Annotated in this window: 53 protein-coding genes (2 of these 53 only partly in view); 26 read left to right on the forward strand and 27 right to left on the reverse strand. The window is 72.3% G+C overall.

The window, feature by feature from the left end; translation table 11 throughout:
• On the forward strand, window positions 1-121 hold the 3' end of the coding sequence (locus tag C4T42_RS06415; RefSeq protein WP_103984889.1) for a LysR substrate-binding domain-containing protein. The gene continues 773 nt to the left of window position 1, outside the view; 121 of the gene's 894 nt are visible here — the last part of the coding sequence; the start codon falls outside the window, past its left edge; it ends in the stop codon at window positions 119-121.
• A gap of 10 nt (window positions 122-131) precedes the next feature.
• On the opposite strand, the gene C4T42_RS06420 is transcribed toward C4T42_RS06415, so the two are convergent.
• Window positions 132-1,073 (reverse strand): glyoxylate/hydroxypyruvate reductase A, encoded by a 942-nt coding sequence (locus C4T42_RS06420; RefSeq protein WP_103984890.1) that lies wholly within the window; start codon window positions 1,071-1,073, stop codon window positions 132-134.
• Window positions 1,074-1,177: 104 nt separating this feature from the next.
• Window positions 1,178-1,465, reverse strand: coding sequence for a hypothetical protein (locus C4T42_RS06425; protein ID WP_234082123.1), 288 nt, complete (start codon window positions 1,463-1,465; stop codon window positions 1,178-1,180).
• Between the two features lie 160 nt (window positions 1,466-1,625).
• Here C4T42_RS06425 and C4T42_RS06430 point away from each other — a divergent pair, with 160 nt between their 5' ends.
• Window positions 1,626-3,098 carry an MFS transporter gene (locus C4T42_RS06430; RefSeq protein ID WP_024828057.1) on the forward strand — a complete coding sequence of 491 codons (1,473 nt, stop codon included), beginning with the start codon at window positions 1,626-1,628 and terminating at the stop codon, window positions 3,096-3,098.
• Between the two features lie 85 nt (window positions 3,099-3,183).
• Here the strand turns inward: C4T42_RS06430 and C4T42_RS06435 are convergent, their stop codons facing one another.
• From C4T42_RS06435 to otsB, 3 genes are all read right to left on the reverse strand, one after another.
• The gene (locus tag C4T42_RS06435) at window positions 3,184-4,185 is read right to left on the reverse strand and encodes a glucokinase (RefSeq protein WP_103984891.1); all 1,002 of its coding nucleotides are present in this window, start codon (window positions 4,183-4,185) and stop codon (window positions 3,184-3,186) included.
• Between the two features lie 117 nt (window positions 4,186-4,302).
• Window positions 4,303-4,707 carry a DUF4260 domain-containing protein gene (locus C4T42_RS06440; RefSeq protein ID WP_103984892.1) on the reverse strand — a complete coding sequence of 135 codons (405 nt, stop codon included), beginning with the start codon at window positions 4,705-4,707 and terminating at the stop codon, window positions 4,303-4,305.
• A gap of 29 nt (window positions 4,708-4,736) precedes the next feature.
• On the reverse strand, window positions 4,737-5,480 hold the full coding sequence (gene otsB / locus C4T42_RS06445) for a trehalose-phosphatase (protein ID WP_103984893.1): 744 nt from the start codon (window positions 5,478-5,480) through the stop codon (window positions 4,737-4,739).
• A 114-nt stretch (window positions 5,481-5,594) separates the two neighbouring features.
• Between otsB and C4T42_RS06450 the strand changes: the two genes are divergently transcribed.
• Window positions 5,595-6,104, forward strand: a complete 510-nt coding sequence (locus C4T42_RS06450; protein WP_020090563.1) for a DUF427 domain-containing protein — start codon at window positions 5,595-5,597, stop codon at window positions 6,102-6,104.
• Between the two features lie 52 nt (window positions 6,105-6,156).
• Window positions 6,157-7,380 carry a serine hydrolase domain-containing protein gene (locus C4T42_RS06455; RefSeq protein ID WP_020090564.1) on the forward strand — a complete coding sequence of 408 codons (1,224 nt, stop codon included), beginning with the start codon at window positions 6,157-6,159 and terminating at the stop codon, window positions 7,378-7,380.
• Between the two features lie 28 nt (window positions 7,381-7,408).
• Here the strand turns inward: C4T42_RS06455 and C4T42_RS06460 are convergent, their stop codons facing one another.
• The 5 genes from C4T42_RS06460 to C4T42_RS06480 form a co-directional block, all read right to left on the reverse strand.
• Window positions 7,409-8,020 (reverse strand): DUF2147 domain-containing protein, encoded by a 612-nt coding sequence (locus C4T42_RS06460; protein WP_020090565.1) that lies wholly within the window; start codon window positions 8,018-8,020, stop codon window positions 7,409-7,411.
• A 237-nt stretch (window positions 8,021-8,257) separates the two neighbouring features.
• A complete protein-coding gene (locus C4T42_RS06465) occupies window positions 8,258-8,788 on the reverse strand; it encodes a GNAT family N-acetyltransferase (RefSeq protein WP_020090566.1) in 531 nt (176 codons plus the stop codon).
• A gap of 142 nt (window positions 8,789-8,930) precedes the next feature.
• Window positions 8,931-9,140 (reverse strand): hypothetical protein, encoded by a 210-nt coding sequence (locus C4T42_RS06470; RefSeq protein ID WP_020090567.1) that lies wholly within the window; start codon window positions 9,138-9,140, stop codon window positions 8,931-8,933.
• Window positions 9,141-9,533: 393 nt separating this feature from the next.
• On the reverse strand, window positions 9,534-9,734 hold the full coding sequence (locus tag C4T42_RS06475) for a hypothetical protein (protein WP_012322375.1): 201 nt from the start codon (window positions 9,732-9,734) through the stop codon (window positions 9,534-9,536).
• A gap of 98 nt (window positions 9,735-9,832) precedes the next feature.
• Complete coding sequence (locus C4T42_RS06480; RefSeq protein WP_103984894.1) at window positions 9,833-10,936, reverse strand: LuxR family transcriptional regulator; 1,104 nt, start codon at window positions 10,934-10,936, stop codon at window positions 9,833-9,835.
• 458 nt (window positions 10,937-11,394) lie between these two features.
• On the opposite strand from C4T42_RS06480, the gene C4T42_RS06485 reads away from it, so the two are divergent.
• The 5 genes from C4T42_RS06485 to C4T42_RS06505 are packed head-to-tail and all read left to right on the forward strand — an operon-like array spanning window position 11,395 to window position 17,255.
• Window positions 11,395-12,549 (forward strand): polysaccharide biosynthesis/export family protein, encoded by a 1,155-nt coding sequence (locus C4T42_RS06485; protein WP_020090569.1) that lies wholly within the window; start codon window positions 11,395-11,397, stop codon window positions 12,547-12,549.
• Entirely contained in the window at window positions 12,546-14,078 is a 1,533-nt protein-coding gene (locus C4T42_RS06490) for a Wzz/FepE/Etk N-terminal domain-containing protein (RefSeq protein WP_103984895.1), read from the forward strand. The genes C4T42_RS06485 and C4T42_RS06490 overlap by 4 nt, the downstream gene beginning before the upstream one ends.
• Window positions 14,075-14,716 carry a CpsD/CapB family tyrosine-protein kinase gene (locus C4T42_RS06495; RefSeq protein WP_020090571.1) on the forward strand — a complete coding sequence of 214 codons (642 nt, stop codon included), beginning with the start codon at window positions 14,075-14,077 and terminating at the stop codon, window positions 14,714-14,716. Before C4T42_RS06490 ends, C4T42_RS06495 begins: the two co-directional genes overlap by 4 nt.
• A complete protein-coding gene (locus C4T42_RS06500; RefSeq protein WP_020090572.1) occupies window positions 14,713-16,317 on the forward strand; it encodes an O-antigen ligase family protein in 1,605 nt (534 codons plus the stop codon). Before C4T42_RS06495 ends, C4T42_RS06500 begins: the two co-directional genes overlap by 4 nt.
• The gene (locus C4T42_RS06505) at window positions 16,314-17,255 is read left to right on the forward strand and encodes a glycosyltransferase family 2 protein (RefSeq protein WP_020090573.1); all 942 of its coding nucleotides are present in this window, start codon (window positions 16,314-16,316) and stop codon (window positions 17,253-17,255) included. The genes C4T42_RS06500 and C4T42_RS06505 overlap by 4 nt, the downstream gene beginning before the upstream one ends.
• A 4-nt stretch (window positions 17,256-17,259) precedes the next feature.
• Here C4T42_RS06505 and C4T42_RS06510 read toward each other — a convergent pair whose 3' ends face one another.
• On the reverse strand, window positions 17,260-17,997 hold the full coding sequence (locus tag C4T42_RS06510; RefSeq protein WP_020090574.1) for a class I SAM-dependent methyltransferase: 738 nt from the start codon (window positions 17,995-17,997) through the stop codon (window positions 17,260-17,262).
• Window positions 17,998-18,036: 39 nt separating this feature from the next.
• Between C4T42_RS06510 and C4T42_RS06515 the strand changes: the two genes are divergently transcribed.
• On the forward strand, window positions 18,037-19,212 hold the full coding sequence (locus C4T42_RS06515) for a DUF1972 domain-containing protein (protein WP_244603178.1): 1,176 nt from the start codon (window positions 18,037-18,039) through the stop codon (window positions 19,210-19,212).
• 28 nt (window positions 19,213-19,240) lie between these two features.
• Here C4T42_RS06515 and C4T42_RS06520 read toward each other — a convergent pair whose 3' ends face one another.
• Both C4T42_RS06520 and C4T42_RS06525 read right to left on the reverse strand, forming a co-directional pair.
• Window positions 19,241-19,831, reverse strand: a complete 591-nt coding sequence (locus C4T42_RS06520) for a serine acetyltransferase (RefSeq protein ID WP_103984897.1) — start codon at window positions 19,829-19,831, stop codon at window positions 19,241-19,243.
• Between the two features lie 8 nt (window positions 19,832-19,839).
• The gene (locus C4T42_RS06525) at window positions 19,840-20,361 is read right to left on the reverse strand and encodes a serine acetyltransferase (protein WP_244603179.1); all 522 of its coding nucleotides are present in this window, start codon (window positions 20,359-20,361) and stop codon (window positions 19,840-19,842) included.
• A gap of 209 nt (window positions 20,362-20,570) precedes the next feature.
• Here C4T42_RS06525 and C4T42_RS06530 point away from each other — a divergent pair, with 209 nt between their 5' ends.
• The 4 genes from C4T42_RS06530 to C4T42_RS06545 are packed head-to-tail and all read left to right on the forward strand — an operon-like array spanning window position 20,571 to window position 25,495.
• Window positions 20,571-22,049, forward strand: a complete 1,479-nt coding sequence (locus C4T42_RS06530; RefSeq protein WP_103984899.1) for an oligosaccharide flippase family protein — start codon at window positions 20,571-20,573, stop codon at window positions 22,047-22,049.
• Window positions 22,046-22,987, forward strand: a complete 942-nt coding sequence (locus C4T42_RS06535; RefSeq protein WP_103984900.1) for a glycosyltransferase — start codon at window positions 22,046-22,048, stop codon at window positions 22,985-22,987. Before C4T42_RS06530 ends, C4T42_RS06535 begins: the two co-directional genes overlap by 4 nt.
• Window positions 22,984-24,366: a right-handed parallel beta-helix repeat-containing protein gene (locus C4T42_RS06540; RefSeq protein ID WP_103984901.1), complete on the forward strand. Its 1,383-nt coding sequence runs from the start codon at window positions 22,984-22,986 to the stop codon at window positions 24,364-24,366. The genes C4T42_RS06535 and C4T42_RS06540 overlap by 4 nt, the downstream gene beginning before the upstream one ends.
• A gap of 1 nt (window position 24,367) precedes the next feature.
• Complete coding sequence (locus tag C4T42_RS06545) at window positions 24,368-25,495, forward strand: glycosyltransferase family 1 protein (RefSeq protein WP_103984902.1); 1,128 nt, start codon at window positions 24,368-24,370, stop codon at window positions 25,493-25,495.
• A 36-nt stretch (window positions 25,496-25,531) separates the two neighbouring features.
• On the opposite strand, the gene C4T42_RS06550 is transcribed toward C4T42_RS06545, so the two are convergent.
• Entirely contained in the window at window positions 25,532-26,845 is a 1,314-nt protein-coding gene (locus C4T42_RS06550) for an MFS transporter (protein ID WP_103984903.1), read from the reverse strand.
• Window positions 26,846-27,024: 179 nt separating this feature from the next.
• Here C4T42_RS06550 and C4T42_RS06555 point away from each other — a divergent pair, with 179 nt between their 5' ends.
• Entirely contained in the window at window positions 27,025-28,176 is a 1,152-nt protein-coding gene (locus tag C4T42_RS06555; protein ID WP_091977711.1) for a dimethylmenaquinone methyltransferase, read from the forward strand.
• 36 nt (window positions 28,177-28,212) lie between these two features.
• Here the strand turns inward: C4T42_RS06555 and lptB are convergent, their stop codons facing one another.
• From lptB to C4T42_RS06600, 9 genes are all read right to left on the reverse strand, one after another.
• Complete coding sequence (lptB, locus tag C4T42_RS06560) at window positions 28,213-29,010, reverse strand: LPS export ABC transporter ATP-binding protein (RefSeq protein WP_234082960.1); 798 nt, start codon at window positions 29,008-29,010, stop codon at window positions 28,213-28,215.
• Window positions 29,011-29,072: 62 nt separating this feature from the next.
• Window positions 29,073-29,759, reverse strand: coding sequence for an LptA/OstA family protein (locus C4T42_RS06565; protein ID WP_100250704.1), 687 nt, complete (start codon window positions 29,757-29,759; stop codon window positions 29,073-29,075).
• The gene (gene lptC, locus C4T42_RS06570; protein WP_042671243.1) at window positions 29,756-30,475 is read right to left on the reverse strand and encodes an LPS export ABC transporter periplasmic protein LptC; all 720 of its coding nucleotides are present in this window, start codon (window positions 30,473-30,475) and stop codon (window positions 29,756-29,758) included. The genes C4T42_RS06565 and lptC overlap by 4 nt, the downstream gene beginning before the upstream one ends.
• A 229-nt stretch (window positions 30,476-30,704) precedes the next feature.
• Window positions 30,705-32,537 (reverse strand): molecular chaperone HtpG, encoded by a 1,833-nt coding sequence (gene htpG, locus C4T42_RS06575; RefSeq protein WP_103984904.1) that lies wholly within the window; start codon window positions 32,535-32,537, stop codon window positions 30,705-30,707.
• 131 nt (window positions 32,538-32,668) lie between these two features.
• Complete coding sequence (locus C4T42_RS06580) at window positions 32,669-34,552, reverse strand: KUP/HAK/KT family potassium transporter (protein ID WP_244540712.1); 1,884 nt, start codon at window positions 34,550-34,552, stop codon at window positions 32,669-32,671.
• A 279-nt stretch (window positions 34,553-34,831) separates the two neighbouring features.
• Window positions 34,832-35,704: a carboxylating nicotinate-nucleotide diphosphorylase gene (gene nadC / locus C4T42_RS06585; protein ID WP_042671249.1), complete on the reverse strand. Its 873-nt coding sequence runs from the start codon at window positions 35,702-35,704 to the stop codon at window positions 34,832-34,834.
• On the reverse strand, window positions 35,701-37,215 hold the full coding sequence (locus C4T42_RS06590) for an L-aspartate oxidase (RefSeq protein WP_042671251.1): 1,515 nt from the start codon (window positions 37,213-37,215) through the stop codon (window positions 35,701-35,703). The genes nadC and C4T42_RS06590 overlap by 4 nt, the downstream gene beginning before the upstream one ends.
• Window positions 37,212-38,228 carry a quinolinate synthase NadA gene (gene nadA / locus C4T42_RS06595; protein WP_103984947.1) on the reverse strand — a complete coding sequence of 339 codons (1,017 nt, stop codon included), beginning with the start codon at window positions 38,226-38,228 and terminating at the stop codon, window positions 37,212-37,214. Before nadA ends, C4T42_RS06590 begins: the two co-directional genes overlap by 4 nt.
• Window positions 38,229-38,366: 138 nt before the next feature.
• The gene (locus C4T42_RS06600; protein WP_042671255.1) at window positions 38,367-39,191 is read right to left on the reverse strand and encodes an aldo/keto reductase; all 825 of its coding nucleotides are present in this window, start codon (window positions 39,189-39,191) and stop codon (window positions 38,367-38,369) included.
• 260 nt (window positions 39,192-39,451) lie between these two features.
• Between C4T42_RS06600 and paoA the strand changes: the two genes are divergently transcribed.
• From paoA to C4T42_RS06620, 4 genes are all read left to right on the forward strand, one after another.
• Window positions 39,452-40,108 (forward strand): aldehyde dehydrogenase iron-sulfur subunit PaoA, encoded by a 657-nt coding sequence (gene paoA / locus C4T42_RS06605; RefSeq protein WP_103984905.1) that lies wholly within the window; start codon window positions 39,452-39,454, stop codon window positions 40,106-40,108.
• Between the two features lie 10 nt (window positions 40,109-40,118).
• Window positions 40,119-41,093 (forward strand): xanthine dehydrogenase family protein subunit M, encoded by a 975-nt coding sequence (locus C4T42_RS06610; protein ID WP_042671260.1) that lies wholly within the window; start codon window positions 40,119-40,121, stop codon window positions 41,091-41,093.
• A 21-nt stretch (window positions 41,094-41,114) separates the two neighbouring features.
• Window positions 41,115-43,337, forward strand: a complete 2,223-nt coding sequence (locus tag C4T42_RS06615; RefSeq protein WP_103984906.1) for a xanthine dehydrogenase family protein molybdopterin-binding subunit — start codon at window positions 41,115-41,117, stop codon at window positions 43,335-43,337.
• Window positions 43,338-43,445: 108 nt separating this feature from the next.
• A complete protein-coding gene (locus C4T42_RS06620; protein WP_103984907.1) occupies window positions 43,446-44,987 on the forward strand; it encodes an AMP-binding protein in 1,542 nt (513 codons plus the stop codon).
• 15 nt (window positions 44,988-45,002) lie between these two features.
• On the opposite strand, the gene mgtE is transcribed toward C4T42_RS06620, so the two are convergent.
• The gene (gene mgtE, locus C4T42_RS06625; protein ID WP_020090596.1) at window positions 45,003-46,373 is read right to left on the reverse strand and encodes a magnesium transporter; all 1,371 of its coding nucleotides are present in this window, start codon (window positions 46,371-46,373) and stop codon (window positions 45,003-45,005) included.
• Between the two features lie 435 nt (window positions 46,374-46,808).
• On the opposite strand from mgtE, the gene pqqA (C4T42_RS06630) reads away from it, so the two are divergent.
• From pqqA (C4T42_RS06630) to C4T42_RS06640, 3 genes are all read left to right on the forward strand, one after another.
• The gene (gene pqqA, locus C4T42_RS06630; RefSeq protein WP_007559223.1) at window positions 46,809-46,898 is read left to right on the forward strand and encodes a pyrroloquinoline quinone precursor peptide PqqA; all 90 of its coding nucleotides are present in this window, start codon (window positions 46,809-46,811) and stop codon (window positions 46,896-46,898) included.
• 80 nt (window positions 46,899-46,978) lie between these two features.
• The gene (pqqA, locus tag C4T42_RS06635; protein ID WP_020090597.1) at window positions 46,979-47,068 is read left to right on the forward strand and encodes a pyrroloquinoline quinone precursor peptide PqqA; all 90 of its coding nucleotides are present in this window, start codon (window positions 46,979-46,981) and stop codon (window positions 47,066-47,068) included.
• A gap of 159 nt (window positions 47,069-47,227) precedes the next feature.
• Complete coding sequence (locus C4T42_RS06640) at window positions 47,228-48,181, forward strand: class I SAM-dependent methyltransferase (protein ID WP_103984908.1); 954 nt, start codon at window positions 47,228-47,230, stop codon at window positions 48,179-48,181.
• Window positions 48,182-48,185: 4 nt separating this feature from the next.
• Here C4T42_RS06640 and C4T42_RS06645 read toward each other — a convergent pair whose 3' ends face one another.
• Entirely contained in the window at window positions 48,186-49,433 is a 1,248-nt protein-coding gene (locus C4T42_RS06645; RefSeq protein ID WP_020090599.1) for a nucleoside transporter C-terminal domain-containing protein, read from the reverse strand.
• A 57-nt stretch (window positions 49,434-49,490) separates the two neighbouring features.
• Entirely contained in the window at window positions 49,491-50,180 is a 690-nt protein-coding gene (locus tag C4T42_RS06650; RefSeq protein WP_244603180.1) for a TetR/AcrR family transcriptional regulator, read from the reverse strand.
• Between the two features lie 75 nt (window positions 50,181-50,255).
• Between C4T42_RS06650 and C4T42_RS06655 the strand changes: the two genes are divergently transcribed.
• Genes C4T42_RS06655 through C4T42_RS06665 form a run of 3 tightly spaced genes read left to right on the forward strand, consistent with a single transcriptional unit; the run spans window position 50,256 to window position 53,468 of the window.
• Window positions 50,256-51,101, forward strand: a complete 846-nt coding sequence (locus tag C4T42_RS06655) for an SDR family NAD(P)-dependent oxidoreductase (protein WP_103984910.1) — start codon at window positions 50,256-50,258, stop codon at window positions 51,099-51,101.
• A gap of 1 nt (window position 51,102) precedes the next feature.
• Complete coding sequence (locus tag C4T42_RS06660) at window positions 51,103-52,005, forward strand: alpha/beta hydrolase (protein WP_103984911.1); 903 nt, start codon at window positions 51,103-51,105, stop codon at window positions 52,003-52,005.
• Entirely contained in the window at window positions 52,002-53,468 is a 1,467-nt protein-coding gene (locus tag C4T42_RS06665) for an NAD(P)/FAD-dependent oxidoreductase (protein WP_103984912.1), read from the forward strand. Before C4T42_RS06660 ends, C4T42_RS06665 begins: the two co-directional genes overlap by 4 nt.
• A gap of 68 nt (window positions 53,469-53,536) precedes the next feature.
• On the opposite strand, the gene C4T42_RS06670 is transcribed toward C4T42_RS06665, so the two are convergent.
• Window positions 53,537-54,190, reverse strand: coding sequence for a protein-L-isoaspartate O-methyltransferase (locus C4T42_RS06670; protein ID WP_103984913.1), 654 nt, complete (start codon window positions 54,188-54,190; stop codon window positions 53,537-53,539).
• A 317-nt stretch (window positions 54,191-54,507) separates the two neighbouring features.
• Here C4T42_RS06670 and C4T42_RS06675 point away from each other — a divergent pair, with 317 nt between their 5' ends.
• Window positions 54,508-55,470: the 5' portion of a PQQ-dependent sugar dehydrogenase gene (locus C4T42_RS06675; protein WP_181049149.1), read on the forward strand. 312 nt of this gene lie beyond the right edge of the window; the window shows 963 of its 1,275 coding nt (coding positions 1-963); its start codon is at window positions 54,508-54,510; its stop codon lies off the right edge, out of view.

The raw sequence follows: 55,470 nt of genomic DNA on the forward strand, positions 1-55,470 counted from the left end.
CTACCCGGACTGGCAGGGTCAGCCCGGGATCGTGCACATCGTCTTCACGACCCGGCGCGGGCTGCCGCCGGCCGTGCGGGTGCTGATCGACCACCTCGCGGCGACATTCCCGAAGCTGTGAGGCGCGCGCCCTAGTATCCGCGCGCCGCGTCGACGCCGTCCGGCACCTGGCCGGTCCGCCGATAGGCCCGCAGGTTGGCCGCCACCGTGGCGGCCGCCGAATCCATGTCGGTCGGCCCCGAGACGTGCGGCAGCACCGTCACCCCGGGATGCGACCACAGCGGCGACTCCGCCGGCAGGGGCTCGACCGCGAAGACGTCGAGCACGGCGTGGGCGAGGTGGCCCTTGTCCAGGGCGGCGATCAGGTCCTCGGTGACGACGATCGGTCCGCGGGCGAAGTTGATCAGCGCGGCGCCGGGTTTCAGGGCCGCGAGGCGCTCGGCGTTCACGAGCCCCCGCGTCTCCGGCGTGAGCGGCACGAGGCAGACGAGGATGTCGCACCGGCCGAGCATCGCCGGGAGACCGTCGGCGCCGTGGACCGTGTCGAGGCCCGGCACCGCCTTGGGGCTGCGGCTCCACCCGACGACGCGGAAGCCGGCTCCGGTCAGCCGCTCCGCCGCCGCGGTCCCGAGCGCCCCGAGGCCGAGCAGGCCAACCGTGGTGTCGGTCGGCTTGCGGTAGGCGTGCGGGCGCCAGACCCGGTCCCGCTGCTGCCGGGCGTAGGCCGGCATGTCACGCTGGAGATAGTAGGTCCAGGCCAGGACGGCCTCGGCCATGGTGCGGGCCATCTCGCGGTCGACGAGGCGGACGATCGGCAGCGGCCGGTCGAAGGCGCCGACGAGCTTCTCCACCCCGGCCCACAGGCTCTGCACCCAGACGAGACCCGGCAGCGCCGCGACCTCGGCCGGATCGGGGTTGGCCACGACGGCGACCCGCGCGGCCGCCCGGGCCGCGTCGTCCATCGACCGGAACGGGATCAGGCGCTCCTCGGGCATGGCCGCCGCGAGGATCCGCAGGTACTCCGCCTCCTGATCCGGCCCCTTGCACCCGACCAGGGCGATCGCCTCCGCCATCCGCATCCTCCGCACCGTACCGCTCCGCCCGTCCACGCGCGGGCGAAGCAGGCGCTGTGCCTGACGGGATCCAGATCGTCGAGATGGGTCGGGCGCCGGCGCGGTCAGCGCGCCTCGATCAGCGCCGGGTAGACGAGGCGGACGTTGCGCCGGTCCTCGGGGATCGCGGTCTCCGCCCGCTTGCGGATGCTGCCGGTGGTCGCCGCCACGACGGGCTCGGTCGGACGCAGGCGCCAGCGCTCGGCCGCTTGGATCGCGACGCGGGGCTTGGGCCGTTCGAGGTGCCGGTCCGCCCCCTCGGTGGGTGCGGTGGCAAGCCCGCCGAGCGTCATCGCGGCCAGCAGGGCGTAGCGGGGCCAGGATCGGCGAGACCGGGTGGAGCAGGAGGGCATGGGAGGGGCACCGCGTGGACCTCCCCGTTCTGCGCCGCGCACGTGAAGACGAAATCGAACCGAATCGATTTCCAACCCGTTCCCAACACCTGCCTACAGTCGCGGTAAATGCCCGCTGTCCAGGCACGGTTAAACAGGCGATTCGGGAGGACACGCGGACATGGCGAGCAAGGTCGAGGGGGGATCCGGGACGCCGGAGCGCGCGGAGATCGGCCGCGTGATCGACACCGACATCTCCGCGCGCCTGGACCGGCTGCCCTGGGGCCGCTTCCACGTCCTCGTGATCGTGGCGCTCGGCATCACCTGGGTGCTGGACGGCCTCGAGGTGACCCTCGCCGGCTCCCTGGTGGGCGCGCTGCGCCAGCCGCCGATGTCGTTCTCGGAGTTCGACGTCGGCCTCGCCGCCTCCTGCTACCTCGTGGGCGCCGTGACCGGCGCGATCGGCTTCGGCTGGCTCACCGACCGGATCGGCCGGAAGAAGCTGTTCTTCATCACGCTGGCCCTCTACCTCGTCGCCACGGCGGCTACCGGCCTGTCGTGGAACATCTGGAGCTTCTGCTTCTTCCGCTTCCTCACGGGCGCGGGGATCGGCGGCGAGTACACGGCGATCAACTCGACCATCCAGGAGCTGGTCCCGGCCCGCGTCCGCGGCTGGACCAACCTCGTCATCAACGGCTCGTTCTGGATCGGCGCGGCGCTCGGCTCGTTCATGTCGATCGTGCTCCTGAAGCCCGAGGTGATCGACCCGGCCTGGGGCTGGCGCGTCGCCTTCTTCACCGGCGGCGCCATCGGCCTCGTGATCCTGCTCCTGCGCACCTGGATCCCCGAGAGCCCGCGCTGGCTCGCCACCCACGGCTACGCCGCGGAGGCCGACCGCGTCGTCACCGGAATCGAGAAGCGCTTCACCGACGAGGGCGTCACCCTGCCGCCGGTGGACGAGAGCAAGCGCATGAAGGTCCGCACCCGCGACCACACCCCGCTGTCGGAGGTGTTCAAGGCGCTGTTCGTGACGAGCCGCAAGGAGACCATGGTCGGCCTCGCGCTGATGATCGCGCAGGCCTTCTTCTACAACGCGCTGTTCTTCACCTACGCGCTGGTGCTGGAGCGCTTCTATCAGGTGCCCGGCAACCATGTCGGCTGGTACCTGCTGCCCTTCGCGCTCGGCTCGTTCCTCGGCCCGCTGCTGCTCGGGCGGCTGTTCGACACGATCGGTCGGCGCAAGATGATCGCCTTCACGTACGGCATCTCCGCTCTGCTCCTTGCCGGCGTCGGCCTGCTGTTCCGCCTCGACGTGCTCGGGCCGGTCGGCCAGACCGCGGCCTGGATGGTGGTGTTCTTCTTCGCCTCGGCGGCGGCGAGCTCGGCCTATCTCACGGTCTCCGAGACCTTCCCGCTGGAGATCCGGGCCCTGGCCATCGCGGCCTTCTACGCGGTCGGCACCGGCATCGGCGGCGTCTCGGGCCCGCTCCTGTTCGGCACGCTGGTCGAGACCGGCTCGCGCGACTGGGTGCTGTTCGGCTACGGCCTCGGCGCGGTGCTGATGCTCATCGCGGCGGTCGTCGGAGGCATCTGGGGCACCGCCGCGGAGGGCAAGTCCCTGGAGGAGGTCTCCAAGCCGCTCGCGGCGGCCTGAGGGCCGGCCCGGCGCGACAGCGGTTCGCGCGCGGAGCGAAGCCGTCCGGCCTCGCTCCGCGCCCGGCCGACGCCGCCGCGGGCGCTCACGCCCCCTTCCGCCACACCTGCCCGTGGTAGACGAACTTGGCGCCCTCGTTCGCCAGGGCCGCTAGGCCCCGGAAAGCGGGATCGTGGACGGTGATCACGCTGGTCGGGATCCGGCGCATCATCTCGGCGAAGGGCGCCTTCTTCTCGAAGGCGGTGCGGAAACCGCTCTCCTCGAGCACCTTGAGGATCCGGGGCGCGATGCCCCCGCCGATATAGACGCCGCTCGTCGCCAGGAAGGTCAGCGCGAGGTCGCCGCAGACGCGTCCGAGCACCCGGCCGAACAGCTCGAGCGTCTCCGCGGCGTGCGGATCGGTGGCGCTGAGACCGGCCTCGGTGACCGCGGCCGGCTCGATCTTCTCGTGCGGCTGCCCGGTCCGAACATGGGCGACGGCCGCGTGGAGCCGCGACAGGCCCGGCCCCGACAGCACCGTCTCCACGGTGATCCGATCCTCGACCCGCTCCAGCGCGTGCCAGACCTTCTCCTCGAAGGCGTCGGCCGGACCGATATCGGTGTGGCCGACCTCGGTGGAGACGATGGCGAGATGCGCCGCATAGGGGACCAGCGCGGCCGCGCCGAAGCCGGTCCCGGGGCCCAGCACCACGCGGGCGCCGCCGGGCACGGGGGGACAGGGGCCGACCGGCGTGAGGTCGTGCGGCTCGATATCGGCGGCGCCGGCCGCCACCGGCACGTAGTCGTTGACCACCGTCGCGGAGGAGAGCCCGAAATCCTCGGCGATGCGCTGGCCGGCGATCTTCCAGTGCGCGTTCGTCAGCTGGATCTCCGGCCCGTCGACCCGGCCGGCGATCGCCAGGATGGCCGAGCGCGGTGCCGGGCCGCCGCCCTTGGCCAGCGATGCCTTGATGGCGCTCGACGGATCGGGATGGTCGGCGGTCGCCTCGTGCGCGAGGAGGCGGGGCTGGTCGCCGGACTTCTCGATCAGACCGAATCGCGCGTTCGTCCCGCCGATGTCGCCGACCAGAACCGGAAACTCGAACATCGCAACTAGCCTCTGCTCTCTGGCCCGCCGCGACGGGACTCGCGTCCAACACGGCTCCGGCGATTCATCGGCCGCGCGACCCCGCGCGGGCAAGTCCCAATCGGCGGTGTCCGCCGCTCAGGATTGCGCGATCGTCTTGTCACGCGGCCGGCCGATCACGCCGAGATGGGTATCACCGAAGCCGCTGCCGTATTTGAGACCGGAACCGAGGGCGCGGTCGAGGCCGATATGGGCCAGCCAGATGAGGACCGGCCCGACGGCCTCGGGATGGCCCGAAGCGATCGCCAGGGACAGGCCGACGAGTGGCAGCGCGAGCGTGTGGGCCGCGTTGTAGAGCACGGCGCCGACCACGGGACCGGCCGCGTAGCCCAGCATGCTCAGGTCGGGGACGAAAAGCAGCGCCGCGAAGAGCCACCACGACGGCCCGAGCCAACCATAGGCGAGCAGGGCGGCGACCAAGATGCAGCCCCCCTCCAGCCGCAGCAGCAGGCGCGGCCAGCCCGTGACGGAACGCCCCGACATCGCGACCTCCCCTTGGACAGCGCGGCGAGTCAGGCCGGCGGCAGCGCGTCCGGGTCGATCGCGCCACCGGCAGCCCAGTTGCTGAGCAGGGCACGGACGGCGGCGGGGTCGGGCAGGCGCCGCCGGGCGACGGTCTCCCCGTCACCGACGCGCACCGCGACGCCGCCGTCTTCGTTGATCGACGCGAAGGCGATCTCGTCGGTGCGGTCGTCGCCGAAGAAGACGGGGACTCGTCCGGCGTAGGGTGCCTGCGCCATGAAGGTGCGGATCGCGTGGGCCTTGGTGGCCTGCGCGGGGACGATCTCGCCGACCGCCTTGCCGAGTTGCAGGCGGTATTCGGCGCCGAGCGCCTCCGCCGTGCCCTTCACCAGCGTCTCGGCCCGCAGGGCATCGTCCGGGTTCGCGAGCCGCCAGTGGACCGCCACCGAGGCGCCCTTGTCCTCGATCAGGACCTGCGCGAGCGCGGCGGTCTCGGCCTGCAGGCGCGCGACCTGCCGGCGCAGATCCGGATGGTCCTCCGCGCGGCCGCCCGTGAGCGCGCCGGCGACCCGGCGCTCGACGCCGTGGAGACCGGCCGCATCCAACCGGGACGGCGCCAGGAAGCCGTCGATCACCGTGACCGGCCGGCCGGTGACGATGGCGAGGGCGCCGCCGAGTCGCGCCCGGAGCCGCTCCAGATCCTCCACGAGGCCGGGCTCGACCCGCACGGCGTCCGGACGCGGCGCGATCTCGGCGAGCGTGCCGTCGAAGTCGAGGAAGAGGGCGATGTCCATCGCGGGCGATCCCGGGCTCGAGTGTCGGCGACGGGCTAGCACGGGCGCGCCGGACGACAAACGCCGGCGGCACTGCCCTATCTGAATCCGCACCGGCACAGCACGAGGTTCTCCATGCGCGGATCGCCCTTTCGGCCCGTCCCCGATCCGGTCGGACCCGGCGAGGAGAGCGTCTGGGACTATCCGCGGCCGCCCCGGCTCGAATCCGTCCCGGACCGGCTGCGGGTCGTGCTCGGCGGCCGCGTCATCGCCGAGACGGGCTCCGGGTTCCGGGTGCTCGAGACCTCGCACCCGCCGACCTACTACCTGCCGCCCGCCGACATCGCGGACGGGACGCTCGTGAACCGGCGGAGCGGCGGGATCTGCGAGTGGAAGGGACAGGCGGTCCTGTTCGACGCGCGCGGCGGCGACCGTCTCGTGCCCGGGGCGGCCTGGGCCTACCCGGATCCGACCCCGGATTTCCGCGCGATCGCCGGCTACGTCGCGTTCTACGCCGGCCCGATGGACGCCTGCTTCGTCGGGGCGGACCCGGTGACGCCGCAACCGGGAAACTTCTACGGCGGCTGGATCACGCCCGGCATCGTCGGCCCGTTCAAGGGCGGTCCCGGAACGATGGGCTGGTGATTTCGTCCCCCGCCCCTTCTACGTTCGCGAAAGGCCACCACGAGGAGACCGCATGACCGCGCTGACCGAGACCGATCCGACCGGCGCCGGGTTCAGCCCGGAGGGGCTCGCCCGGATCGTGCCGTGGATGGACCGCCTCGTCGGCGACGGCCGGCTGGCCGGACTGTCGGTCACCGTGGCGCGGCGCGGGCGCATCGCCTTCGCGCGCGCCTGCGGGCAGGCCGACCTCGCCCGGGCAACGCCGTTCACCCTCGACACGGTCACCCGGATCTACTCGATGACCAAGCCGCTGACCTCGGTGGCGGTGATGCAGCTCTACGAGCAGGGCCTGTTCCAGCTCGACGATCCGATCGCCCGGGTCCTGCCCGAGTTCGCCGAGATGCGCGTCGCCGTGGGCGGCAACCGGGCGAAGCTCGAGACCGAACCGGCCCGCCGGGCGATCACCGTGCGGGACCTGCTGACCCACACGGCCGGGCTGACCTACGGCTTCATGGAGGCGACCCTGGTCGACGCGCAGTACCGCGAGCAGGGCGTCGACTTCCTGGCGCGCGAGGGCACCCTCGCCGAGATGACCGCGCGGGTCGCGAAGCTGCCGCTCCTCGCCCAGCCGGGCAGCGCCTGGAACTACAGCGTCGCCACCGACGTGCTCGGCCAGTACGTGGCCGCGCTGACCGGCCGCCCGTTCGCCGACCATCTCCGCGACGCGGTGATCGGGCCCCTCGGCATGGTCGATACCGACTTCCATGTGCGGCCCGAGCTGATGCCGCGCTTCTGCGCCACCTACGCGTACGACCGCGCGCGGCAGCTGCGCCTGTTCGACGATTCCGTGGACACGGCCTTCGCGCGCCCGCCCGCCATCGCGTCGGGCGGCGGCGGCCTCGTCTCGACGGCGGCGGACTATCAGCGCTTCTGCCGGATGATCCTCAACCGGGGCACCCTCGACGGCGCGCGCCTGCTGGGCCGCAAGACGGTCGACCTGATGCTGGCGAATCACCTGCCGGGCGACCTCGCGGCGATGGGCACGCCGCGCTTCGCCGAGACCTCCTACACCGGCATCGGCTTCGGCCTGGGCTTCTCGGTGATGCTCGACCCCGCCCGGGCCCAGATCCTCGGCACGCCCGGTGAGGTCGCCTGGGGCGGCCTCGCTTCGACGGCGTTCTGGATCGACCCGGCCGAGGACCTGTCGGTGGTGCTCATGACGCAGCTCGTCCCGTCCTCGGCCCTGCCGATCCGGCGCGAGCTGCGCGTCCTGACCTACGCGGCCCTGGCCGAGTGAGGGCCGGCCACGCGCGGGTCCGCGCCGGTCACTCCTCCTTGGGCGCCTCGGCGGCCGGCTTCTGAGCCGGCTTCGCGCCGGCCTTGGCGGTCGGCTTCGGGGCGGCGGTGGCGTATTCGGGATCGCTGCGCGGACCGTTCGCACCGTTGGTCGGGCCGGGGAGCTGGCCCGGCGCGAGATCGGTCACCTTGGTCCAGGTCTGCGACTTGCACAGGAACGCGATCAGGCAGCCGCGCACCGTCAGCTCGCCGGCCGTCTCGGTCCAGATGGTGACGTCGTAGGACTTGCCGTCCTCGGAATTGTAGATCTTGCCCTCGTAATGGGCGTCGGCATTCGGCTTCAGGCCCAGGATCAGCTGGTGTCCGAGGGACGGCCGGGCCTGCTTCTTGGGATCGGGGTTCTTGAAGTCGATCCGCGGCTCGCCCTTGTCGTTCAGCGGGACCTTCAGCCAGACCACGTATCCGCACAGCCGGTCACCCGCGGTCCCGCACTTCTCGAGGCGCACGCGCGCGCGGCCGTCCTCGGTGAGATAGGTGCCGCTGGGATCGGTCGGCGTCTTGGCCTGGGCCGTGCCCGCCAGCGCCGAGAGCGCCAGGATCGCGAGCGGCGCTACCCGGCGACCGATCGATGTAAACCGCATACCCGAACTCCCATCCCTCGCGAGTCGTGATGGAGCCTTGACCGCCCGTCCTCGCGTGTGCCGCTTCCGCGCAGGAAGGATCGCTCCCTCCGCGTCATCGCGCCCGCGCCGAGAACCGGACGGCGTGCGCGTCATGCCCGCCCTCTCCCGCGCGAAGTTGTCCGCATCATGACAACTCAGCCGGGACTCTGGACGGGAATCGACCCGGCGATACTGGGATCGGTGCGCGTTGGACGGTCAGATCCGGGTCGGCGGAAGGCTGCGGCCGGGTCCGAGGCTGCGCTGCATGAGCGTCACGTCGAGCCAGCGCCCGTGCTTGTGGCCGACTCCCGCGAGCGTTCCGACGGGCGTGAAGCCGAGGCTCGCGTGCAGCGCGATCGAGGCGGGTGAGCCGCTCTCGGCGATGATGGCGACCAGGGTCCGGCAGTCGATCTGCTCGCTCGCCGCGATCAGGGCGGCGAGCAGGCGCCGGCCGACTCCGCCGCCGCGGGCCGTCCGGGCGACGTAGATCGAATCCTCGAGGGTCGAGCGATAGGCGGCGCGCTGGTGATAGGGGCCGGCATAGGCGTAGCCCGCGACCGCGCCGTCCCGTTCGGCCACGAGGTAGGGAAAGCCGCCCGCGCGCAGCACCTCGAAGCGGCGCGTCATCTCGGCCAGCGTCGGCGGCTCCGTCTCGAAGCTGGCCGTGCTGGAGGCGACGGCGTCGCCGTAGATCGCCGCGATGGCGGGAAGGTCGGCCTCCGTGGCCGGGCGTATCACGTCTGTCACGGCCGCAGGTTACGCGAGGCGGCGCGGCTCCGGCAATCTGCCCCGCACGAGCCGGGCGCGGCTCGATCCCGCGGACGGTGGCGGAGCCTCGGCGGGACCGGCGCCTCGGCGCAGATCCCGCACGACTCGAGGATGCGATGACTTACTCGGCGGCGGACATCTCGGCCGTGAAGTGGCCGCACCAGTCCTTCGAGGCCACGACCGGCCAGAGGCCCTTCGACTCGGGGGCCGGCTGGCTGACCGGCGGATTGAAGCGGCAGAGGCCCTCGTCACCCTGCGCCTGGGCACCGTTGAGCTTGTGATCGTCGAAGAAGCGGCAGCTTTCGCAAGCGGCGTTCGCGGAACCGGCCATCGGGTCTCTCCATCGGGTATCTCGGAGGGAGGGGACCGCCTCGGCGGCGCGCCCTCCACAGTTCTTAATTAGAATAGCTCGAAAGTAAGGTCAACGGCCGGCTTGCGCGGGGCTTGCGGGCGGGGGCCGAGCGCGACGCGGTGCGAAAGGGTGGAGCGAGGGCGACTGGAGACGTGGACGCGCGGGCGGTCCGGGTCGGCGGGCGCCGCGCCGACGGTCCCGTCATCTGGGTGAGAAGGTCAGGTGCCGCGCGAACCGATCTCGCTGGCGCCATGGCCCAGAACGCAGCGAAGCCGGATTCCGCTGGGAATCCGGCTTCGGAGAAGCGGCGATGACTTGGTCATCACCCTCTGGCCGATCCGATCGCCGTCTAAGCAGACGGCGTCGGGACGGTCAGCCCTGCTTGGCCTTCTTGTTGGCGTTGTGGTGACCGATCGCGCAGCCCGCGGCCGCGCCCATCTTGCCGTGTCCGGCCATGTGCCCGGCGACGCCGCCGACCACGGCGCCCTTGAGGCAGCCCTTCGCCTGGGCGGGCGCGCCGGCCAGCAGGCCCGCGACGGCCAGGGCGGAAACGAGTGCGATCCGATTCGTCATCGAGACATCTCCTGTCGTTCCTGCGGCAACCGGCGGCCGGCCCCACCCGTTCCGGCGCCGACGCGACAGGGCCGCGCGCCTCTCGGAACCGTGACCCGTCAGCGCGCGAGCCCGGCCACGAGCCGCACGAGATCCGACTGGCGCGTCGCTCCGGTCTTGGCGAAGATCGCCTTCAGCTGCGAGCGCGCGGTCGCCGCGGTGATCGCGAATCGCGAAGCGGCTTCGGCCAGCGAGATCCCGCTCGACAGCGCCTGGGCGAGGCGCGCCTCCGCCGGGGTCAGCCGATAGGCCGCCTGGAGGATCGCGGTCGCGGGCGCGGCCGGGGCCCCGGGCACGCTCCCGAGGAGCAGCGTGCTCGCCCCGGCGAACAGGCCGCGGCTCGGCCCGACCAGCGGCACGACGTGGATCACGAGCGGCGGCCCGTCCCGTCGCGCCGCGACGACCGCCGAGATCGGCGGGCGGCCGGAGGGCCGCGCCAGGGCTTCGAGCTGCCGCGCCGCCTCCGGATCCTCCGCGGTGAGGCGACCGCCCGCGAGCTTCAGGTCGCGCCCGAGGAGGACGCCGAACGCGTCGTTCCAGCGGAGCGCCCGTCCGTCGGCGTCGAGAATCAGGGCGGCGCGGTCGATCAGCTCGAAGGCCTGCGTCAGCCCCGCGAGCCGGGCCCGCTCGACCATCGACGTCAGCAGGCCCGCGCGCTGCAGGAGCGGCGACAGGGTCGCGAGGCGCCGCTGCTCGTGCAGCTCGTACGGTCCCTGCTCCACGGTCCGCTGCAGGGAGAGGCACCACAGGCGTCCCTTCACGGAGAAGCCGATCCCGGCGAACCAGCGCAGGCCGCGGGAGGCCAGCAGGTCCTGGTAGAAGGGCAGGCGCGCGATCTCCTCCGGCGTGGTGAAGTCCTGATCGACCGCGATCCCGCGCGTCCGCATGAGCGGGATGCCGCGGAGGCGATGGTCGTCGCGGTGCCAGCCCTCGTCGAAGTAGCGGCGCGAGGCGTCGGCGAGGGAGGCGGTGCAGAGCGATTCGAGGCCGGTCCGGTCGGAGCGCAGAAGGAGGGCGCCCTCGCTGCCGGACGCCCGCACGACGCGCTCGGCCAAGTCAGGCCAGCGCGCGGGATCGATCACGGCCTCCTCGAGGTCCTCCCGGAAGCCGGACTCCAGGTCGTCGTGCAGGCGGGCGAAGAGATCCGGCCTCACGCCCGACATGTGACGCGCCTCCGCCGCGCCGGATACTGGCGCCCCGCGCCGGCTTGTCGAACTCTCGTCCTCGCTCGGTACGGCTCCATACCGTCGAACTATAGATCAGGTTCTTAAATCCGGGCAAGCATCCCTCTAATTACAGGTTTAGATCGGCGGGAGCGTGCGCGGGACTTGTCGGGAGACGGCACCGCCGCGGCGGGATCCGCGCATCGACCCGCCGGCGGCGGGAACGACTGCGCCCCGGCCGCGCACACGCGTTCGGCCTGCGCCGGAACCCGCCCCCCTCTACGGGGCGGGCGAGGCTCAGCACTTTGCCACGGCTTGCCACACACAACTTCTGATAGAGTTGCCGAGAGCCGGGTTCAAGCCTCGTTAACCAAGCTTGGCGATTGTATCGCGGTGCGCGGTTCGATCACGAGTTGTGATGGGACGAGCGCACTCGAGCAGGATGCGGCTGAAGGTCGATGGCGTTTACCCTGTCTGCGTTCCTCGGTGTCGCGCGACGGCGTCCCGGCCGGCCATCCGGTGCCTCGGCGGTCGCGCTCGCGCTCGTCGCCTGCGCGCCGCTGCTCGCCGGCTGCAGTTCCGGGCGCCCGCAGAGCGCGGCGCGCTCCGGCCTCGACGTGGCTCAGACCGGCTCGGTCACCGAGGGCCTCCCGGCCGCGCTGGTCGCGGCCGCCCAAGAGGAGGTCGGGCGGACCATGCGCCTCGGGCTGGCGAACTACCGGCTCAACGTCGGCGACAACCTGGAAGTCTCGTTCCTGATCGATTCCAGCGTCGTCCAGCCGACCTACCGCCTGAACCCGAACGACGAGTTCGACGTCGATTTCCGCACGCACCCGGAATACAACCGTACGGTGATCGTCCGGCCGGACGGCCGGATCTCGCTGCCGGGCAAGAACGGCATCAAGGTCGCCGGCCTGTCGCCGGAGGCGGCCGCCGCGCTGATCAAGAGCACCTACGACGACGTGCTGATCGATCCGGTCGTCACCCTGATGCTGCGCCGGTTCCGCACCGTCACCGACGATTTCCGCGACCTCACCCAGCGGGCCGACATGGGCCGCGTGAAGGTCCTGGCGATCGAGCCGGACGGCAAGATCAACCTGCCGATGGTGCCTCCGGTCCAGGCGGCGGGCCGGACCGTCCACGAGGTCATGGGCAGCCTGAACGCCGCCTACAAGCACCAGCTGGCCTCGGTGACGACCAGCGTCCGGCTCGCGAGCCTCGTCCCGGCCAACACCATGGTGTTCGGCGAGGTCCGCGCGCCGGGTCCCGTCACCCTGCAGGGGCCGCGGACGCTGGCGCAGGTCCTGGGCTCGGCCGGCGGCGTCCTGCCGACCGCGGCCGGCGAGGCCGTGCGGATCATCCGCTTCGACGCCGAGGCGGCCGGCAGCGTGCGCATCGTCGACATCGGCCAGCCGGGCTTGGCGGACTCGATCGTGGTGCCGCCCAACGCCACCGTCTACGTGCCGCCCTCGCTGCTGGCCAAGACCGCCCGCGCGGTGGACCTCGTGGTGCGCCAGATCCTGCTCTTCAACGGGACCGGCTTCGGCGTGAACTACATCACCGGCCCGTCCGCCAGCACCTCCACCAGCGCCACCGTGAGGTCCGGCACGTGAGGCAGAGCGACCTGACCGCCGCCGACGCGGTCGAGGGCCCGGCCTTCGACCTCCGCGACGCCCTCGCGGCCCTGTTCCGGCACATCCGGCCGGCGCTGCTGATCCTCGTCGCGGCGATCCTCGGCGCCGGGATCTACCTGCTGCTGACGCCGGCCGAGTACACGGCCGACGCCAAGCTGATCATCCGTCTCGGCCGCGAGAAGGCGGGCGCCCCGCTCCAGGGCGGCGCGAACCAGAACTACATGTTCTCGGAGCGCGCGCAGAACGTGAACAACGAGATCGAGATCCTGCGCGATCCCAGCATCGTGCGCGACGAATTTGCGACGCTGAAGGCGATCACCCCGACCGGCGACCTCGGGCCGCGCCCGGCGGACTGGACCGACTGGCTGATCTACCAGGGCCGTCAGGCCGTGCGGAGCGCGAAGGCGGTCAAGACCTGGGTCGTCGATACGGTGCGGATCCCGTTCGAGGCGGTGGGCCTGCTGCGCCACCTGACCCCGGACGAGAAGCTCTACGAGGCGTATTTCGCGGCGTTCAAGGTCGTCTTCGTGAAGGAGACGGACGTGATCCTCACGGGCTTCACCTGGACGGACCCGCACTTCGCCGCCCAGGCGCTGAACCGGCTGCTCGACGCCTACAAGCGCCGCCACGTGGAGGTCTACGCCGACGAGACTCCCGCCTCGTTCTACCAGAGCAAGCTGGAGCGCGCCCGGGCCGACCTCGCCGCCATCGACGCGCAGCTCTCGACCTACCTCAAGGGCAACAACACCGCGAGCTTCGAGATCGAGCAGCAGAACGACCTCGGCACCCTCGCTGACCTCGCCAAGCAGAAATCGGCGGCGCAGATCGAGCGCGAGGTGGTCGAGACCCGGCTCAAGCGCACCCGCGAGGCCGGACCCGACCGCTGGCAGCCGACGCCGCCCGACGCGGACCCGACGGTCACGGCCTTCGACCAGCGCTGGGCGGACCTGCGGACGAAGCGCGCCGAGTTGGCGGTGCGGTTCCGGCCGACCGCCCCCGAGTTCGTGAGCCTCGATCGGGACCTCGCGGCCCTGGCCCGGCAGAAGTATCAGGCGCTCCTCGCCGCCGACACGGCGAAGCTCGCCATCCTCGCCGAGAAGATCCAGAGCATCACGGGGATCGAGCAGACCCGCCGCCGGGCGGCCATCGGCCAGAGCGACGCGGCGCTGGCCTACGGCCGGCTGACCCAGCAGAAGGGCCTGCTCACCGACGAGATCACCGAGACCCAGAAGCGGATCGACGCTCTGAAGACCGGCACGGGTCTCGACGCGCAGGCCGTCACCTCCTCGGCCCTCGTGGCGCGCGCCGTGCCGCCGCGGCTGCCCTCCGGCCCGAACCGGCCGCTGATCCTCGGGCTCGCGGCCGGTCTCGGCCTGCTCGCCGCCCTGGCCTACGTCGCCCTGGCGGAGATCCTGGCCCAGACCTACCGCAGCGCGTCGGAGGTCGCCCGCTCGCTGCGGGTGCCGGTGCTGGCCGCGGTGCCGCTGCAGACGGGAGCCGCCGCATGATCGCCGCCGCCATCGCGCCGAAGATCGATCCGGCGATCCTGGAGCCGGCCCTCGTCCAGCTCACCCGGCACGAGGCGCGCGTGCGCCGGGTCGGCCTCACCGCGGTCCAGCCCGGCGAGGGCGTCAGCACCCTCGCGCGTGAACTCGCCGGCGCCTACGCCCGGCGGGGCCGCAGCGCCGTTCTGATCGAGGCGAACTGGTCCCGCCCGTCGCTGGCGGAGGCCTACGGCCTGACCGGCCAGCCGGGCTTCGCCGACATCGTCGCCGGCACGGTCGCCCCGAGCCGCGGCGTCCACCCGGTCGCCGACAACCTCAGCGTCGTGCCCGCGGGCAGCCCGTCGGCCATCCGCCAGGCGACCCTGGACGACGGCCGCGTGGAGGATTTCCTGGCGCTCGTCGACGACCGCTTCGAGCTCGCGATCGTGGATTGCGAGCCGATCACCGAGATCGGCGACGCCGCCGCGCTCTCCCCCTTCGTGGACGGCTTCATCGTGGTGATCGGCGCCGAGCGCACCCGTCGGGCCGTGGCGCAGCGCGCCCTGGCCGACCTCAAGGCCGCCGGCGGGGCGCCGCTCGGCGTCGTCCTGAACCGCACGCGGCGGCCGATCCCGCGATGGCTCTACCGGTGGCTCGGATGAGCGCGGCGCCCGTCCGCGCGCTGCGGGTCCTGCCGCTCGCCGGGATCGGCTTCGCGGCCGCGGCCGGGGCGATCGCCCTGAGCGCGGCGCCGCTCAAATTCGCCGTCGTCGGCCTCGCGGCGGCCTTCGGCGGGGTCGGCGCCCTGATCGTCGGGCGGCTCTATCGCCTCACGCCGCTCCTGCTCGTCGCCCTCGCGGTCGGGCTGACGGTCAAGCTCGACGTCAGCTTCCTCCAGCATTTCGAGGCCGTCGGACAGTACCTGCCGAGCATCGGCGGCGGCGCCGGCCTGACGGTGAGCGTCGCCCTGCTGGTGGCCACGGCGCTGATCGTCGCCAAGCTCACCGGACTCGGGGAGGACGCCCCGGGCCTGCGGCTCGACCGGCCCCTCGTGCTGACGCAGCTCGGCTTCCTGATCGCGGGGCTGCTCTCGCTCTCCAACGCCACCGACCCGGCCTATCTCTGGTTCGACACGTGGCGCTTCGCCGGCCTCCTCCTGGTCTCGGTCGCGGTCTCGAACCTGTCCGAGGGCGACATCCGGACCCTCGCGCTGGCGATCTGCGCCCTCTGCCTCGTCCAGACCGCGGTGGCAGGCCTGCAATACGTCTCGGGCTCGGAACTCGGCCTGTCGGTGCTGGGCGAGGAACAGATCGTCGAGGAGAACATCAACTTCTCGGCCCAGCGCCGCGCCGGCGGACTGAAGGTCCACCCGAACATCCTCGGCTACTACTACGAGTTCGTCTGGCCGCTCGCCCTGGCGCTGGCCCTGTCGCGCGGCCCGCTGCTCCTGCGCCTCGCGGGGGCGGCGGGCGCCGCCTCGGCCCTGGTCGGCGTGGTCCTGACCCTGTCGCGCGCGTCCTGGCTGACCTTCCCGGTCTCGGCCGCCCTCCTGATCCTGCTGGTCTACCGCGACCGCCTGTTCTCCCGGACGAGCCTGATCGTCCTCGGCCTGCTGGCGATCGTCGGCGCCGTCGCGGCGCTCTACGCCGGCCCGCTGATCTGGGAGCGGCTCACCGCCGACGACGGCGGCTCGGCCGCCCAGCGCGGCCCGCTGAACGCCGCGGCCCTCGCCCTGTTCGAGCAGTTCCCGATCTTCGGCGTCGGCCTGAACAACTTCGGCAACCAGTTCGCGGTTCTCGACAGGACCGGCCTGTCCCGGCTCGCCGGTTTGTTCGACCGGTCGAACCACGTGGTGCACAACCTGCACATCCTGATCCTCACCGAGGTCGGGGTCGTCGGCTACGCGGCCTTCGCGCTGGTCTTCGGCATCGGCATCGCCCGGGGCTTCCGCGCCGCCCGCCGCGCCCCGGTGGGCGATCCGCTCGCGGCGATCGCGGCCGCCTGCGCGGTCGGCCTGATCGCGCACCTGCTGCACGGGCTGGTCGATCCGGGCTTCCGCCTGAATCTCGGCATCGCCGAGTTGCTCTACACCGGCCTCGGGCTGATCGCCGGGGTGCGGGCGGCGCAGCGGCGCAGGGCCGTCGCAGCGTCCCGGGCGGTCGCGTCGACGGGCCCGATCGGCGCGGCGCGCGCGCGTCCGGAGCGGATCCCCGTGCCGTCCGGGCGTCGCCCATCCCTCGCAGCGTACGGAGACCGTCCGTGAGCGCCGTCAGCCTCAGCGTCCTGATCGTCACCTACAATGCCGGCCGGGACATCGAGACCTGCCTGGACCTGCTGGCGGCGAGCCGGGTGAGACGCCCCTACGAGGTGATCCTCGTCGACAATGCCTCCACCGACGGGACGCCCGAGCGCGTCGCGCGGGCCTTTCCCTGGGTGCGGGTCATCGCCGAGCCGACCAATCACGGCTTCGCGGGCGGCAACGCGCGCGCGCTGGAGCACGCGCGCGGTACCGCGATCCTGCTCCTCAACCCCGACGCGTTCCTGCACGACCCGGACGCGCTCGCGGGCCTCCTGGACCATCTCGACGCGCAACCGGATGTCGGGGCGGTCGGCCCGCGCCTGACCTTCCCGGACGGGACGCATCAGGTCGGTGACGCCGGCTACGAGCCGCGCCCGCTCTCGATCCTGGTGCACGCCGCCGGCCTGTCGGGCCGCCTCGGGCTGCGCGGCCTCTACCTCGTGAGCCGCCAGGCCAGGGGGGCGCGGGCGCTCGACGTCGACTGGATCTGCGGGGCCTGCCTGCTGCTGCGCCGCTCGGCGATCGCCGCGATCGGCGGCCTGGAGAGCCCGATGTTCCTCTACGGCGAGGACGTGGACTGGGGCTGCCGACTGCGCGATGCCGGCCTGCGCGTCGCCTACCGCCCGGACATCGCCGTCACCCATCTCCAGGGCGGCTCGGGAAGCGCCCGCTCGGCACGCTGGCTCGACGGGCTGGCGGCCATCTACAGCCTGCGCAATGCCGGGCGGCTCCTGTCGTCGCCCGCCTTCTTCTCCGGCCCGCTCCGGCTCGGCTTCACCCTGCGGGCCGTGGCCTACGGTGTCGCGGCCCGGCTGCGCCGGCAGCCGGACCTCGCCCGCAAGGCCGAGGACATGCGCAGGTTCTCCGGGCACCTGCGCAGTCTTCGTCTCCGACCGCGATGAACCGTCACGGCCGTTTGCGGATGAACACCATGTGGTAGCCCTTGAAGGGACCCGGCGTGAGCCGGAACAGCAGCTCCCAGAACTTGCCCAGGACGATGTTCTCGCCATGATAGAACGGCTGCCCGTCGAAACTGTAGGTGAAGTGCTCGAACCGGTCAGTTGGGAAAAGCCGCTTCCGCGCCGCCTCCGTGTTCATCGTGTAGAGCGGCACGAACGAGTCGATCTCGACCCGCCGCGGCTCGACGAGGCGCAGCACCCGGGCGTGCAGCCGCTTCGGCACGAGCCGCGCCCCGATCCCGACATAGCCCCAGCGGTTCGGCGTCCAGGCGCAGAGCCAGCCGCCCGGCGCGAGCACCCGGCCGAGCTCCGCCGCGGTGACCTCGGGGTGCTCGATATGCTCGAGGACCGAGAAGGCCGAGATCAGGTCGAAGCTCCCGTCCGGAAATGGCAGCACCCCGTCGTGACCGATCAGCCGGACCTCGTCGGCCGACCGGTTGCCGAGGACCGCCTCGTCGACGTCGCAGGCGACGACCTGGGCGCAGCGCCCCCGGAAGTCGCCGAGGTGCCGCCGCAGTGGGACCGGGTCATCGCTCCACTTGCCGCGCCCCGCGCCGAACTCCATGACCCGCATGTCGGAGCGGAGCAGCGCGTTGACGCGCACGATGTACTCCATCCGGTGGTCGTGCCGGGAATAGCCCCCGGCTCCCATCTCCCGGAACAGACGCTGTTCGACCGTGACCATGCCTCAGGCTCCTCTGAACGTGCTGCGCCGACGGCGCATATGAAATCCGGGGGATCGGGCGGGCGCCCGACAGTGGCGATCCTCGGCACCCGCGGGGTGCCGGCGGCGCACGGGGGGTTCGAGACGCTGGCGGAGCGCCTCGCGCTGGAGCTCGTGGCGCGCGGCTGGCGGGTCGAGGTCTATTGCCAAGTGCGCGAGCCGGCGCCCCCGATGGTCTGGCGCGGGATCCTGCTGATCCCGGTCGCGGTCCGGGGCGACGGCGCCGTCTCGACGATCGTGTTCGACCTGAAATGCACCCTGCGGGCGGCCTTCCGGCCGGCCCTGCCCCTCGTGCTCGGCTACAACACCGCGGTGTTCTCGCTGCTCTACCGGCTGACCGCCAAGCGCAGCGTGATGAACATGGACGGCATCGAGTGGAAGCGCGACCGCTGGTCGAAGCCCGCCAAGGCCTGGTTCTGGCTGAACGAGCGGCTCGGCAGCCTGTTCTCGACCCACCTCGTGGCGGACCATCCGGAGATCGCCCTGCACCTCGCCCGCCGGACCTCGGCCGCCCGGATCACCACCATCGCGTACGGCGCCGACCCGGTGCTGGAGGCCTCGACCGAGCCGCTGGCGACGTTCGGCCTGCGCCCGCGGGATTACGGCCTGCTGATCGCCCGGGTGGTGCCCGAGAACCTCGTGCTCCAGATCGTCCGGGCCTGGAGCGAGGTCCGGCCGGGCCTGCCGCTGCTCGTGCTGGGCAAGCTCGCGGAGTCCGACCCGTACCACTGCGCCGTCCGCGCGGCGGGCGGGCCGGACGTGATCTTCGCCGGCGCGATCTACGAGGCCGAGCGCGTGGCCGCACTCCGCTTCCACGCCCGGTTCCACATCCACGGCCACACCGTTGGCGGGACCAACCCGTCGCTGGTCGAGGCGCTGGGGGCGGGCTCGCCGATCCTCGCCCACGACAACCCGTTCAACCGCTGGGTGGCGGGGCCGCAGGCGCTGTACTTCGGTGACGAGACCGAGCTGCGGCGGGGCATCCTCGGCCTGGTCCGGGCCGGGCCGCGCCGCCTCGCGGTCATGGGCGAGGCGTCCCGTCGCCGCCACGGCGAGGCGTTCACGTGGCGCGGCATCTTCGACGCCTACGAGCGCGTCCTGCGCCGCCAGCTGGCGCCCAGGCGCCAGGGCCGGGAGGCACGGCCGGCCGTCCGCCGGGAGCACGGGCGCGCGTGAGGCGGGCACCGGCCCGGCGCTTCCGGATCTAGCGCCCACGGCCCGCCTCCGGGCCGCGCCTGCCGCTGCGGAGCTGCCGCTGAACCAGCATCGTCACGGTGCCGGCCGGGACGTCCCGGAGGCTGCAGACCCCGATCCCGATCGTCGCGCCCGCGCCGATGGTCACCGCCCCCTGCACGGCGGCGTGCGCGCCGACCACGGCGCCGTCGCCGAGGCTGGGGCCGTCGGCGGGGAACGGCTGGCTCGGGAAGACCCAGTCCCGCGGACCGACCAGGGTGCCGGGCAGGAGCGTCAGGTCGGCGCCCCCGGTGCCGCAGAAGGCGACTCGCGCCGGATGCGGCACGAACAGCCCGGGCCCGAGGCGCGAGCCCGGATGCAGGCAGGCGCCCGTGAGCCGCAGGGACAGGTCCGCAACCAGGGCGGCGCAGCGGCGCCAGCCCCGGCCGTGCAGCAAGTGCGCGGTCCGGTGGAGGATCGCCACCTGCATGGCCGGCAGCGTGAGGTGCATCGCGCGCCGCAGCCGCGAGGTCGGCTTGCCGCCCGTCGTCTGGCGCAGGACGCGGGCGAAGTCGGCCGCCAGGAGGCGCCGCAGGCCCGGCAGGGTGACGTGGTCGGTCATCGGGCTGCTCACGCCGCGACCCCCCGGCCGGGAAGCGGCCGCCAGGGCTGCGGCATGACCTCCTCGTCGGCCTGGACGGGCTTGAGGATGATGGTCCGCGGGCCGATCCGGGCCCGGTCACCGATCGGCACCGCGCCGAGCACGATGGCGCCCGCCTCCAGGACGACGTCGTCGCCCAGCACCGGCAGGCCGGGGCCGCCGCCGATGTCCTGGTCGGGCTCCTTCAGCAGGCCGCCGATGGAGGCCTGGATCCCGAAGGCGGCGTCGCGGCCTACCGCGCCGGCGATGACCGTCCCGTAGGGCTGCGGCAGGAACAGGCCGCCGGCGATGCGGCTGGAGGGCGGGATGTCGGCGCCCGTCCACCAGCCGTTCACCAGCCACAGCAGCCACGCCGCCATCCGCCAGCCGCGCTCGTGGGCGTAGCGGGACAGGCGGTAGAGCCAGACCGCGTGGTAGCCCCGGCGGAGGCGTGCCGGTCCGCCGCCGCGGCGGCGCCAGTGATCGCGGTCGGCGGACAGGGCAGCCCGCACCTCGACCCACCGGAGACGCCCCGCCTCCGCGTCCGCTCCGCGCGAGAGACACAGATCCGGTCCAGCGGCTGTCTCGGACATACGCAGTCCTCCGGTTTTTCCCAACGCGACAACTCTGCAACCATAAATTGAGCTTGCGGTTGCAAGCCATACGCAGCCTGCCACGATGCAATCGTAGGTCGCAGTTTTCAGTCAGGCTTCACCGAGAGATGCTTCGCTTGGTAAACCGATTGTCGGGACGGAGGCGCGCCGGCGGGCTGCGCTACGGCGCGAACCTGCTCGGGCAGGCGGCGGGGCGCGGCGTCTATCTCGCGGCGGGCTTCGCGGCCTTCGTGATGGTCGGTCATTTCGCCGGCCCGGCGGCGCTGGGCCGCTACGGCCTCGCCCTGGCGATCCTCGCGGTGGCGCTGATCGCGGCGGATTTCGGCACCACGCTGACCTTCGGGGCGCGGCTCGGCGCGGTCGGGCCGGAGATGCGGGCGGCGGAGTTCGGCCGGATGCTGTCGGCGCGCCTCGTCCTCGGCCTCGGGACGGGTGCCGCACTCCTCGGCGTCCTGCCGATGCTGCCGGACGCGATCCGGCCCGCGCTGGCGCTCGCCGCCCTGCTGATGCCGCTCGCGGCCGCCCGCTTCCTCGACGCCCTGTTCCAGGTCTGCGGCCGGCCGGCTTGGTCCGTCTGGCCGTCGCTCGCCAACGCCGCCCTGCTGATCGGCGGGACGGCACTCGCGCTCTGGCTGCAGCTTCCGGAGGCGGCGCTCAGCCTCGTGGCGGTGGCGGCCGGCATCGCGTACGGCGCGGTCGGGCTGGCGCTGGCGCTGCGCCTCGTGCCCGCCCGTCCCGCCTCGCTGCCGCACGCGCTCGCGACGATCCGGGCCGCGGCGGGGGTGGGCGTCTCGAACGCCCTCGGCTCGCTCAACGGCCGGATCAGCCTGATCATGCTGGCCGCCTTCGCGGGCGCGGCCGAGCTCGGCCAATTCACGGCCGGCTTCCGGTTCTTCGAGCTGGGCGCCGCGGTGGCGATCACCCTGTGCGCCCCGCTGGTGCCGGTCTTCGGGCGCGCCGTCGGGCCCCTGGTCGACGGACGGTCGCGCGCCGGCACGACCGCCCTGCGCGCGCGGGTCCGCGGCGCCCTGGTCCCGATCCTCGCCGCATCCTGCGCCGGAGCGGTGGCGACCTGCGCCCTCGCGGAGCCCCTGGTGCGCCTCGCCTTCGGCCCGGATTTCGGCGGCGCCGTCCCGGTGCTGCGCATCGCCACCGGGATGAGCGTCCTGCTGATCGCCGCCACGATCCTGTTCGCGGGCCTCGTCCCGCTGGGCCGGACCGGCTTCGCGGTGCGCGGGAGCGCGGCGGCCTGCGCCACGAACCTCTTCGCCTGCACGCTGCTGATCCCCTGGGATCCGCTCCTCGGCGCGGGCCTCGCCGCGCTGCTCGCCGAGGCCGCGATGCTCGGCGTCCTGGCGCAGGCCTTCTGGCGGGAGGCCGGACCGCCCCTCGCCCTGGCCGACGTGCCGATCCTCGCCGCGCCGGCCCTCCTCACGGCCCTCGCCTGGGCCGCCGGTCCCGCCGCCCTGGCGCCCGCGGCGGTGCCCGCCGCCGCGGTCCTCTCGGCCGCCCTCGCGGGGTGGCTGTGCCTGCGCCGCGCCCCGACCGATCCCCTCGACCTCCCGCTCCCGGAAGCCTCCTCATGAGCGATCGACCCGTGCTCTCGGTCATCATCCCGACCTACAACCGCGCCGACACGCTGCGTCTGTGCCTGAGGGCCTTCGACCGGCAGGAGACGGACGCGCCCTTCGAGATCGTCGTCTGCGACGACGGCTCGACCGACCACACCGGGACGGTCGTCAGCCGTGCCGTCGCCACGGCCCGGATCCCCGTGGTGCACCTGCGCCAGGAGAATGCCGGGGCGAACGCCGCCCGCAACCGCGCCATCGCGGCGGCGAGGGGCGAGCGCCTCCTGATCGTCAACGACGACACGATCCCGGTCCCGAGCCTCGTCGAGGCGCACCGCCTCGCCCACGCCCGGCGGGGCGGCCGGGAGACCGCGATCCTCGGCCGGATGACCATCGACCCCGCCCTGCCCTTCTCGCCCTTCTCGGCGCTCCACCACGACGCCTCCTACGACGCCCTGGCGGGCCGCGACGAGGTCGGCTGGGACGCGTTCCTGACCTGCAACGTCAGCGTCGACCGACGCTTCCTGGAGGAGGCGGGCGGCTTCGACCCGAAGCTGTTCTGGCACGAGGACATCGAGCTCGGCGAGCGGCTGGCCCGGCGCGGCATGCGCCTGTTCTACGCGCCCGAGGCGCTGGGCTACCACCACCACCTGCTGGACGAGGCGGCCTACCTGCGGATCGCCGAGCGCGAGGGCGCGGCGCTGGTGCTGTGGTACCGCAAGCGCCCGGACCTCGTGGCGGATCTCGGCCGGCTCGGCCTCGTCGGGCCGCCGCCGCTGGGCGCGGCGGCGCGCCACCGGGTCGCCGACCTCGCCATGCCGCAGGCGCTCCTGCCCGGCTGGCAGATGGCGGCGCGCGCGCTGACGCGGATCAGCCCCGAGGCCGGCCGCAGCGTGTGGCGCCGGCTGTTCCAGCGGCGCAAGCGCCTCGCCATCGCCCGGGCGCTCGCGGCATGAAGTGGCCCCGCACGGTCCTCGTCGGCGCCCTGTCGGCGCTGGTTCTGCCGATCCTGGCCGCCTGCGGGCCGGCCGGCGCGCAGGTGCAGCAGAACATCCTGGTCGATCCCGCCGGCGGCACCAAACCCGGCTACACCACGGTGGCGGGGCTCGCCGACGTGCCCTTCGCCAATCTCGGTCCCGGATCGAGCGTGCTGGTCCGCGGCGGCAGCTACGGCGACGTCGTGTTCGTCGGGTCCCGCGGGACCGCGGCGGCGCCCGTGACGGTGGCCGCAGAACCCGGCACGCAGCCGCGCCTGTCCAACTCCGTGGTGTTCGAGAGCGCCACCTACGTCACGGTCACGGGCCTGACCGTGCAGGGCGCGGTGAATTCCGGCTTCATCATCCGTCGGGGATCGAGCCACGTCACGGTCGCGGGCTCGACCGTGTCCCGCTCCGGTCTGGGGATCTGGATCGGCGACGGCGCCGGGGCGGGTCACCGCATCACCGGCAACACGCTCGCCGACAACCAGACCCACGGCGTGGCCGTCGACGTGATCAACGCGCCCGCGGAGGATCCGAGCTACATCCTCGACAACACCGTGACCGGCAACGGCATCCACGGGATGGAGATCAACGGCTCTGGCTACGTCGTGGAGGGCAACCGCGTCTCGGGCAACGGCGTGGGGATGTCGGGCACCTCGGGCATCCACGTCTTCGCCAAGGATGCCGCCCAGGACGCCGGCGACCGCAATATCATCCGGTACAACATCGTCACCGGCCAGAAGGAGACCACCGGCCAGGACGGCAACGGCATCCAGATCGACCAGTGGTGCGACGGCAACATCGTCGCGTTCAACGTCGCGGCCGACAATGACGGCGCCGGGATCAACCTGTTCGACGCCGGCTCCAACACGGTGGTGAACAACACGACCACCGGCAACATGCGCGATTCCGGCGGCAAGCACGTCTATCGCGGCGAGATCGTGCTGGCCTCCGACTACACCAAGCAGGTCGACCGCACGTCGAACAACCGGGTGCTCAACAACATCGCCTACGCGACCCGGCCGAACGTGGCCGCGATCGTGGTCGAGGCGACCACCACCGACAACAACAACGCGATCGGGCCGAACTTCGTCGGCAGCGCCGTCGGCGCCCCGCTCTACCGCTGGGGCACGCAGGCCACCGGCGACGGGGCGAACCTGCCGCTCAACGGCCAGGGCCCCGACCTCACCGGCACGCCCGCCTTCCGCGACCCCGCGAACCCCATGGCCGGCGGGCTCGCCCTGACGGCACCTCCGGACCGCGCCGGCATCCCGCTCGGCGCCACCCGCGACATCGCCGGCCAGGCCTACGCCCCCGGCGAGGCCCCGACCTTCGGCGCCTACAGGAGCCCGTAACATGCTTCGCATCGGCATCGACGCGCACGTGCTCACCGGCAAGCCGCAGGGCAGCCGGACCTGGCTCGTGAACATCATCGGGCGAGCCGCGGCCCGACACCCGGACGCCACCTACGTGGTCTATTCCGGCGATCCGGAGGCCTGCGCCCGCATCGTCTCGGGCAACAACATCGAGCATCAGAGGCTGCCCCGCGTGCCCGCGACCGTGCGGCTGACGCTGGTCTGGCCATGGCTGTTCCTGCGCGACCGGCTGGACACGCTGCTGACTACCTACATCGCCCCACCGTTTGTGCCGGGCGACCGGCAGGTGGTGGTGGTCCACGACATCCTGTTCGAGACGCACCCCGAGTTCTTCCCGTGGTCGATGCGCTGGCGCAACAAGATCCTGACCCGGCTCTCGGCGCGGCGCGCCAAGCTGGTCCTGACCATCTCCGACTACAGCCGCGACTCCATCGCCAACGTCTACGGCATCGCGCGGGAGCGCATCGCCGAGGTGCGCTGCGGCTCCACGCCGCCGCAGGTGGTCACGGAGCGGACGCCGCTCGCCGACGGGCGCCCCTACCTGCTGATGGTCGGCCGGCTGGAGCCGCGGAAGAATCTCGGCCTCGTCCTCGACGCATTCGCGCGGCTGCCGCAGGGCGCGGCCCGGCTGATCGTGGTCGGCAAGGGCGACGGCGAGCGGCCCGAGACCCTCGACCGCCTCGCCCGGACGCCGGACGCGGTGCACATCGCCGGCATCGACGACCGGGGTCTGTCCGACCTCTACGCCCGGGCCGCCGCCCTGGTCTTCCCGAGCCGCGGCGAGGGCTGGGGCATCCCGGTGCTCGACAGCCTCGCCCGGGGAACGCCCGTCATCGCCTCGAGCCTGACGGCCATCCCGGAAGCCGGCGGCAGCGCGGCGAGCTACTTCGACCCGGACGCCCCCGACCGGGTCGACCGTCTCGCGGAGCTGATGGGCGCGGCGATCGAGGGGCGGCTGCCCTTCGACGCCTGCGCCGCGCGGGCCCACGCGGCGCGCCACGACTGGGACGGGCCGGCCGCCACCTTCGTCGACCTGATGCGCCGGAGCTTCACGGCCCGCACGCATCTGCGCGACCTGATCCTGGCCGCGCCGAACCTGCGGGGGTGACGCGCGGGGTGACGCGGGAGGGCGCCGCCGCTCGGCCTAGCGCGCGGCCCCGAGCGCGCCGACGGCGGGGCTCTCCGGCCCCTCGTCGGCGATGGGATCCTGGATCAGCGTCCAGTAGCCCAGGGCCGCCACCAGGGCGATCACGGCGCCGGTGATGAAGGCCATGGAGAAATGGCCCGTGCCGCCGACGATGAAGCCCGTCACGGTCGGCGCCAGGGCGCCGCCGATGTAGCCGCCGAAATTCTGCATGGCGCCGAGCGACGCCGTGCAGCTGGCCGGCGCCGCCACGGAGGCCATCGCCCAGGCCGACGACGAGCTCATGTAGACCAGGAACAGCGAGGCCGAGATGCAGGCGATCGCGAGGGTGTCGCTCGGCGTCAGCGCCGCCACCACCGTGAAAGCGGCGGTCGCCACCAGGGAGCCGACCATCGGGATCTTGCGGCTGCGGATCGGGTCGACGCCGCGGCGGACGAGGACGTCGACGACGCGGCCGCCCAGGATCCCGCCCAGCACGCCGAAGGCGAAGGGGATCGAGCCGACGAGGCCGGTCTTCTGCAGGGTGAAGTGCCGCTCGATCTCGAGGTAGCTCGGCAGCCACGCGGTGTAGAGCCACGTCATGTAGATGCAGCCGAAATAGCCGACGATCATCCCCCAGCTGGTGCGGAACCCGAAGAGCCGCCGCCACGCGCTCCAGGTGACCGCGCGGCTGGCGTTCGGGACATCGCCCTCCTCCAGGAAAGCCCGCTCCCCCGGCGTCAGGTCGGTCTCGCGCGGGTTGCGGAACACGAGGTAGACGATCGCCGCGAGGACGAGGCCGGCCGCGCCCATGATGACGAACATCGCCCGCCAGCCGAAGCTCACCATCAGGAAGGTCAGCAGCGGCAGGGCCAGGAAGGTCCCGAGCGAGGAGGCGCAGTTCCAGATCCCCGTGGCGGTGCCGCGCTGGCGGATGTTGAACCAGTCGCGGGAGACGCGGGCGCAGGTCGGGAAATGCGGCGCCTCGCCGATTCCGAGGACGATCCGCGCGCTCACGAACTGCCAGAACGACGTCACCGCGCCGCCGAGCATCTGGCCGAAGGACCAGCAGGTCAGGCCGAGCGTCAGCGTCAGACGCGGGCCGAGCCGGTCGGCGAGCGCCCCGGCCGGCAGCTGCGCGAAGGCGTAGGCCCAGAGGAAGGCCGAGAGCAGCAGGCCCATGTCGGGGATCGAGAGGCCGAGATCCTCGCGGATCAGCGGGTTGGCCACCGCCAGGGTGGCCCGGTCGACGTAATTGACGACGCCCGCCGTCACCAGCAGGGCGAGCGAGATCGTCTGGATGCGGCGCACGCGCGGCGTTGCGGCCAGGGCCATCGTGTCCTCCCCGAATGACGGGCCCCTTGGGGGTCTCCGCGGCCGGCCGGTCCTTCGCGACTCGTGGCGGCCTCGCAGCATTCTGCACCGAACGCCGCCGGACGGAAGGCCCGCCGCCCCTCGCCTCGCGGCGCCGGGCGTCGTAGACGGGCCGCTCCGTCACCCTCCGAGTCCGCCCGTTGCGCCTGATCCAGATCACCCACCACGACCTCGACGGCTACGGCGCCTCGACGGTCGCCGCCGCCTGCGCCCCGGTCGAGCGCGTCGTCCACGTGCCCCGCTACAGCGATGTCGGCCCGGTCTTCGAGGACGAGATCCGGCGCCTCGGCCGCGCGGCGGAGCGCGAGATCCTGCTGATGACCGACCTCGGCCTGGAGGAGCAGACCATCGCGGGCCTGAAGAAGTTCGCCGCGATGAACCGGCGCCGCGAGGACGGGCAGAAGCACCGCCTCGTGGTCCTCGACCACCACGCCTCCTCCCTCGACCAGATGCGGCGCCTGGGCCTGGACGCGGCGCCCGACGCCGAGCGGCCGGCGCTCCACCGGATCGACCTGGGCGACCCCGAGATCGCCGTGCTGATCGAGGACGACATCTGCGCCACGCGGATGGCCTTCGAGCACCGGGCCCTGTTCGCCGCGCACGAGCCCGCGACCGACCTGTCGAGCCTGCTCACCGCGGTCGACGCCCTCGACCTGTGGCGCAAGGAGAGCCCCGCCTTCCGGGGCGGCCTCGCCCTGGACGAGCTGTTCTGGGAGGTCGTGTCGAGCTACGTGCCGGTCGGACATCCCTGGCACGACCGGTTCGTGTCCGAGATCCTGCTCGCGGCCGCCGCCGCCCTGCGGGACGGGGCGAGCCCGGCCGAGCTGGAGCGCCGCGCCTCGGCGCTCCGCGCCGGCGTGGTCGACACCCTGCTGCGCGACGCGCCGGACGACGACCCGGCGCTGACGACGCGCATGCGGCTCGCCCGGGCGCTCGCCCGCTCGGATTCCCTGTTCCGCCCGCTGAAGGACGGCACGCTCCTGTCCTTCGCCCTCGATTCGGGCACCTTCCAGCGGGTCTCCGACCTGATCATGGACGCGGGCCGGGCCAAGCGCGTGGTCAACGTCCAGCGGATGGGCACGCTGTCGTTCCGGTCCAACGACGGCACGGCGCTCGACGGCGCCCGCCTGTTCCGCGGCGGCGGCCACCGCGACGCGGCGGGCGGCCGGCTCCAGAGCGGCTCGGCCTTCTCGATGGCGGACGCGATCGCCCAGGTGGAGCCGGTACTGAACCCGGAGAAGCCCGCGGGTTCGGACAGCCCCTTCGCGGCGCTGAAGAACTGGAAGGGCTGAGCGACCGGCCGCCCTGCCCGTGCGGGCGCGGCCGGCCTAGAGCCGGAAATCCTCGCCGAGATAGAGCCGGCGCGCGTCCGGGTTCGCCACGATCTCCTCGGGCGTGCCCTCCGTGAGGATGCGGCCGGAATGGGCGATGTAGGCGCGGTCGATCAGGCCCAGCGTCTCGCGGACGTTGTGGTCGGTGATCAGCACGCCGATGCCGCGCTGCTTCAGGTGCTTCACGAGGTCCTGGATGTCGCCGACCGCGATCGGGTCGATGCCCGCGAAGGGCTCGTCCAGCAGCATGAAGGTCGGCGACGAGGCGAGCGCCCGGGCGATCTCGCAGCGCCGCCGCTCGCCGCCCGAGAGCGCGATCGAGGGCGACTTGCGCAGGCGCGCGATGTCGAACTCCTCGAGCAGCGAGTCGAGCTTGCGCGCGCGCGCCTTGCGGTCCGGCTCGACCACCTCCAGCACCGCCCGGATGTTGTCCTCCACGGTGAGCCCGCGGAAGATCGAGGCCTCCTGCGGCAGGTAGCCGATCCCGAGCCGCGCCCGCTGGTACATGGGCAGGTGCGTGATCGGCAGGCCGTCCAGGGTGATGTGGCCGCGATCGGCCGCCACCAGCCCGGTGATCATGTAGAAGATCGTGGTCTTGCCGGCGCCGTTCGGCCCGAGCAGCCCGACGGCCTCGCCGGTGCGCACGGTGAGGCCGGCCTCGTGGACGACCGTGCGGGCGCCGTAGCTCTTGCGCAGGCCGCGCACGCTGAGGATGCCGAGACCGCCCTCCTCGGCCGCGGACCAGCCGTCGGCCTCGGCCGGCTGTTCGGCCTGCCGCGCGCGCCGGCCGAACAGCCGGCCGAGCCAGCCCGTCCGGGCCGGCTCCTGCGGGCCCGCCTGGAACGCCACGGCGCCGCTCAATCGACCTGCGCCTTCGGCCTGGGCGGCGGCTGGCTGCAGCCCTTCGCCTTGCCGTCCTTGGCGTCGGACTTCTCGCCGGGCACGAACAGGGCCGAGACGCGGCCGCCCGCCACCGGGTCCATGTTCGCGCGCCCGGTGTTCATGTCGTAGACGAGCCGCTGCCCCCGGGTGACGTTCTGGCACTGGCTCAGGACGACGTTGCCGGTCAGCACGATCCGCTTGGCGTCCTGGTCGAACACCGCGTGATCGCCCGTGGCGACCTGGTCCTTCTGCACCACCGTCACCGGCCCGGCGCAGTCGACCTTCTGGATCCCGTTCTCGGCGGGGTTCCGCGGCGCCGCGTCGGCGCCCTCGTCCCGCGCCTCAGGCTTGGCATCGCCCTTGGCGCCCTTGCCCGGCGCGTCCTTGCCCGGCGCGTCCTTGCCGCGCTTGTAGGTCACCGTCATGGTCGAGCAGCGGATGGTGCTGTCGCCCTGCACGGCCACGACGTTGCCGGCGAAGACCGCCTTGTTCTCCCGGTCGAACACGTCGAGCCGGTCGGCGTCGATCTTGATCGGATCCTTGCCGCCGCCGCCGATATTGCCGAAGGGCGAATCCTTGCGCGCCGGCTTCTCGGCCAGCGCCGGACCGGCGAGGACCAGCCCGGCCGCCAGGGCGGCGCAGAGGAGGCGGGCGGCGCTCATCGGGCACCGTCCGCGGCTTCGGCGTCCGAGGTCAGGATGCGGGCCTGGGGCTTCTCCCCCGGCGCGTCGCTGACGATGACCACGTGGACGTTGCCCACGAAGGAGATCCGCTTGCCGTTCTCGACGACGTCGAGGGTGTCGGCCTTCACGTTGGCCCGCGCGCTCGAGACGGTGACGGGCTCCTGCGAGCTGATGGAGCCGGTCTTGAACGCGACGGCGGCGGAGCGCAGGCGCGCCTCCTCGCCCTTGTCGGTCCAGATGCGGATGTCGTCCTTCAGGTCGAGCGCCTCGCGGGCGGTGTCGAACAGGCCCGACGTCGCCGAGAGGCGGGCGATGCCGCCCTGGTCGTCGGTGGCGATGTGGCCGCGCATCTGCTGCAGCTCGATCTGGCTCGGCTTGCGGACATCCTGGAGGGCGGCGTCGGCCGTCACCTCGTAGCCGCGCGTGCCCTGGCGGAAGCCCGAGAGCCGCGGGTTCTCCATGCGGACCTTGGAGCCGGCCAGCGTCACCGGGCCGACCGAGACGCCCGGCAGCTGCGCCGCGAAGGGATTGAACAGGTAGCCCAGCAGCAGCGCCACCGCGCCGCCGGCGACCACCGGGATCAGCCGGCGCATGGTGCGCACGCGTCCGCTGTGGCGGTACGCCCGGGCGTGGGCCCGGGTCCGCGCCGCCGCGACCGCCTGTCCGTTGCCGGCTTCAGCCTCGACCGGGTTCATGCAGCGTCCGTGAGGCGCGCCCGAGGCGCGCGAGAGGGTTCGGCTCAGACGCCTGCGGCCCCCACCGCGCCCGCGCCTTCGGCCGGGCAATGATCCCGACCGGTGGCGAAGTTATGGCTCGACCATTTCCGAATGATCAACCGAACCCACAATCATCCCGAACGGATGTGTGTGGAGACACACGCCGCGCGTGCCGTCCTAGCAGCGCGCGGCGCGGGTCTCCGTAGTCCTACGCGCCCCGAGCGGCCGCGAGCGCCGCCGCCACCGTGCGGGCGAAGGCCGCTGGGTCGCGGGGGCTGTCGCCGTCCTGGATGCGGGCGAGGTCGAGGAGCGTGCCGGCGGCCGGCGGCACCTCCGATTCGGGTGCCGCGGCCAGCGCCCGAATCAGCGGGTGGCGCGGGTTGATCTCCAGGACCGGCTGCCCGGCACCGGCCCGCCCGGCCCGGCGCATGAGCCGCTGCATCTGCAGGTCGGGTCCGCCGGTGCCGGCCGAGAGGACCACGGCCGAATCGACGAGCCGGTCGGTGGTGCGCACGTCCGAGACCTCGGCGCCGAGGGCCGTCTTCACGGCGGCGACGAAGGCGTCGATGCCCTCCGGCGCCTCCGGCTGCTCGCCCTCCGGCGCGAACTTCGACAGGTCGAGGCCGCCCTTGGTGATGGAGCGGAGCGGCTTCTCGTCGAAGGTGCCGAGCTGATCGGGCCAGAAGGCGTCGACGTGGTCGGAGAGGAGCAGCACCTCGAGGCCGCGGGCCCGGAAGCCCTCAAGCTGCGGCGACGACTTGAGCGCCTCGGCGTCGTCGGCGACGAGGTAGTAGATCGCCTCCTGGCCGTCCTTCATGCGGGACACGTAGTCGGGCAGCGAGGTCCAGCCCTCGACCGCCGAGGAGCGGAAGCGCAGGAGCGGCGCGATCTCGCCCCGGCGCTCGAAATCCTCGTAGATGCCCTCCTTGAGGACGGGGCCGAAATTCTCCCAGAAGGACTGGTAGCCCTCCGCGTCCTTGGCGCGGGTGGTGAGTTCGGAGACGACGCGCCCGGTGACCGCGCGGCGGATCCGGGCGAGCGCCGGGGTCGATTGCAGCATCTCGCGGGAGACGTTCAGCGGCAGGTCCTCGGTGTCGACGACGCCCTGGACGAAGCGCAGCCACGGCGGCAGCAGCTCGGCCTCGTCGGTGATGAACATCCGCCGGACATGCAGCCGGACCTTGCTCTGCCGCTCGTTCTCGAGGGCCTGGAACGGCTTCGAACCGGGGATGAAGAGCAGCGCGGAGAACTCGAGCTGCCCCTCGGCGCGCCAGTGGAGCGTCGCCCACGGCTTGTCGAAGTTCATGCCGATGGAGTGGTAGAATTCCTCGTACTGCTCCTCGGTGACCTCGGACTTCGCCTTGCGCCAGAGCGCGGTGCCCTGGTTGGCCGACTCGTCCTTGCCGTCGCGCACGACGGCGATCGGCACCGTGATGAAGTCGGCCCATTTCCGCACGAGATGGTCGAGACGGTAGGGCTCGAGGTACTCGTCGGCATCCGCCTTGAGGTGCAGCACGATGTCGGTGCCGGGCTCGGTCCGCGTCGCCGGCTCCAGCGTGTAGCTGCCCTGTCCCTCCGAGGCCCAGGTCCAGGCCTCGTCGCTGCCGGCGCGGCGCGACGTGACGGTGACGCGGTCGGCGACCATGAAGGCCGAGTAGAAGCCGACGCCGAACTGGCCGATCAGGCTCGGCCGGTCCTCGGCCTTGGCGGATTCGAGCGTCTGCGAGAAGGCCCGCGTGCCGGAGCGCGCGATGGTGCCGAGGTTGGTGGCGAGATCCTCCTTGGTCATGCCGATGCCGGCGTCCGACACGGTCAGGGTCCGCGCCTCCTTGTCGGGCGCGATGCGGACCTTGGCGTCCGGCGGCAGCGCGCTCGCCGCCGAGGTCAGGGCCTCGAACCGCCGCCGGTCCATGGCGTCGGCCGCGTTGGCGACGAGTTCGCGCAGGAAGATCTCGCGGTCGGAGTAGAGCGCGTGCACGACGAGGTCGAGGAGGCGTCCCACCTCCGCCCCGAATTCGTGCCGCTCGATCGTCTCGCTCACGGGTGATGCCTCCGCTGTGGGGAAATTGCGGTGGCGATATGCTGGCGAACGGGGCCGTTTTCAATGCGAAAGACGGCCGGCCCCGGCCTCCGACGCGCGCCTCGGGCAGCGTCCCTGCGCGCCGCGGCCGGTCAGATCTCGATCTCGGTGCCCACCTCGACGATCTGCCGGGTCGGCAGGCCGAAATGGGCGCCGGTGCGCTCGGCGTTCCGCTTCATGAAGGCGAACAGGCCCTCCCGCCACGGCGCCATGCCGGGATGGGTCGGCGACGGGATCACCACCTCGTGGCCCACGAAATACGTCATGTCCTCCAGGTATTCCGGCGGCAGCAGCCCGCTCGCCACCGCGCATTGCAGCCCCTCGGGGATCGAGGCGGTCTGCATGAAGCCGTAGCGCAGCACGACGCGCTCCATGCCGGGCGTGTACTTCGAGATCGCCTTGCGGATCCCCTGCGCCACCAGCGTGACCTGCGCCCGCTCGCTCGCCGGGATCACCGGCTCCTCCTCGTAGACGACGGTGATCAGCAGGATCCGCTCGTGCAGGCAGCGGCTGCGCTCCAGCAGGCGGCCGAGCGCCATCGGGATGCCCTCGGTGGCGGCGGTCAGGAAGGCCGCGGTGCCGGGCAGCGTCACCGGCGGGTGCGAGCCGAGGCTGGAGAGGAAGGAGGCCTCGGACATGCGCATGGTCTGGCGGACGGATTCGAGGACGTGGTTGCCCTTCATCCAAGTCAGCATCAGGAAGGCCACCACGCCGGCGAGCAGCAGCGGAAACCAGCCGCCCTCGAACAGCTTCACGCTGTTGGCGGAGAAGAACACGAGGTCGATGCCGAGGAAGAAGCCGTTGACCGCGAGGACCAGGACCGGGTTGTAGCCCCAGCGGAGCGCGATCAGCGCGGCGAGCAGCGTGGTGATGCCCATGAGCGCCGAGACCGCGATGCCGTAGGCGCCGGCCAGGGCGTCGGAAGAGCCGAACACCACAACGGCCGTCAGGGTCGCCACGGCGAGCAGCCAGTTCACCGCCGGCACGTAGATCTGGCCGCGCTCGTCCTCATCGGTGTGCACCACCCGCATCATTGGCATGAAGCCGAGCTGGATCGACTGCTGGGTGAGCGAGTAGACGCCCGAGATCACCGCCTGCGAGGCGATGACGGTCGCCATCGTGGCGAGCGCCACCAGCGGGTAATGCGCCCAGTCCGGCGCGAGCCGGTAGAACGGGTTCTCGATCGCGCTCGGGTCGGCGATGATCAGCGCGCCCTGGCCGCAATAGTGGATCAGCAGCGCCGGCAGCACGAGGCCGAACCACGCGATCCGGATCGCTGGGGCGCCGAAATGGCCGAGATCGGCGTACATCGCCTCGCCGCCGGTCACCGCCAGGAAGGCCGCGCCGAGCATCAGGAAGCTGACATGCCAGCCGGCATGGATCAGGAAGTCCACCGCCCGGAACGGGTTGGCCGCCGCCAGGATCTCCGGCGCGTGCAGGATGCTCGGGACCGCGAGCAGGACCAGGACGACGAACCAGACGAGCATGACCGGTCCGAACACCCGACCGATGGCGGCGACGCCCTTGTGCTGGACCAGGAACAGACCGACCAGGATGGCGAGGGTGATCGGCACGACGTACGGCCCGAGTGACGGCGCGTCGATCTTCAACCCCTCGATCGCCGACAGCACCGAGATCGCCGGCGTGATCGCGCCGTCGCCGTAGAGCAGGGCCGCGCCGATCAGCCCGACCACCAGCAGCAGCGCCTTCCACGTCCCCGGCCGGGCGTGCCGCGCGCCGAGCAGCGCCAGCATGGCGACGATGCCGCCCTCGCCGCGGTTGTCGGCGCGCAGGATCAGCACCGCGTATTTCAGCGACACGATCAGGATCAGCGACCACAGGATCAGCGACACCGCGCCGGTGGCCGCCGCAGCAACCGAGGCGCCGCCGGCGGTCGCCGCCTTCACGGCCTCCTTGAACGCGTAGAGCGGGCTCGTGCCGATGTCGCCGTACACGACGCCCAGCGCGCCCAGCATCAGCGCGCCGCCGGGCCCGTGCCGGACCGCGCCGGGCTTGCGCGCCACCGGCGCCGCCGGACGATCGACCGCCGGGGCAGCCGCGGAAGGCAGGGCTTGGCTCACGGTTGGGTCCGGTCGATGGCGTCGCGGTTGGCCGAAATCTTAGCGAGTCGGTCGCGCGGCGATAGACTCGGCAGATCTCCCGAGCGACCGCGGCGAAGACTTGTCACCCGAACGTGATGACAGTCGAGCGACCGCTTCGGCCCCGCCGCGCCGGCGGCGCGCGGGGCCCGCCGATCAGGCGGCGTCGAGCCCCAGGTCGATGATCGCCGCCGAATGGGTGATCCAGCCGCAGGAGATCAGGTCGACCCCCGAGGCCGCGACGGCCCCGACCGTCTCGCGGGTGATCCGGCCCGACGCCTCGGACAGGGCGCGCCCGTCGATCATCGCCACGGCGCGGCGGAGCAGGTCGGGCCCCATATTGTCGAGGAGCACCGCGTCGATCCCGACCGACAGGGCCTCCTCCAGCTGCTCCAGGCTGTCGACCTCGCACTCGATCTTCACCAAGTGGCCGGCCCGGGACCTGGCGCGCTCGATCGCCGGGACGATGCCGCCGGCCACCGCCACGTGGTTGTCCTTGATCAGCACCGCGTCGTCGAGGCCGAAGCGGTGGTTCGAGCCGCCGCCGGCCCGGACCGCGTGCTTCTCCAGGGCGCGCAGGCCCGGCGTCGTCTTGCGGGTGCAGACGATCGAGGCCTTGCCGTGCGGGCGCGCGGCCTCGACGAGGCCGTGGGTGGCGGTGGCCACGCCCGACATCCGGCAGAGCAGGTTCAGCGCCACGCGCTCGGCCGTCAGGATCGCCCGCGCCGGCCCCTCGAGGCGCAGCACCACGTCGCCCGGCGCCACGCGGGCGCCGTCGCCGCGCTCGACCGTCACGCTGACGGCCGGGTCCACCAGCGCGAAGGCGATGGCGGCGGCGTCGGTGCCCGAGATGACGCCGTCCTGCCGGGAGGCGATCACGCCGCGCATCCGCTCGCCCGGGGGGACGATGGCGTCGGTGGTGATGTCGCCGGCCCGGCCGAGATCCTCCAGCAGGGCGGCGCGCACCACGGGCTCCACGAGGAGCCGCGGCAGGGGGAGGATCTCATCGGAGAGAACCGACTGGGTCATGGCGTCAGCGCCTCCTCGGCGGACGGGGTCGCGGCGATCGGGTCGGCCAGCGCGGCCTCGGTGTGCGCGGCCGCGGCGAGATGGGGGAAGTCGCTGCGCCAGTGGGCGCCGCGGCTCTCCCGGCGGGCGAGCGCGCCGCGGGCGATGAGCAGCGCCACGAGGGCGGCGTCGCAGGTCTCAGCCCCCGCCTCGAGGACGGCGACGGCTTCCTCGAGGCCGGCGGCGTCGCGCACGACGCCGACCCTGCGCTCCATCAGCGCGCGGATCGCCGGCAGGTCGCCGGCGGCACGGACAGACACGGCCTCGGGCACGATCGCGGCGGGCGGCGGCGTGTCGAGCCCGTCGGCGATGAAGCGCGCGTAGGCGAGGCCCTCCAGCAGGGAGTTGCTGGCGAGCCGGTTGGCGCCGTGGAGGCCCGTCGAGGAGACCTCGCCGCAGGCGTAGAGGCCCGGCACCGAGGTGGCGCCGTACGCGTCCACCTTCACACCGCCCATGTGGTAGTGCGCCGCCGGGCGGACCGGGATCGGCTGCACGGCGGGGTCGATGCCGGCGGCGGCGCAGAGCCCCGCCACGGTCGGGAACCGCGTCGGCATCGCGGCGCCGAGCGCGCCGCGGGCGTCGAGATAGACCGTGCGGCCCCGCTGCAGCGCCTGAAAGATGCCGCGGGCGACCACGTCGCGCGGCGCGAGGTCGCCGCCCGCGATGCCGGCCATCACGGCGGCGCCGGTCTCGTCGATGAGGCGGGCGCCCTCGCCGCGCAGGGCCTCGGTGGCGAGCGGCATCGGGTCGGCGCCGGCCGCGATGGCGGTCGGGTGGAACTGCACGAACTCCATGTCGCGCATCACCGCGCCGGCCCGGGCGGCGAGCGCCAGCCCGCGGCCGACGGCGCCCGGCGGGTTGGTGGTCGCCGCGTAGAGGGCGCCGACGCCGCCGGTGGCGAGCACCACCGCGCGGGCCGGGATGCGGAAAAGCGCGCCGTCGCGCTCGGCGACGATGCCGGCTACCGCCCCGCGCGTGTCCCGGAGCAGGTCGCAGGCCCGCGCGGTGACGACCTCCACGGACGGCGCCGACAGCACGGCCCGCACGAGCCCTTCGAGGACGCGGGCGCCGGTGGCGTCGCCGCCGGAGCGGACGATGCGGCGGCGGCCGTGGGCCGCCTCGAGCCCGAGGGCCAGCGCGCCGTCGTCGGTGCGGTCGAACGGGACGCCGATCCGCACGAGCCAGTCGATCAGCGCGGGGCCCTCCGCGGCGACCCGGAGCGCCACGTCGGGCTCGGTGAGCCCGGCGCCGGCGGCCTCCGTGTCGGCGGCGTGGAGCGCCGCCGCGTCGTCGGCGCCGACCGCGGCCGCGATCCCGCCCTGGGCCCAGCCGGTGGCGGTGCCGAGGCCGAGGGCCGAGGCCGTGACCAGCGTCACCGGGCGGGGCGCGAGGCGCAGCGCGACGCTGAGGCCCGCGACGCCGCCGCCGACCACGACGACGCGGTCGGCGCTGTTCGGGGAGATCGCGTTCATCGTGTGCGCACCTCGAGCATGCGCTCGACCGCGGCCCGGGCGCGGTCGGCGAGCGCCGGGTCGACCGTGACCTCGTGGGTCATCGTCTCGAGCGACCGCCGGATGTTGCGCAGGCTCATCCGCTTCATGTGCGGGCACATGTTGCAGGGCTTGATGAACTCGATGTCCGGGTTCTGCGCCGCGATGTTGTCCGCCATGGAGCACTCGGTGACGAGCACCACCTGCTTCGGCCGCTTCTCGACGACGAAGTCCATCATCATCGCGGTGGAGCCCGAGAAGTCCGATTCGGCCACCACGTCCGGCGGGCATTCCGGGTGCGCGATCACGGTCACCCCGGGATAGCTGTCGCGGACGTCGCGGATGTCGGCCGGGGTGAAGCGCTCGTGCACCTCGCAATGGCCGGCCCAGGTCAGGATCTCGACCTCCGGTATCTCGGCCTGGACGTTCTGCGCGAGGAACTCGTCGGGGATCATGAGGACGCGGGGGGCGTTCAGCGACTTCACCACCGCGACGGCGTTGCCGGAGGTGCAGCACAGGTCGGACTCGGCTTTCACGGCCGCCGAGGTGTTCACGTAGGTCACGATCGGCACGCCCGGGTATTTGGCACGCAGGCCGCGCACGTCTGCGGCGGTGATCGAATCGGCCAGCGAGCAGCCGGCGCCCATGTCGGGGATGAGCACGGTCTTGCTCGGGTTCAGGAGCTTGGCCGTCTCGGCCATGAAGTGGACGCCCGCCAGCACGATCACGTCGGCGTTCACGTTCACCGCCTCGCGGGCCAGCGCGAGGCTGTCGCCCACGATGTCGGCCACCGTGTGGAAGATCTCGGGCGCCTGGTAGTTGTGCGCCAGGATCACGGCGTTGCGCTCCCGCTTCAGGCGCAGGATCGCCTCGATGTCGGGGGCGAGCGCCGGCCACTCGATCGCGGGGACGTGCCGGCTGACGCGTGCGTACAGATCCGGAAGGGGCAGGCCCGGGATCGTCGTGTGGGAGACGGGTGCAACGGTCGCCGTCATGGCGTCCTCCATTATGCTCAGTTTGAGCATTGTGCCGTCTAACTTATGGGGGCCGGACGCGCCTGTCCAGATATGCTAGCTGTGAGCATAAATCTTTTGCGGTGCGATGTTACGCTGCGCCGCCGAAGGCTCGAGCGCTCAGCAGAAGGTCGCCGGGTCAGGTCCGATCCGGCCGTCGGCCCGGTCGAGGCCGGCGATCCGCGCCATCTCGTCCGCGCCGAGCTCGAAGTCGAACAGCGCGATATTTTCGGCGATGCGCCGCGGGGTGGCGGTCTTGGGGATCGCCACGCATCCGATCTGGATCTGCCAGCGGAGCACCACCTGGGCGGGCGTCTTCCCGTGCGCTTCCGCGATTGTGAGGATGACCGGGTCGTTCAGCTCCTTGCCCCGGCCCAGCGGGCTCCACGACTCGGTCACGATCCCGTGACGGGCGTCCTCCGTGCGCGGTTCTTTGCGCTGGAAATAGGGGTGCAGCTCGATTTGGTTGACGGCCGGGGCCACGTCGGTCTCGCCGATCAGCGTGGCGAGATGCTCGGGCGAGAAGTTCGACACGCCGATGGACTTCGCGCGGCCCTCCTTCCGGAGCTCGATCAGCGTCTTCCAGGTCTCGACGAACAGGCGACGCTGCGGGCACGGCCAGTGGATCAGGTACAGGTCGACATAGGGGAGACCGAGTTGCCGCAGGCTCTCGTCGAAGGCGCGCCGCGCCTTGTCGCGGCCCTGGCGGTCGTTCCAGAGCTTCGTGGTGACGAAGATCTCCTCGCGGGGGATCCCCGCGTCCCGGATGCCGCGCCCGACGCCCGCCTCGTTGCCGTACGCCGCGGCCGTGTCGATCAGACGATAGCCGGCGCGGAGGGCCTGTCCGACGAGATCCGGAGCCTGGATATCCGAGAGCTGCCAGCAGCCGTAGCCGATCTGCGGGATGTGTCGGCCGTCGTTGAGCGGCAGGGTCGGGATAGCCATGAGGCGAGGCTCCGGTGTCGTGGTCCGATCAACCCAAACGCTCGCAGCGGGACGCGTTCCAAGGCGTCCCCGTTCTCGCGAGCGCAGCGAAGCAAGGAGGGAGCGATCGGGTCACGACCTGGGTCCAGCGCCCGTAGCGGCGGAGCCGCGCTGAACGGGCGCAGTCTGGACAGGATCTAATCCATCCGGCCGGACGTTGGCGCACCAGATTCCAAGCTGCGCGCGGCGTCCCACGCGCGGTGCACGGGCTGGATGGCAGCATGACAGACGCGATTCCGACGAAGCCGCTCGCGCTGACGCGGCGGGCCGTGGTGGAGGGCTGTGCGGTGGCCGGCGCACTCGGTGCCCTCGGGTTCCGGCCCAGTCCCGCGATGTCCGCGGCGGCGCCGGGCGATCAGGCTCCGCAGACCATGCCGGTGCGGCTCACCATCAATGGCCAACCGCACGATCTCGTCCTCGACACCCGCACGACGCTCCTCGACGCTCTGCGCGAGCACCTCGCGCTCACCGGCACCAAGAAGGGCTGCGATCACGGCCAGTGCGGGGCCTGCACGGTCCTGGTCGACGGCCGGCGGATCAATTCCTGCCTGACGCTCGCAGCGATGCACGAGGGCGACCCGATCACCACGATCGAGGGCTTGGCGGACGGGGACAAGCTCCACCCGATGCAGGCGGCGTTCCTGGAGCATGACGGCTTCCAGTGCGGCTACTGTACGCCGGGCCAGATCTGCTCGTCGGTCGGGATGCTGAGCGAGGCCAAGGCCGGCTGGCCGAGCCACGTTACCGAAGACGTCGCGGCGACTCCGACACTCAGCGACGCCGAGATTCGCGAGCGGATGAGCGGCAACATCTGCCGCTGCAGCGCCTACCCGAACATCGTCGCGGCGATTCGCGACGCCGCCGCCACCAAACTCTGAGGAGGCGCAGATGAAGGCCTTTGCCTACGAGCGCCCCGCCACCGTGCAGGACGCCGCGAAGCTCGCGGCCGAGCGGCCGAACGCCAAGTTCATCGCCGGCGGCACCAACCTCCTTGACCTGATGAAGCTTCAGATCGAGACCCCGGCGACGCTGATCGACGTCAACCGGCTGCCGCTCGACAAGGTCGAGGCCACGCAGGACGGCGGCCTGCGCATCGGCGCCCTGGTGCGGAACGCCGACCTCGCGGCCGACACGCGGGTCCGAAAGGACTACGCCGTGCTGGCGAAGGCGCTGCTGGCCGGCGCCTCGGGGCAGTTGCGCAACAAGGCGACCACCGCCGGCAACCTCCTCCAGCGGACGCGCTGCTACTACTTCTACGACACAGCCATGCCCTGCAATAAGCGAGAGCCCGGTTCCGGTTGCTCGGCGATCGGCGGGTTCAACCGGATCATGGCGGTGGTCGGGGCGAGCGAGGCCTGCATCGCCACCAACCCGTCCGACATGAACGTCGCCATGCGCGCCCTCGACGCGACGGTGGAGACGGTGAACCCGGACGGGCAGGCGCGCAGCATACCGATCGCCGACTTCCACCGGCTGCCGGGCGACACGCCGCAGATCGAGACAGAGCTGCGCAGGGGTGAGATCATCACGGCCGTGACGCTGCCGAAGCCGGTGGCCGGCACGCACATCTACCGGAAGGTCCGCGACCGGGCGTCCTACGCGTTCGCGACCGTGTCGGTGGCCGCCGTGATCGCGGGCGCCGAGGGTGGCAAGCCCCAGGCCGCGCGGCTCGCCTTCGGCGGCCTGGCGCACAAGCCCTGGCGGGTGGCCGAGGCCGAGACGGCGCTGGTGCAGACCGGCTCGGCCGACGCCGCCGCCGACGCGGTGCTCAAGGGCGCCCGCGGCTACGGCAGCAACGACTTCAAGATCCCGCTGACGCGCCGGACCCTCCGGGCCGTCGTGGCGCAGGCGACCCGCGCGTAATTCCCGGCAAGGACCGTTCCCATGGAGATGAACCAGCCGATCGGCCGGACGCCCCTCGACGACCGGCCCGACGGCCTCGTCGGCAAGCCGCTGGACCGGGTCGAGGGCAAGCTCAAGGTCACGGGGCACGCGCCCTACGCGTACGAGACCAGGGCGCTGAAGAACCCCGCCTACGGCTTCATCGTGCCGGCCACGATCGCTTCCGGCACGATCCGGTCGATCGACGCGGAGGCCGCCCGCAAGGCGCCCGGCGCGATCCTGGTGATGACCTACGAGAACGTGCCCGAGCAGGGCGAGAAGAAGGAGCAGGTCTGGCCACAGCTCCAGGGGACGGAGATCCGGTTCTACGGGCAGCCGGTCGCCTTCGTGGTCGCCGAGACCTTCGAGCAGGCGCGCGCCGCCGCGATGCTGGTCAAGGTCCGGTACGACGCGGCCAAGCCCAAGGGGCTGCTCAAGGACAGCCTGGCGGCGGCCTACGAGCCGAAGCCGGTCAACTCGCCGCCGGATTCCAAGCTCGGCGACTTCGACGCCGCCTTCGCGGCCGCACCGGTCAAGCTCGACGTGGAGTATGTCACGCCGAACCAGATCCACGCGCAGATGGAGCCGCACGCCACCATCGCGTCCTGGGAGGGCGACGGGGTCGTGCTCTACACGGCCAACCAGATGCCGAACCGGGGCCAGAAATCCCTCGGCTCGGTGCTCAAGCTCCCCCCCGAGAAGGTGCGCATCGTCAGCCCCTATATCGGCGGCGGATTCGGCGCGAAACTGCAGGTCCAGCCGGAGGCGACGCTCGCGATCCTGGCCTCGAAGGTGATCCAGCGTCCCGTGAAGGTCGCGCTCACCCGGCAGCAGGAGTTCCACGTCGCGACCCACCGGACTGACACGATCCAGCGGATCCGCCTCGGCGCCGACCGCGACGGCCGTCTCTCCGCGATCAGCCACGAATCCTGGTCCGACACCGCCGAGGGCGACGGGTTCTTCGAGACCTCGGCCAACGTCACCCGCTCCCTGTACGCCGCGCAGAACCGCGTGACGCGCCATCGGCTGGTCAACCTCAACATGCCGATCGCCTCGGCGATGCGCGCTCCAGGGGAGGCCGTAGGCCAGCTCGCCTTCGAGTGCGCCATGGACGAGCTCGCCGAGCAGCTGAAGATCGACCCGATCGAGCTCCGGGTGCGCAACGAGCCGGCCGAGGATCCCGAGAAGAAGGTCCCGTTCTCGACCCGCAAGCTGGTACCCTGCATGCGCGAGGGCGCGCGCCTGTTCGGCTGGGACAGGCGGCAGGCCGCGGGCTCCCGGCGCGAGGGCAACTGGCTCGTCGGCATGGGCATGTCGGCGGCCGCGCGCCTCAACCCGCTGATGCCGTCCGCCGCGAAGGTCCGCCTCGGGCCGGACGGCGTGCTGGTGGTGCGGATGGCGATGACCGATCCCGGCACCGGCACCTACACGATCCTCACCCAGATCGCCGGCGAGATGCTGGGGCTGCCGCCCGAGCGCGTGCGGGTCGAGATGGGCGACACCGAGTTCCCGTTCGCGGCCGGCTCCGGGGGATCCTTCGGCGCCGGCTCGGCGGGCTCGGCGCTCTACGTCGCCTGCGACAACCTCCGGCAGGCCCTGCTCAAGGCCGGCGACCTCAACCCGGACGGCGCCACCTTCCGCGACGGCGCAGTCACGTCCGGCAACCGCACGGAGAAGCTCGCCGACCTCGCCAAGGCGGGGATGGAGGCCTCCGGCGAGATCAAGCCCGGCGAGATGAAGCAGAAGTTCTCGCAGTACTCGTACGGAGCGCACTTCGCAGAGGTCGGGGTCGACGTCGATACCGGCGAGATCCGGCTGCGGCGGATGCTCGGCGTGTTCACCGGCGGGCGCATCCTCAACGCCAAGACCGCGCGCAGCCAAGCGATCGGCGGCATGACCTTCGGCGTCGGCGCGGCGCTGATGGAGGATGCCGTGGTCGATCCGCGCTACAGCTTCTTCGTCAACCACGACATGGCCGAGTACCACGTGCCGGTCCACGCCGACCTCCCGGAGATCGACGCGGTGTTCCTGCCGGAGCTCGACGACAAGGCGAACCCGCTGAAGAGCAAGGGGCTCGGCGAGCTCGGCATCTGCGGCGCCGGCGCCTCGCTCGCCAACGCGATCTACAACGCCACCGGGATCCGGGTCCGCGACTACCCGATGACCCTCGACAAGATGCTCAAGGGCTTCGAGGAGCAGGAGGGCCAGGCGCAGCGGCGGACCTGAGGGCCAGACTGCCCGGGGGCCGCGCTCGCCGGCGGGGCGACGGCCCCAGTTGACGCAGGCGCGCCCAGGCGGGACACCCGGCGAAAAGCCGCCCGCGGGGAGCGCCCGGTGTCCGACAGCCAGCACGATAACCGCCGTCCGCCGGCCCGCTTCAACGCGGCGCGGTACTGCCTCGCCGAGAACGCGCGCCTGCGTCCCGACAAGACCGCCCTGGTGATGGTCGGCGACGGCACCGCGGACCGCCTCAGCTTCGGCGAAGTCGAGCGGGCGGTGCGCGGCATCGCGGCGGGTTTCCTCGGCCTCGGCCTGAGGCCCGGCGACCGGGTGATGATCCGGATGGGCAACGAGGCCGACTACGTCCTCGTCTACTTCGGCGCCCTGGCGGCCGGCCTCGTGGCGCTGCCGTCCTCGCCGCAGCTCACCGAGAGCGAGGCGGCGTTCCTCATGGACAATTCCGGGGCCGCCGCCGTGGTGATCGGAAGCGGCTGCACGGTCGCGCCCGAGGTCCTGGGCGGGCGCCTCCTGCTCGACGCCGCCGCGGTCGCCGCCCTGAAGGCCGGTCCGCCCATGGCCGAGTACGCCGACACCGCCGCCGACGACCCGGCGATGCTGATCTACACGTCCGGCACGACCAGCCGGCCGAAGGGCGTGCTGCACGCGCACCGCGCCGCCTACGGGCGCCGCCCGATGCTCGACCACTGGCTCGGGCTCACCGAATCCGACGTGATGCTCCACGCCGGCACCATGAACTGGACCTACACGCTCGGCGTCGGGCTGAGCGATCCCTGGTCGGTGGGCGCGACCGCGGTGCTCTACAACGGCCCGCGCGATCCCGGAATCTGGCCGCGCCTGATCGCGGCCTACGGCGCGACCCTGTTCGCCGCCGTCCCGACGCTCTACCGCCAGATCCTCAAGTACGGCGACCTCGGCGCCCACGACCTGTCGAGCCTGCGCCACGGCTGCACGGCCGGCGAACCCCTCGCGGTGGAGCTCCTGGAGGCCTGGGGTCAGGCCACCGGCAAGCCCCTCTACGAGGCGCTGGGGATGAGCGAGATCTCGACCTACATATCCAGCGGCCCGACCATCCCGGTGCGCCCCGGCTCGCCCGGCAAGCCGCAGCCGGGCCGGCGGGTGGCGATCCTGCCCGTGGCGGGCGAGCCCGAGCCGCTCCCGGCCGGAGAGAGCGGGCTCCTCGCCGTCCACCGGACCGAGCCGGCGCTGATGCTCGGCTACTGGAACCGGCCGGAGGAAGAGGCGGAGGTCATGCGCGGCGACTGGTTCGTCGGCGGCGATCTCGCCCGCCTCGACGCCGACGGCTACATCTGGTTCGAGGGCCGCAACAACGACCTGATGAAGGCGATGGGCTACCGGGTCTCGCCGAACGAGGTGGAGGCGGTGCTGTCGACCCACCCGTCCGTGGCGGAAGTGGGGGTCGCCGAGCTGCCGGTGCGGGCGGACGTCTCGGTCATCTGCGGCTTCGTGGTGCTGCAGGCTAGCGCCGAGCCCGACGCGGAGGCCCTGCTCGCGTGGTGCGCCGAGCGGCTCGCCGCCTACAAGCGCCCGCGGGAGATCCGCTTCCTCGACGCCCTGCCGCGTACGGCGAACGGCAAGGTCCAGAGGAAGCGGCTGGCCGAGGCGGTTACGGGATGATGCGCGGAGGCCTTCCTACAGCAGCGTCCCGCGCAGGATGAGCAGCGCCACCGAGAAGTAGATGACGAGGCCGGTGACATCGACCAGCGTCGCCACGAAGGGCGCCGAGGCGGTGGCCGGATCGAAGCCGATCCGCTGGAGCAGGAACGGCAGCATCGAGCCGGCGAGCGATCCGAAGGTCACGATCCCGACCAGCGCCGCGCCGACCGTGGCGGCGACCAGCGGCCAGTGCGCGCCGTAATCGTAGAGGCCGAGCTTCTGCCACGCGACGATCCGGATCACCGCGATCACGCCGAGGATCGCGCCGAGGAAGATCCCGGTCGGCAATTCGCGCAGCGCCACCCGCCACCAGTCGCGCAGGCGGATCTGGTGGAGCGCCAGCGCCCGGATCAGCAGCGAGGTCGCCTGCGAGCCGGAATTGCCGCCGGAGCTCATGATGAGCGGGATGAACAGGGTCAGGACGATCGCCTTCTCCAGCTCGCCCTCGAAGCCCTGCATGGCCGAGGCGGTGAGCATCTCCGACAGGAACAGCGCGCACAGCCATCCGGCCCGCTTCCGGATCATCGTGAAGAAGCCGATATCCATGTAGGGCTCGGGCAGCGCCTCCATGCCGCCGAAGCGCTGCACGTCCTGCGTCTGCTTCTCGATCATCGCGTCGATCATGTCGTCGACGGTGACGATGCCGATCACGTGGCCGACCGCGTCGACGACCGGCAGCGCCAGGAGGTCGTACTTGGAGATCAGCCGGGCCGCCTCCTCGCGGCTGGCCGTGGGCGAGACCGCGAGCGGCCGGCGTCCCGGCGCGACGCTGAGCACGTTGTCGCCCGGGTCCCCCGAGATCAGGCGCCGCAGGGGCACCGCCTTGGTGAGCGCCCGGGTGCGCGGGTCGAGCACGAAGATCGCGTAGATCGTCTCCCGGGTCTTCTCGACGTGGCGGATGTGCTCCAGCGTCTGGCCCACCGTCCAGGTCCCCGGCACGGTGACGAACTCGGTGGTCATAAGCGAGCCCACGGTCTCCTCGCCGTAGGCCGACAGGCGATCGACAGCGCCGCGGGTCTCCGCGTCGAGGCGGGCACGCAGGTCGGAGCGGCCCGGCTCCTCGATCTCGCGGAAAACGTCCGTGACCCGGTCGGCCGACATGCCCGACAGGTAGCCGGCGACCCGGTCCCGCGGCAGCATCTCGATGATGTCGGCGGCGCAGTCGAGTTCCGGCTGGTCCAGCACCTCGATCGCCCGCTCCAGCGGCAGGCCGAGCAGGATGGCGGCGGCGACCTCGGGAGCCTCGTCGTTCAGGGCCTCGACGATGTCGGGCGCCCGTTCGTCCGACAGGCGGGCGGCCAGCACGGAGGGATCGACGCGCGTATCGAAGGGGGCGATCTCGTTCATGGCCTCGCCTCGTGGGTTACGAGGCGACGCGGCGCCGGTCATCCTGGGTTTGGGCCGTGGCCGGCCGCCGCGTCGGTCGCCCCGCGGCCGGGCCTCTCAGCGGCTCAGGCGGAACGACGGCACGGGGCCGGGCACGGCAGGCACGATCGGTCGGGCACGTCGCTTCGCGGGTCGCTGCTGGAATGGGAGCGCGACACCGTCGGGGACACCGTCGCGCGGGTGCGTCGTGCGCCCGGGCGCGGGGCCCGTCAAGCCGAAACCGCGCCCATCCGCAGCCGATGCCGAACAGGGCTCCGGCGGGTGGCCGCGCGGCCACGGAACGACCCCGCGCCGCCCACGGCCAGGCTCCCTATGAGAAATATAAGTGTTGTGCTCGCTTGTATTGCGTCCAAGATATTGCCTATATGGATCGCAGCAACAGCGAGGAGAAACGCCATGGCTTGGTCTGCCCCGATCGTGTCCGAGATCTGCGTCGGCATGGAAGTCACCAGCTACGAGTCCGCCGAGATCGACACGTTCAACTAAGTCGCGCGCGGTCCGGAGCGCGATTCGCTCCGGCCTTCGTGGCCTCTCTATCCATCGCATCAACTTACCTGGAGGAAATCATGGCTTGGTCCGCCCCCGTCGTCTCCGAGATCTGCGTCGGCATGGAAGTCACCAGCTACGAGTCCGCTGAGATCGACACCTTCCACTAAGACGTCGCTCTGACGTTTCCGGGCGCTGCTTCATTCGAAGCGGCGCCTTTTTCTTTGCGCGCTCGACACGAGCCGCGCCTCGGCTTGACGGGCCGCACCAAACCTGTGCCGCTGCGGCGCCCCGGACCAGCCGGGCCTGCGGAGCGAGCGAGGACCAGTTTGGCGGACAGCGCGCACACGGCCGATCGGTCGATCCCCCCCTGCCCGATCACCGGTGCCCCCGCTCTGCGCTGCGTCGAGCGCCTGGACGCCGGCTTCCTGACGCTCCTCTGGCACTATTCCGGCCGCGTCGATGTCGGGCCGCTGCTCCGCCCCGCCGGCACGTTCCGGCTCTGGGAATCTCCTACGGGACTGATCTTCTTCGATCCGCCGGTGGCCGGCGACGCGGCCTTCTACCGGGCGTTTTACGGCCGGATCGCCGCGCACGATAAGCTCGCCGGCCCGGAGACGGAGCGCCTGGAATTCCGCCAGGCCGCCTCGCACGTCCCGTCCGGAGCCCGGGTGCTCGATGTCGGCTGCGGCCACGGCGGGTTCCGCGCCTACGTACCGGACGCCACCTATACCGGCCTCGATCCGAACTTCTCCGCCGAGGACCCGACCGGCGCGATCCTCGACGAGACCGTGGAGGCGCACGCGGCGCGCGTCGGGCCGGTCTACGACGTCGCCTGCGCGTTCCAGGTGATCGAGCACGTGGCGGACCCGCTGGGTTTCGCCCGGGCGCTCGCGGCCTGCGTCAAGCCGGGCGGCGTGGTCCTGATCGGCACGCCGCTCTGGCCCTCGCCCAACACCACGGTCCCGAATTTCGTCATCAACGCGCCGCCCCACCACCTGACGTGGTGGACGCCCAGAGCCCTGGAGGCGCTGGCCGGGACGCTCGGCTGCACGCCCGAGGCCGTCCACGCCATCGGCATGGACCGGCACGATTCGCTGATCCACTGGATGGCCAAGGTCAGCCCCGTCCGCTGCCGCGACCGCTTCTTCCGGCGGACATGGTCCTGGGCGGCGGCGCTCGCCTTCGCGTACGGCGTCGGCGCCGTCCTCGACCGCGTCCTGCCGGTGCCGAAGCGGACCCGCCCGAACGCGCTGCTGCTCGCGGCGCGCAAGGCGGCCTGACCCGTCACGCCACGAACAGCCCCGCGATCGCCGCGCTCGTGAGGTTCGACAGCGTCCCCGCGAGGATGGCCCGCAGGCCGTACCGGGCGACCTCCGAGCGCCGCTCCGGGACGAGGCTGGAGAAGCTCGCGAGCTGGATCGCGATCGACGCGAGATTCGCGAAGCCGCACAGGGCGAAGCAGACGATGGCCTGCGCCCGCGGCTCGAGGGTTCCGGCTTTCAGGACCGGCGACAGGTTGGCGTAGGCCAGGAACTCGTTGAAGGCGAGCTTCTGGCCGATCGCCCCGCCGACCAGGGTCGCCTGGTCCCAGGGCACGCCGAGCAGCCACGCCAGCGGGGCGAGCGCCCAGCCGAGCACGCCCTCGAACGAGGCGGACGGGTAGCCGATCCAGCCGCCGAGGGTGCCGAACAGGCCGTCCGCCAGCGCGATCAGCCCGACGAAGGCGATCAGCATGGCCCCCACCGAGACCGCCACCGCGAGCCCCTTCTGAGTGCCGTCGGCCGCCGCCTCGATGATGTTGGCCGCCCGTGTCTCGCCGAACTCTACCCGGGTGGTGGCGATCCGGGTCGGCTCCGTCGAGGGCATCAGGATCTTGGCGTAGACGAGGCCCCCCGGGATCGCCATCACGGAGGCCGCGAGCAGGTAGGTCATGGGCACGCCGAGCGCCGCGTAGCCGGCCAGGATCGAGCCCGCCGTCGACGCGGCGCCGCTCGACATGACGGCGAACAGCTCGGCGCCGGTCAGCAGGGCGAGGAACGGGCGCAGGGCGACGGCGATCTCGCTCTGGCCGATGGCGATCGTGATCACCGCCGAGAACGACTCGATCGGCGAGGTGCCGAGGATCCGCCGGAGCACGGCGCCGAGCCCGCGGGCGAGCACCTGCATCACGCCGAGGTGGTAGAGCACGCCGATCAGCGCAGAGACGTAGAGGATCTGCGGCAGGACCCGCAGCGCCAGGATGAAGCCTGAGCCGCCGAACAGCTCGAACATCTTCGGCTCGACGAGGCCGCCGAACAGGAAGGCCGTGCCGCGGTCGCCGTAGGACAGCACGGTCACGACCGCGTCCGCGGCGGCGCGCAGCGCGGCCTGCCCGGCGGGTAGGAACAGGACCAGCGCGCCGAGGCCGACCTGCAAAGCCAGTCCCGTGAGGACCACGCGGGGACTGATCGCCCGCCGGTTGGTCGAGAACAGGAACGCGACCGCGAGCAGCACGAGCAGGCTGAGGCCGGCATGGGTCAGGCGGTCGAGCATCGCGTCCTTCGAGTCCGAGCTTGGCCGGAGCGCATGGAAGGATCGGGCCAGTGGCCGTCAAGTAGGGCTCTCGGGCGCGAGATAGGGCGCGAAGAGGTCGCGGACCTGCGCGAAGCCCCAGTCCCGATCCGCTTCCGTCAGGGCGGTGCCGCCCTGGAGACGGTGGCTCATCCAGTGGCTCGACACGATCCAGGCGTTGTCGATGAGTCGCCCGAGCGCGTCCGGGGAAACGCGCAGCCGTCCCGCCCGCACGGCCGCCTCGAACACGCCGCGGGCCAGCGCCTGGGTCTCGGCCCGCAGCGTGTGGACCCGGGCGCGCAGGGCCGGCGCGATCTCCACCATGGCGATACCGTCGCGGTAGACGCAGCGGTAACGCCACATCAGGTCGAACCACGCCCTCTGGTAGGCGAGCAGCGCCTCCGGCGCCGCGGGATCGGCGGGCATCCGGCCCGCGACCGCCATGGCCTCGGTCTCGAAGGCCGCGAACAGGGCTTCGACGAGGCCGCGCTTGCGCGGGAAATGGTACTGCAGATTGCCCTCGCGGATCCCCGCCGCGGCCGCGATCTCCGCCGTCGTGACGTGGCCGAGGCCGCGGGTGTTGAACAGCGCGAGGCTGACGGCGAGGATCCGCGTGCGCGTGTCGGGAGACGAGGCCCCGGGATCGACCTCCGGGCCGACCTCCGGCTCGCGCTCGCCCCTCTGACCCTCGCCCCGCGACATGACCCCGTCCCCGCCTAGGGTGCTCACCCTAGACAATCCGGCCGGCCGGGCCTATCCCCCGTGGACGTTCCGATCCAGATCGGCGGCACGGGGAGGCGCGGTTTGGCACAGCGGTTCCAACTCGCGGGCGCGGTGGCCCTGATCACCGGGGCGGCGAGCGGCATCGGCGCGGCGCTGGCCGAGGGTCTCGCCGCGAAGGGCTGCGCCCTTCTCCTGGTAGACCGGGACGAGACCGGCCTTACGGCCGTCGCCGCAAAGATCCGCGGCGTCACGGTGGAGACGCGCGTCCTCGACCTCACCGATGCCGCGGGGATCCGCGCGCTGCCCGCCTGGGTCGCGGAGCGGTCCGTGCATCTCGACCTCCTGATCAACAACGCCGGCGTCGCCCTCGGCGGCCGGTTCGACGAGACGCATCTCGATGATTTCGAGTGGCTGCTCGACATCAACCTGCGCGCCGTCGTGCGGATGTGCCACGCCTTCCTGCCGATGCTCCGCGCCCGGCCGGCGGCGCAGATCGTCAACCTGTCGAGCCTGTTCGGCCTGATCGCCCCGCCCGGCCAGGTCGCCTACTGCACCAGCAAGTTCGGGGTGCGCGGCTTCTCGGAGGCCCTGCGGCACGAGTACGCCGGCACCGGCCTCGGGGTGACGGTGGTCCACCCGGGCGGCGTCGCCACCGCCATCTCCCGCAACGCCCGCGGCCGGCGGCCGCCGACCGATCCGGAGGCGGCGAAGCGCGCGGCCGTGGAGGACGAGGAGGCGCGGGAGGCGTTCGGCAAGCTCCTGACCCTGGCGCCGGCCGACGCGGCCGCAGCCATCATCCGCGGCATCGAGGCCCGGGCGCCACGGATCGTGGTCGGCAAGGACGCCAAGAACGCCGCGCTGATCCAGCGGCTGATGCCGGTGGGCTACTGGAAGACGATCGTGCGCCTGTCCGGCGGGACGCTCTGAGATGGCGAGCCTGCGCGCGTATCTCGGGGCCTACATGGTCCGCAGCCGGGTCCGAGGGCCCCTGTCCCGGGCGCGGAACGCGGCCGCGTTCCGCCGGATCTTCGAGGCGCCGACCTTCCCCGACCCCAAGGGCGTCACCTACGAGCCGGGCCTCGTCGGCGGGATCAAGGGCGAGTGGGTCCGGCCGAAGGCGGGCCCCGGCCGGCGGATGCTCTACATCCACGGCGGCGGCTTCATCGCCTGCTCGCCGCGGACGCACCGTCCCGTCACCGGCGCGCTGGCGAACCGGGGCTTCACGATCTTCGCGCCCGAGTACCGCCTCGCCCCCGAGCACCCGTTCCCCGCGGCGGTCGACGACGTCACGGCGGCCTGGGCGGCGTTCAGCGCCGAGGGCGCCGCCTGCGTGGCGGGCGAGTCGGCCGGCGGCAATCTCGCCCTCGTGCTGATGGGCGAGGCCCGCGCCCGTGGCCTGCCGATGCCTTGGGCGGCGGCCCTGTTCTCGCCGGCCACGGACTTCATGTCCGAGGACGGATCGCGGGTGACCAATGCGTGGCGCGACGCCATGTTCGACCCGCAGGCGCTTGCGGCGATCCGGCCGATGTATCTGGGCGCCGCCGATCCGGCCGATCCGCGGGTCTCGCCGCTCTACGGCGACCCGACCGGCTTCCCGCCGCTGCTGTTCCATGTCGGCGCCCGCGAGGTCCTGCGCGACGATTCCGTGCGCATGGCGGAGCGGGCCCGCCGGGCCGGCGTCGAGACGGAACTCAAGCTCTTCCCGGTCGTGTCCCATGCCTGGCAGTTCGCCGCCAGCATGCTGCCAGAGGCGCGGACCTCCCTCGATGAGGCCGCGGCCTTCCTGACGGCGCACGCGCCCCACGCCCCGTCCGGGAGCCCCCTGCGATGACCGAGCCTGCGGACGAGACCCTGGCCGTCCTCATCGTCGGCGCCGGATTCTCGGGGCTCGCGATGGCGATCCGCTGCCGTCAGGCGGGCATCGGCCCGCTGCGGGTTATCGAGAAGGCCGACGGCATCGGCGGCACGTGGCACGACAACACCTACCCGGGGGCGGCCTGCGACGTCCCCTCGCACCTCTACTCGCTGTCCTTCGCTCCGAAGGCCGACTGGAGCCGGATGTACGCGCCGCAGCCGGAGATCCTGGCCTATCTCCAGGACACCGCCGAGCGGAACGGCCTGACGCCCCTGATCCAGCTCGGGACGACCTTCACCGGCGCCACCTGGGACGCGGCGCGCGCCCTGTGGCACGTGGAGACCGACCGGGGACCGATCACGGCGCGCGCGATCGTCGCGGGCATGGGCGGCCTCCACCATCCGGCCTACCCGGACATCCCCGGCCGCGACGCGTTCGCCGGCCCCGCCTTCCACACGGCGGCCTGGGATCACTCCGTGGCGCTTGCCGGCAAGCGGGTCGGGGTGATCGGCACCGGCGCCAGCGCGATCCAGGTGGTGCCGGAACTCGCCGCCGTCGCGTCCCACCTGACCCTGTTCCAGCGCACCCCGCCCTGGATCATGCCCAAGAACGACCACGCCATCGCGGAGCGGGCCCGGGAGCGCTACCGACGCCTGCCGCTCAGCCGGCGGCTCGAGCGGGCGCGGCTGTTCTGGCTGCACGAGGTGCGGGCGCTGCTCGGCTTCACCAAGGTCTCGAAGCTCACCGGCCAGGCCGAGTCCCTGGCGCGGCACCATCTCGCCAAAGCGGTCCCCGACAAGGCCCTGCGGGCGAAGCTGACGCCAAATTACCGCCTCGGCTGCAAGCGGGTGCTGATCTCCGACGAGTACTACCCCGCGCTCCAGCGCCCGAACGTCACCCTGGAGACGAACGGCATCGCCCGGATCACCGAGACCGGCGTGACCACCGGGGCCGGGCGGCATCACGACCTTGACGTGATCGTCTACGCCACGGGCTTCGACGTGGCCGCGACCTTCGCGCGGATGCACCTCGTCGGCCGCGACGGGCAGAGCCTGACCGAGGCCTGGGCCGGCGGCGTGGGCGCCTACCAGGGCATCACGGTCACGGGATTCCCCAATTTCTTCATGCTGCTCGGGCCCAATACCGGGCTGGGCCACAACTCTGTCATCTCGATGATCGAGATCCAGGTGCAGCACGTCCTCGACTGCCTGAAGGCCCTGCGCGGCGGGACGACGACCATCGAGGTCCGGCCGGAGGCCCAGGCCCGGTTCGTGGACCGGATCCACAGCCGCATGGCCGACAGCATCTGGCAGGCCGGCGGCTGCCGCAGCTGGTACCTCGACGCGACCGGGCGCAACAACACCCTCTGGCCCGACTCGGTCATGGCCTATCGCCGGAGCGCGCGCCGGGCCCGGCTGGGGGATTACAGACTCGGCTGATCGGGGGCTGCGGCACCGTCACGCATCCGCCCGCACGGACGGAGGCGGACCCGATCCGGCGCGCGCTGTCAGAACGCGAAACCGGCTTCCGCCGCGAAGGCCTCGAGACCGGGCAGCGACGCGTCGAACAGCGGCCGGGCGCCGAACGCGTCGCCGGCGCGCACGAAGAGCGTGACCTTGGCGTTGCGGTGCGGACCGAACACGCAGACGAGGCGGCCGTCGTCCTTGAGCTGGTTCAGCAGCGCCTGCGGCCGGACCTCGACTCGGCCGTTGATCAGGATGACGTCGAAGGGGCCCTGCTTGGGCGCGCCGTCGGCGATCGGGCCTTCGATCACCTGGGCGGAGGCGCCGAGCCGGGTGCGCGCCGCCGCGGCGAGTTCGGGCACCGATTCCAGCGCCGTCACCTGCGCGCCGAGTTCCGCCATGACGGCGGCGGCGTAGCCGTAGCCGGTGGCGACGTCGAGGGCGGCGACGCCCGGCCGGACCCGCAGGGCCTGGATCATCCGGGCCACGACCATCGGGGCCGGCATGCAGCGGGTCTCGCCGCCGGCCTCGCCGAGGTTCAGGGTCTGGTCGATATACGCGAAGAACTCGCGGCCCTTCGGCACGAAGGCCTCGCGCGGCACGGTGTCGAACGCGTCGAGCACCGTGTTGTCGTTCACGTCGAAGGTCCGCAACTGGCAGTCGACCATCATCCGCCGCGCCTGCGCGTAATCGATCATCGATACGTGTCCTCGAACCGGATCGGAACGCCGCGTCGGCCGGGCTCCGGCGGACGGCCGGCAACCCCGGCCAAGCCTAAGCTTCCCGGACGGGGGGCGTTTTCGGAGATCATTGCCCAAAACGCAAGGTGAGCCGACGCGACAGCCGAAGATGGCCCCGGAGGACGCGGCGGCGCACCGAATCCCGGCCGACGTTACGGCGGCCGCGGAGTGTCGCCTCCCTGTCGCCCGGGCCGGTCGCACTCCGCGGCGGACCGTTGAATAAAGAGTGCAGAGCGAGCGGGCGGTCCGCGAGGCCGCCGCCACCGGGAGACATCATGACGCCGATCAACCAGCCGATCCCGACCCGCGGCCTCGCCGCCGCCCTCGCCGGACTCAGTCTCGGCCTGATGGGATCCGGCCCGGTCGTCGCGCAGGAGACGCCCGCGACCGCCGCCCCGCCGCCCAGCGTCCAGGTCGATCGCGGCTCGGCGCTCTACGGCCGGCCCGAGGGCGGCGCCGCGGCCAAGCTCGCGCCGGTGGCCGGACCGCCTCTGGCGACCGCGGCCGCCAAGCTGCCGCTCGACAAGCTGAAGGTCCCGGAGGGTTTCAAGATCGAGGTCTACGCCAGCGGCCTCGCCAACGCCCGCGAGATGACCCAGGCGCCGGACGGCACGCTGTACGTGGGCACCCGGACGGTGGGGAAGGTCTACGCGGTGCTGCCGAACCCGGACGGCGACGGGAAGCGCGCGGTGAAGACCATCGCGACGGGCCTGCACCGGCCGAACGGAGTCGCGTACCACGACGGCGCCCTCTACGTCGCCGAACTCTCGAAGATCTGGCGCTACGACGACATCGCCAACCACCTCGACGGCGCGGCGAAGCCGACCCTGGTCTACGACGACCTGCCGAAGGACGAGGCCCACGGCTGGAAGTTCATCGCCATCGGCCCGGACAACAAGCTCTACGTCCCGGTCGGCGCGCCGGGCAACATCGTGATGCCGCCGGACACGCACGCGCAGATCCGGCGCATGGACCTCGACGGCAAGAACGCCGAGGTCGTCGCCCGCGGCGTACGCAACACCGTCGGGTTCGACTGGAACCCGAAGACCAAGCAGCTCTGGTTCACCGATAACGGCCGCGACTGGGTCTCGGAGGACATCCCGAACGACGAGCTGAACGTGCTCACGGAGCCGGGCAAGCAGCATTTCGGCTATCCGTACTGCCACCAGGGCACGTTCACGGATCCGGAATACGGCTGGGGTCATGCCTGCTCGGAGTTCACCGCGCCGGCGGCGCTC

Source organism: Methylobacterium sp. 190mf (assembly GCF_900107945.1).
In the GTDB taxonomy this organism is placed as follows: domain Bacteria; phylum Pseudomonadota; class Alphaproteobacteria; order Rhizobiales; family Beijerinckiaceae; genus Methylobacterium.

Excerpts from the sequence above, each read along its gene's own strand:
- C4T42_RS06420 (WP_103984890.1), bottom strand. The coding sequence starts at position 1,073 with ATGGCGGAGGCGATCGCCCTGGTCGGGTGCAAGGGGCCGGATCAGGAG.
- C4T42_RS06425 (WP_234082123.1), bottom strand. The coding sequence starts at position 1,465 with ATGCCCTCCTGCTCCACCCGGTCTCGCCGATCCTGGCCCCGCTACGCC.
- C4T42_RS06430 (WP_024828057.1), top strand. The coding sequence starts at position 1,626 with ATGGCGAGCAAGGTCGAGGGGGGATCCGGGACGCCGGAGCGCGCGGAG.
- C4T42_RS06435 (WP_103984891.1), bottom strand. The coding sequence starts at position 4,185 with ATGTTCGAGTTTCCGGTTCTGGTCGGCGACATCGGCGGGACGAACGCG.
- C4T42_RS06440 (WP_103984892.1), bottom strand. The coding sequence starts at position 4,707 with ATGTCGGGGCGTTCCGTCACGGGCTGGCCGCGCCTGCTGCTGCGGCTG.
- otsB (WP_103984893.1), bottom strand. The coding sequence starts at position 5,480 with ATGGACATCGCCCTCTTCCTCGACTTCGACGGCACGCTCGCCGAGATC.
- C4T42_RS06450 (WP_020090563.1), top strand. The coding sequence starts at position 5,595 with ATGCGCGGATCGCCCTTTCGGCCCGTCCCCGATCCGGTCGGACCCGGC.
- C4T42_RS06455 (WP_020090564.1), top strand. The coding sequence starts at position 6,157 with ATGACCGCGCTGACCGAGACCGATCCGACCGGCGCCGGGTTCAGCCCG.
- C4T42_RS06460 (WP_020090565.1), bottom strand. The coding sequence starts at position 8,020 with ATGCGGTTTACATCGATCGGTCGCCGGGTAGCGCCGCTCGCGATCCTG.
- C4T42_RS06470 (WP_020090567.1), bottom strand. The coding sequence starts at position 9,140 with ATGGCCGGTTCCGCGAACGCCGCTTGCGAAAGCTGCCGCTTCTTCGAC.
- C4T42_RS06475 (WP_012322375.1), bottom strand. The coding sequence starts at position 9,734 with ATGACGAATCGGATCGCACTCGTTTCCGCCCTGGCCGTCGCGGGCCTG.
- C4T42_RS06480 (WP_103984894.1), bottom strand. The coding sequence starts at position 10,936 with ATGTCGGGCGTGAGGCCGGATCTCTTCGCCCGCCTGCACGACGACCTG.
- C4T42_RS06485 (WP_020090569.1), top strand. The coding sequence starts at position 11,395 with ATGGCGTTTACCCTGTCTGCGTTCCTCGGTGTCGCGCGACGGCGTCCC.
- C4T42_RS06495 (WP_020090571.1), top strand. The coding sequence starts at position 14,075 with ATGATCGCCGCCGCCATCGCGCCGAAGATCGATCCGGCGATCCTGGAG.
- C4T42_RS06500 (WP_020090572.1), top strand. The coding sequence starts at position 14,713 with ATGAGCGCGGCGCCCGTCCGCGCGCTGCGGGTCCTGCCGCTCGCCGGG.
- C4T42_RS06510 (WP_020090574.1), bottom strand. The coding sequence starts at position 17,997 with ATGGTCACGGTCGAACAGCGTCTGTTCCGGGAGATGGGAGCCGGGGGC.
- C4T42_RS06515 (WP_244603178.1), top strand. The coding sequence starts at position 18,037 with ATGAAATCCGGGGGATCGGGCGGGCGCCCGACAGTGGCGATCCTCGGC.
- C4T42_RS06520 (WP_103984897.1), bottom strand. The coding sequence starts at position 19,831 with ATGACCGACCACGTCACCCTGCCGGGCCTGCGGCGCCTCCTGGCGGCC.
- C4T42_RS06530 (WP_103984899.1), top strand. The coding sequence starts at position 20,571 with ATGCTTCGCTTGGTAAACCGATTGTCGGGACGGAGGCGCGCCGGCGGG.
- C4T42_RS06535 (WP_103984900.1), top strand. The coding sequence starts at position 22,046 with ATGAGCGATCGACCCGTGCTCTCGGTCATCATCCCGACCTACAACCGC.
- C4T42_RS06540 (WP_103984901.1), top strand. The coding sequence starts at position 22,984 with ATGAAGTGGCCCCGCACGGTCCTCGTCGGCGCCCTGTCGGCGCTGGTT.
- C4T42_RS06545 (WP_103984902.1), top strand. The coding sequence starts at position 24,368 with ATGCTTCGCATCGGCATCGACGCGCACGTGCTCACCGGCAAGCCGCAG.
- C4T42_RS06550 (WP_103984903.1), bottom strand. The coding sequence starts at position 26,845 with ATGGCCCTGGCCGCAACGCCGCGCGTGCGCCGCATCCAGACGATCTCG.
- C4T42_RS06565 (WP_100250704.1), bottom strand. The coding sequence starts at position 29,759 with ATGAGCGCCGCCCGCCTCCTCTGCGCCGCCCTGGCGGCCGGGCTGGTC.
- lptC (WP_042671243.1), bottom strand. The coding sequence starts at position 30,475 with ATGAACCCGGTCGAGGCTGAAGCCGGCAACGGACAGGCGGTCGCGGCG.
- C4T42_RS06580 (WP_244540712.1), bottom strand. The coding sequence starts at position 34,552 with ATGCTGGGCGCGCTGGGCGTCGTGTACGGCGACATCGGCACGAGCCCG.
- nadC (WP_042671249.1), bottom strand. The coding sequence starts at position 35,704 with ATGACCCAGTCGGTTCTCTCCGATGAGATCCTCCCCCTGCCGCGGCTC.
- C4T42_RS06590 (WP_042671251.1), bottom strand. The coding sequence starts at position 37,215 with ATGAACGCGATCTCCCCGAACAGCGCCGACCGCGTCGTCGTGGTCGGC.
- nadA (WP_103984947.1), bottom strand. The coding sequence starts at position 38,228 with ATGACGGCGACCGTTGCACCCGTCTCCCACACGACGATCCCGGGCCTG.
- C4T42_RS06600 (WP_042671255.1), bottom strand. The coding sequence starts at position 39,191 with ATGGCTATCCCGACCCTGCCGCTCAACGACGGCCGACACATCCCGCAG.
- paoA (WP_103984905.1), top strand. The coding sequence starts at position 39,452 with ATGACAGACGCGATTCCGACGAAGCCGCTCGCGCTGACGCGGCGGGCC.
- C4T42_RS06610 (WP_042671260.1), top strand. The coding sequence starts at position 40,119 with ATGAAGGCCTTTGCCTACGAGCGCCCCGCCACCGTGCAGGACGCCGCG.
- C4T42_RS06615 (WP_103984906.1), top strand. The coding sequence starts at position 41,115 with ATGGAGATGAACCAGCCGATCGGCCGGACGCCCCTCGACGACCGGCCC.
- mgtE (WP_020090596.1), bottom strand. The coding sequence starts at position 46,373 with ATGAACGAGATCGCCCCCTTCGATACGCGCGTCGATCCCTCCGTGCTG.
- pqqA (WP_007559223.1), top strand. The coding sequence starts at position 46,809 with ATGGCTTGGTCTGCCCCGATCGTGTCCGAGATCTGCGTCGGCATGGAA.
- pqqA (WP_020090597.1), top strand. The coding sequence starts at position 46,979 with ATGGCTTGGTCCGCCCCCGTCGTCTCCGAGATCTGCGTCGGCATGGAA.
- C4T42_RS06645 (WP_020090599.1), bottom strand. The coding sequence starts at position 49,433 with ATGCTCGACCGCCTGACCCATGCCGGCCTCAGCCTGCTCGTGCTGCTC.
- C4T42_RS06660 (WP_103984911.1), top strand. The coding sequence starts at position 51,103 with ATGGCGAGCCTGCGCGCGTATCTCGGGGCCTACATGGTCCGCAGCCGG.
- C4T42_RS06665 (WP_103984912.1), top strand. The coding sequence starts at position 52,002 with ATGACCGAGCCTGCGGACGAGACCCTGGCCGTCCTCATCGTCGGCGCC.
- C4T42_RS06670 (WP_103984913.1), bottom strand. The coding sequence starts at position 54,190 with ATGATCGATTACGCGCAGGCGCGGCGGATGATGGTCGACTGCCAGTTG.